This window comes from Ferrovibrio sp. GW821-FHT12E11 (assembly GCF_058806975.1).
The window spans coordinates 332,352-390,022 of record NZ_JBXAQG010000002.1 but is presented as its reverse complement, the minus strand read 5'-3'; the positions used below and the strand labels follow the sequence as shown (position 1 = coordinate 390,022).

The window sequence follows — 57,671 nt, the reverse complement described above, 5'->3', positions numbered from 1 at the left end:
GGTGCTGTCGGAGGCGACGCTCAGCTTCCTTGGGGTCGGCGTGCCACCCACGCAGCCATCGCTCGGCACACTCATCCGCGTCGGGCAGAGCTATCTGTTCAGCGGCGAATGGTGGATCACCTTCTTCCCGGCGCTCACCCTGGTGCTGCTGGTGCTGGCGGTGAACGTGCTGGGCGACTGGCTGCGCGACGCCCTGAATCCCAAGCTGCGCTGAACGCTCTGGCTAGTTCGCGTTGCGGCGAGCCTTGGCGTCCCAGTATTTCCGCTTGGCCGGATCGGGCGGGATGCCGGGACGGCCGTCGGCATAAAGCCGGGCCAGAGTCTGCATGGCGCTGACATGGCCGCCCTTGGCGGCGCGTTCCAGCCACAGCAGTTCGGCGGCGTAATCCAGCGGCAGGCCTTCGCCGCTGCCATAGTGCATGGCGAGCACATAGGATTCTGCCGGATCACCCAGCTCTGCGGCGCGATGGCTGGCCTGCAGGGCCAGCTGGGTGTTTTTCATATAGCGATAGCAGTCGGCCAGCAGCACCCACAGACGCACGTCGCCGGGCGTGCTGGCCGTCGCCAGGTCCAGTTCTTTTACCGCCATCGGATATTCGTTGACCAGCGCCGCATAGCCGGCAAAGCGATAGCGATAGGCCGGATCGCCATTGGAGACGCGGATGGCCTGTTTCAGGGCCTGCAGGCCTTCGGGATAAAAGCCGCTGGCGAAATAGGCCTGGCCGAGCAGGGCATGCAGCTCGGCATCTTTCGGACTGGCGGCGATGGCGCGTTCGCAGGCTGCGGTCTGGCCACGCTCGGCTTCGCTGCGGCACTGCGCGGCCGCGTCCTCCGCCTGCGCCGGCAGGGCAGAGACCAGCAGCGCGAATGCACTGAGCCAGCGGATCACTGGTGGATACTCACAGATACATACTCACAGGCGGGCCTTGATATCCGCCGCTAGCCGGGCGATGGCCTCCTGGTCGCCGGGTGCCAGGCTCCAGTTCAGCTTGGCATTGTCGCCCAGCCGCCGGGGCAGGACATGCACATGATAATGCTGCACCGACTGCGCGGCGCCCTTGCCATTCGCCTGCACGATGTTGAAGCCGTCATTGGGCACCGCATCCGTGACGGCCGCCGCGATCTTCTTCGCGGTGCGCGCGACCGCGGCGATGCTTTCGTCGCTGGCGTCCAGCAGGTTGGCGTAATGGCCCTTGCTCAGCACCAGGGCATGGCCGTGGTTGAAAGGGTTGATGTCCATGATAGCGTAGGTGAGGTCGTCCTCATGGAGCTTGTAGCTTGGAGCCTCGCCCCGGACGATCTTGCAGAAAATGCAGCCCCCATCCTTTGGCAGTCCAGCGTCCTGCGGCAGTCCGGCCATGACAGTTCTCCCCAGCGTTTTGCCGGGAGTCTAGCCTGCGGCGGGGGCGGACGCTATTCGCTTTCCTCGCCCTGCACCTGACGAAACGGTGAATGCTCGTCCAGGGCGGCGATCAGCCCGGCCATATGGGCGCGTTCTTCCTTCAGATAGCGGTCGACCGCGTCCTGGAAACCGGGATCGGCCATCGCATGCACCGAATGGATCGGCACCGGCAGGTAGCCGCGGGCCAGCTTGTGCTCGCCCTGGGCGCCGGCCTCCACGCGGGCCAGACCATGGCGGATGGCATAGTCGATGGCCTGGTAATAGCAGCATTCGAAATGCAGGCCCGGATGGTATTCGATGCAGCCCCAGTTGCGGCCGTAAAGCGTGTCGCTGCCCAGCATGTTCCAGGCGCCGGCGATCCAGCGGCCGTCACGGCGCGCCATCACCAGCACGATCTGTTCCGGCATGGTGGTCTGCAGGCGGTGGAAGAAGTCGCGGTTCAGATAGGGCCGACCCCATTTGCGGCTGCCGGTATCCATATAGAATTCGAAGAAGGCATCCCAATGGGCCTCGGTCAGAGCCGCGCCCTGCAGGACTTCGATCTCGATCCCGGCGGCAACAGCCTCGCGGCGTTCCTTGCGGATCGCCTTGCGCTTGCGCGAGGCCAGCTGGGTCAGGAAGGCCTCAAAATCCGCATAGCCATTGTTCTGCCAGTGGAACTGCTCGCCCAGCCGCAGCAGCATCCCGCCCTCGCGGGACGCCCAGCCGGCCTCGGCTTCGGTGAGGAAATTCACATGCAGCGAAGACAGGCGATAGCGTCGCATCACTTCGCGGGCGCCCTGCAGCAGCGCATCGGCAACCGTGCTGAAATCCTGTCCCGGCGCGATCAGGAAGCGCGGACCGGTGACGGGCGAGAAGGGCACGGCCGACAGCAGCTTGGGATAATACTGGCCGCCGGCGCGGGCATAGGCCTCGGCCCAGCCATGGTCGAAGATATATTCACCCTGGCTGTGGCCCTTGATGTAGAGCGGCAGTGCGCCGATCACGGTGCCGTCGGCTGTCTCGGCCACCAGATGGGTGGGCTGCCAGCCGCTGCGCGGCGTCACGCAGCCCGATTGTTCCAGGGCGTCGAGGAAGGCATGGATGACAAAGGGATTGCCGCTGCCCGCGCAGGCATCCCAGGCGGTTGCCGGAATCTCGGCGATCCGCGCCAGTGCCCGGATGGTAACAGGGCTTTCTGCTCCGTCCGCGCCAGCCTTCATGCCAGGATGCTCATGCTTGGGTCGACAGATCCTCGAAGATCACATTGTCGGCATGGGCCGCGGCGCGGGCGCGCTCGGCCGGTGTGCGCACGGTCCAGCTCAGCAGCGGCAGGCCGCGCCGCCGCGCCGCCGCCGTGATCTCGGACGGCAGGTCGCGCACGTCATAGGCCAGGAAGTCGGGGTTGCCGTAACCGGTCATCAGGGCGCGCTTCAATTGCATCCGGGTGAACCAGTTAAGGCCCTTGGTCATATTGGCAAGGTCTGTCGAAATCTGGCCGCGGATAATCTGCGGCGCGTTCTTCTGGAACCACTTCACGGTGCGCGGATTGAACGACTGCACCACGAAGGGGCCGGGATAATGCTGCAGCATGCGGGCGACGCTGGTCTCCAGCGGACCGACCGGCTCGCCCTTGTCCTTCTTGATCTCGACCACCAGCGGCACGGCGCCCTGCACCTGGTCCAGCAGGTCGCGGAAGCTCGGTACGGTTTCTTCGGTGCCCAGCAGCTTGAGCGGCTTCAGATCGGCCAGTGCCATCTGGCAGACGACACCCTCCTGGCCGCACAGCCGCTTCAGATCGGGATCGTGGAACACCACCACCTGACGGTCGCCGGTGATGCGCACATCGGTTTCGATGGCAAAGCCGCCATCGATGGCCTTCTGGAAGGCGAGCCGCGAATTTTCCGGCACGCCCTTGGCCATGTCATGCAGGCCGCGATGGGCGACGGGAGTCTTGGTCAGCCATTTGGGAAGATCATCGGGACGCGCCATGGTGGATTCTCAACGTAAGAGGAAAACGGCATCGGCCTCGAAGGCGATGTCCATCGGCAGGGACGGCGCCGCCGTGGTGGTCCGCGCCGGCCGATTATCGACGCCAAACAGATCGGTCAGCAGATCGGTGGCGCCATTGGCAACCTTCTGCGCGTCGATGAAATCCGGCACCGTGTTCACCAGGCAGAGCAGTTTGACGCAGCGGTCGATACGGTCAAGATCGCCGCCGCAGGCGACCTGCATATGCGCCAGCAGGTTCAGCGCGGTCAGACCGGCAGCGGCATAGCCGTCCTCAAAACTCAGATCGCGGCCGACTTTGCCGCGATAGCGGATCTCCGGTCCCCAGGTCGGGCCAACGCCTGCGACATGCACCAGCTTGCCCACCGTGACGAAGCCGACATAGGTGGCCACCGGCTGCGGGGCCGGCGGCAGCGTCAAACCCTTGGCCTGCAGGCGGGCCGCGACCTGGCCTGTCATGCGATCAGGCGATCTCGAAGATGGCGTCGACTTCGACGGCCACGCCACGCGGCAGCGACACGGCGCCAACGGCGAAACGGGCATGTTTGCCGGCATCGCCGAACACCTCGACCATCAGGTCGGAAGCGCCGTTGACCACCGTCGGATGATCGATGAAGTCGGGCGTGCAGTTGACGAAGCCACCGACCTTGGCGCAGCGCACGATGCGATCCAGGCTGCCGCCCAGCGCGGCGCGCGCCTGCGCGATGATGTTGAGGCCGCAGAGCCGGGCCGCCTGCTTGCCGGTTTCGATATCGATGCCGGCGCCCAGCTTGCCGAGATAGCGCACTTCGCCATTGAAGATGGTGATCTGGCCGGCGACGAACAGCAGGTTGCCGGCGATCACGAACGGCACGTAATTGGCAGCCGGTGTGGCCGGGGCGGGCAGTTCGATCTTGAGGGCGGCGAGGCGGGCGTCGTGGCTCATGGCGATATCCTGGGGGTTGGACAGTACAGAATACTGTCTAGCCCGGATGCCGCGCGGCTGGCAACGCGCCAGCGATTTCAGTCCGGTGTCGTCACGAGGGCCGGCGGCCGGCGGCGGGCCTGCTTGCGGGCATACATCGCCCGGTCGCAATCGCGCAGCAGGGTTTTCAGGTCCATCTGGCCATCATAGGGCGACAGGCCGTAACTGATGCCGGTGGGGATCAGGCTGTCGCCATGGCGCAGCGGCTGTTTCTCGATCCGCGTCACCAGTTCCCCCAGCCGGGTTTCGGCCTGGTCCGGGCTGGCGCCCGGCATCGCCAATACGAATTCATCGCCATGCAGGCGGGCGAGGCAGTCGGTGCTGCGGGCGGCAGGCTGCAGGCGCAGGGCCATCTGGCGCAGCACGGCGTCGCCGGCCGCATGGCCGTGGCGGTCGTTGATCGCCTTGAAATGGTCGAGGTCGAAATAAGCCAGCGTGCCCTGGCGGTTCTCGCGCCGGGCGCGGGCCAACTCGGCCTGCATGAAATTCTCGAAGGCGCGGCGGTTGGGCAGGCCGGTCAGTTCGTCGGTGGTGGACAGCGCCTGCAGTTCCGCGATGCGCTGGGCCTGATCGGCCAGCTGCTGCTCGCTTTCGGCTGCGGCGGTTAGAATCTGCTCGACCAGATCATGCTTGCGCGGATCGGGGTCGCGGCGCAGGGCCAGCCGCAGGCGCAGGACCAGGCTGGCAAAGCCCGGCAGGCTGCCGTCGGCGGCTGTCTGGCCGGCCATGGTGAAAACGTCGCTGTCATTTGCAGGCTTCATCACACATCTCACTTTGCCCCATTAGCAAAGCAAGCCATGTGCCAAGCGGAAAACATTGAAAAACAGTCATTTTCTCCAAGCACCCGAGGCAGATTTTGCCGATAGCCGCCTGTCGCCGGTTTTTCCGAATCGGAACAGCCGGCAGAGCGTGCCTTCGGGAGGCCTTCCGGACCAAGACAGGGCCTGCGCCCGCGGTGCGGGTGCTGCCGTCGACCCATTGGCCGTACTTTGTGTGCAGAGCGGCATGTTTCTTTCCATGTCAGCTAAGGCTATTCTAGGTCAGGATTTTTTGGATTTACCCCCAGCCCTGACCTTGGCTTTGATCATGCGCCGCGCGTTGTTTTCGCTGTTTTTGCTGCTGGGGCTGATGGGCCTGCCGGCCGGACCCGCTCCGGCCGTCGATACGACCGAACTGCAGGCCATTGCCAAAGGCCTGGTCAGCCACCGGGCGCTCTACACCCTGTCCGTTGCCCGGCCTGACGTTCGCAATTACCGGAATGGCGTGGCCGGGGGCCTGAGCCTGGAATTCGTCCATGCCTGCGACGGCTATGTGCTGAACCAGAGGTTTGTCATCGAGACCAGCACCGAAGATGGCAGTGTGCTCACCAACATGGTGCTGAACTCGTGGGAGTCGCTGGATGGCCAGCGGTTCCGCTTCAAGATGAAGGACGAGGTGAATGGCGACGTCGAGCAGGAACTGAACGGCGAGGCCAAGCTGAACAGCCGTACGGGCGGTCAGGTTCGCTTCACGCTGCCCGAGGATACCGACCTCGCATTGCCGGTCGGCACAATGTTTCCCACCGACCATACCGTGCGGCTGCTGGCGCTGGCGCGCAACGGCGGCAATTGGTTGCAGACATCGGTGTATGACGGAGCCTCGGCGGAGTCCTACAGCGAGGTCGGCGGCTTCGTCGGTGCCGAGATGCCGGTGGAAACCGGCGACATGAAGATCCTGTCGCCGCTGAAGGGCCAGCGCTCATGGCGCATTCGTCTGGCCTATTTCACGTCCGACAAGCAGTCGGACACGCCGGAATACGAGATCGCCTATCGCCTGTACGAGAATGGCGTGGCCGATGACATCGTTTTCGATTATGGCGACTGGGCGATCCGCGCCAGCCTGAAGCTGCTGGAACTCAAGCCGCGCGACGCCTGCTGAGTATCTAGAGCGTTGCGTCTGCCGGCCACAGCCAGGCCGCGCCGCGCACGCCGGAACTGTCGCCATGACGGTTCTTCACCAGTGGCGTGGTGACCACATCGGAAAAGACGAAGGCACCCCACAGGCGCGGCACGTTGCGATACAGCCGTTCGAGATTCGACAGGCCGCCGCCGAGCACGATGATATCGGGGTCCAGCAGGTTGATGATCGTCGCCAGACCGCGCGCCAGACGATTCTCATAGCGCTGCAGGGCCTGCTCGGCCTGCGCATCGCCACCTTCCGCTGCGGCGACGATATCGGCGCCTTTCAGGTCGCGGCCAGTCGCGGCGCGGAAATCAAGCTCCAGCCCGGTGCCGGACAGGAAGGTTTCTTGGCAGCCCCATTTGCCGCAGTAGCAGCGCGGACCGGGTAGTTCGTCCGGCTGTGGCCAGGGCAGGGGATTGTGGCCCCATTCGCCGGCAATGGCGTTCGGGCCGGTGAGGGCGCGGCCATCGACGACAATGCCGGAGCCGCAGCCGGTGCCGAGGATGGCGCCGAACACCACGCCATGCCCGGCGCCGGCGCCATCGCTGGCTTCCGACAGGGCAAAGCAGTTGGCGTCGTTGGCCAGCCGCACCGGCCGGCCGGTTGCCGCCGCAAGGTCCCGGTCGAGCGGATGGCCGATCAGCCAGACCGAGTTGGCATTCTTGATCAGGCCGGTGGCCGGCGAGATGGTGCCGGGAATGCCGACGCCGATCGGGCCGTTGGCGCCGGCTTCCGTGGCGACGGCAGCCGCCAGATCGCGTAGCGCCATGACCGTCGCGTCATAGTTGCCGCGTGGCGCCGGCACGCGCCGTCGTGCGCGGATGCTGCCATCATTCGCCAGTGCGACGGCTTCGATTTTTGTTCCGCCCAGATCGATACCGATACGCATGGCTGCTGCGTTCACGGGATCACGTTTGCGTCAGCAGCGCGGCGACATGGGCCTGTATCATCGGCCAGTCGTCCATGCGGTGATGACAATCCGGCGCCGGTCCCAGCAGGGCGGCAAGCCGGGGATCGGCAATGTAGTGCAACCGATGTGCCGCCGGTGCGATCTGCGCAACCGAGGTATGGTTGTGCGGAATGTCGTCGATGAACACGGTGGCGGCTCCGGCCTGGCGCAGCAGGACGGCGACGGCCGGACCTTTCGGTCCGCTGTTGGCGATCAGGGGAAAATCCATGCCATGCCGGGCAAGCGCGCGGCTGCGTGCGGCACGGGCGGCCATGGGCACATTGCTCAGAATGACGATCTGGGCGGTTTTGTTCAGTTCCGCCAGGGCCGCCGCGGCCCCGTCCACCGGGTCCATCATTTCGGTGGCCTCGGCGAAAAACCGCTGCAGCAGGGGATGCAGGGTTTCCGCATCCACCGGACTGTCGTCGACGCGGCGGCGGATATTGCCGTGCAGGGCGTAGGAGGCCCAGTCGAAATAAAGCTCGCGGCCGGCCAGGAAGCCTTCCAGGCCGCGCATGAAGTAGAACAGGACCTCGTCGGCATCGACGATCAGCAGCGGCTGGCCGGCCCTGAGCGACAGGGTGGCCAGCTGTTCGGCGACCGGGGCGGGAAGCTGTGGCGGGGTATCGGATTTCAGGCTCATCTGAGGTCGTAATGTCATCGCAAACGGCTTGGCCCGGCCGGTCCGGAATGCTACAAAATACTGGATACACTGGAAAAACGCGGCGAGCGTAGCAGTACACACTATCCGGGGATGGGGGCTGATGAGCAAGACCGTATTGATCGTCGAGGACAACGAACTCAACATGAAGTTGTTCCACGACCTGCTGGATGCCCATGGCTACCAGACCCTGCAGACCAAGGATGGCATGGAAGCCCTGGCCATGGTGCGCAAGCACCGCCCCGACCTGATCCTAATGGACATCCAGCTGCCAGAAGTCTCCGGCCTGGAAGTCATCAAGTGGATCAAGGAAGACGACAACCTGCGCACCATCCCCGTGGTGGCCGTCACCGCCTTCGCCATGAAGGGCGACGAGGAAAAGATGCGGGAAGGTGGCTGCGACGCCTATATCGCCAAGCCGATCTCGGTTGGAAAATTCATCGAGACGGTGAAGCAGTTTCTCGAACCCAAAGCCTGATCTCCGGCAGATAGCAGACCGATGACCGCGCGCATTCTGGTCGTCGACGACATCCGCACCAATATCAAGGTGCTGGAAGCGAAGCTGACCAGCGAATATTACGAAGTGATCACCGCCGGCAGTGGTGTCGAGGCGCTGGAGGCTGCCGTCGTGCAGAAACCGGACCTCATCCTGCTCGACGTGATGATGCCGGGCATGGACGGATTCGAAGTCTGCCGTCGCCTGAAGGCCAACCCGGATACCGCCCATGTGCCGGTGATCATGGTGACCGCGCTGGGCGATCCGGAAGATCGCGTGCAGGGCCTCAGCGCCGGCGCCGACGATTTCCTGACCAAGCCGGTCGATGACATTGCCATGTTCGCGCGCGTGCGCTCGCTGCTGCGCGTCAAGCTGATGCTGGACGAGCTGCGCATGCGCGAACGCACGTCGGCCTCGCTGGGCGTGATCTCGCCGCCGGTGCCGAGCCTTGATGAGGATTATGCCTCGTCGCAGATTCTGCTGGTGGAAGACAATCCGCGCGACCAGGTGCGGCTGCAGCGCATGATCGAAGGCCAGTTCCGCACGGAGATGATCGCCGACGGCATGGAGGCGCTGCATCGGGCGCGCCAGGTGGAATACGATTCCATTGTCATCAGCCTCGGTCTGCAGAATCCCGATGGTTTGCGCCTGTGTTCGCAGTTCCGCACTACCGAGGAAACCCGCAATGTGCCGATCCTGCTGCTGGTCGGACCCGATGACCAGAAGCAGCTGGTGAAAGGCCTGGAGATCGGCGTCACCGACTATGTCGTGCGCCCGATCGACCGCAACGAATTCATCGCCCGCCTGCGCGCCCAGGTGCGCCGCAAGCGCTACCAGGATCGCCTGCGCCTGCATTACCAGCAGAGCATGGAGATGGCGGTCACCGATCCGCTGACCGGTCTCTACAATCGCCGCTACATGGCCTCGCATCTGTCCACGCTGCTGAGCCAGAGCGCCAGCCAGCATGGCACGGCTGTTGCCATCATCGATCTGGATTACTTCAAGGCCGTCAACGACACCCACGGTCACCCGGTTGGCGACGAGGTGCTGCGCGAGGTGGGCAACCGCATCGTGCGCAATATCCGCGGCATCGACATGGCCTGCCGGTTCGGCGGCGAGGAATTCGTCGTGCTGATGCCCGATACCGACCTCGAATCCTCCGAGGTGGTGGCCAACCGCCTGCTGCAGGCCATTGGCGGCAAGGTCATCGCCACCCGTGGGGCCGGCGAGATGACCGTCACCTGTTCGATCGGCTGCACCTCGTCCAGCGCGGCCGATACGGCCGACACCCTGCTCAAGCGGGCCGACGAGGCGCTGTACGAGGCGAAGAACGGCGGCCGTAACCGGATCGTCTACCGGCAGGCCTGAGCAGTTCTCCGGACAAACGAAAAGCCCCGCTGATCCAGCGGGGCTTTTTTCATTTCAGGCCGGCGCGCCATCCTCGCGAGGCGAGGGCGCCAGGCAGGAAACCTTACTTGATCTTGGTTTCCTTGAATTCGACATGCTTGCGCGCCACCGGGTCGTACTTCTTGAACGACAGCTTTTCGGTCTTGGTACGCGGGTTCTTCTTGGTCACATAGAAGAAGCCGGTATCGGCGGTGCTGAGCAGCTTGATCTTCAGGGTAGTCGGCTTGGCCATGACTCGGATTCCACAAATAGCGGTGCGGCTGGGATTGGCGGCGCAGCATAGGGATTCGCACCCCGATGTCAACGCCTAAGGATTATCCCAGCGGATCATCGGTTTACCCCGGCGGTAGCGCCAGAAAGCGGTGCGTTGCGGCTGCAGGTCCGGTCCCAGCGTCGCCACCTGGCCCAGCACGAATTCGGTGATGTCGGCCAGCGGCAGCCGCAGCGACGCCTGGACGGGCCGGAAGGCTAGGTCCAGCAGCTCGCCGGAGCCACCCAGGGTCACCGGCAGGCCGGTGACATCCTGCAGGAAAAACCGGGCATGGAAGCGGATCGGGCTCTCGGCCGGGGTGATCGCCCGGCAGAGGTAGCGCAGGCCCGAAAGATCCGGCCGCAGACGGCCGTTTTCCAGCGCGCCGAGGAGAATCCCGGTTTCTTCCCAGGTTTCTCGGATGGCCGCTATGGCCAGCGCCTGTATTGTGAAATCATTGTTTTCTAATAATGGTTTAATTGGATTTTCTGATCTGTCGGATGAGTCGAGGCGGCCGCCCGGAAAGGCGTAGACATCGGGCAGGAAGCGGTGCCGGCCAGCGCGACGGCCCATCAGCACCTCGGGCCCGCCATGGCTCTGGCGCACCAGCACCAGGCTGGCCGCCGGCTGCGGCGAAACCGGCCGGCTCATTCCCAGTCCAGCTGGCGCTGGCCCCGGCGCATATGGTGGAAGGGCACTTGCGCCGCCGGGTCGGCGGCGGCCGGGTGGTCCAGCCAGGCCTCCAGATGGGCGATCACATACTGGGTGATGCCGGGCAGCGGCAGGCCCTCGGTATCGGCCCGGGTGACCCAGCTCAGCTTGTCCAGTTCGGCTGAAGGGCGCAGCACGCCGTCGGCCGATTCGGCGGGTGCGGCGAAGAAGCGGGCATCGAAGCGGCGCGGCCGGCCCGGCGGGGTGATGGCGCGGCAGATATACAGCAGCGGCGCCGGATCGGGCGCCAGGCCGCCGGTGCAGAACTCCGCCCAGCTGGGCGGCAGGGCCGGCAACCGGCGGCTCGACGGCCCGGCAATGCGCAGGCCGGATTCCTCATAGGTCTCGCGGATCGCCGCCAGGGCCAGGGCCAGACCCTTGCGCGGGCCGGTGCCTTTGGTGCGCGCCAGCCGCGCGGCGCTCACCGGGTTGAGGGCGGCGGCCGGGCGGATGCGGTAGTCGGCCATGTCGAGGCGACCACCGGGAAAGACATAGCGGTTGGGCATGAAGGCGCTGGCGCCGTGACGCTCGCCCATCAGCACTTCCAGGCGGCCATTGCGGCGGCGATACAGCACCAGCGTGGCAGCGTCGCGGATCCGCTGCGGTTTCGGCTGCGCCCCTGAGTCGGCAGTTCCCATCGCTGGAGTATAAGTCAGTGCGGCTCGCTGCCGAAGCCGTGCATGCGCCGGGCCCATTGCAGGCCGATCAGCGCGCCCTTGATCTGCGGCAGCAGCCACAGGCAGAGCAGCACGGTCAGCGGCAGCCACAGCACCATATGCAGCCATTCCGGCGGCTGCATCTTCTGCTCCAGCAGCAGCATCAGCGGCACGATGATATGGGCGACAATCAGGATGGTGAAATAGGGCGGCGCGTCGTCGGCGCGATGGCCGGCGAGCCCGAGGCCGCAGGAGGCGCAGGTCTCGTTGACCTTCAGGTAGCGGCCATATAGCCGGCCGGTGCCGCATTGCGGACAGCGCCCGCGCCAGCCGCGCAGCATGGCCTGTCCGGTCGGGCGCTCGACCAGATCGTCGAGCGACAGTGGCATCACAGCCAGCCTTTGCGCTTGAACCACCAGTAGGGCAGCACCGCCGAAGCGACCATCAGCAGGATGGCCATCGGATAGCCGACCTGCCAGCTCAGCTCAGGCATATGCTCGAAATTCATGCCGTAGATGCTGGCGATCAGGGTCGGCGGCAGGAACACGGTAGCGGCGACCGAGAAGATCTTGATGATCTTGGTCTGCTGGATGTTGATCAGGCCCAGCGTCGCATCGAGCAGGAAGTTGCCCTTGTGCGCGAGGAAGGCCGCCTGTTCGTTCAGCGACTGCACGTCGCGCGCCAGGGTTTTCAGCCAGGTGCGGCTTTCCTTGGTGCCGCGCTGCTCGGCCATGGTCAGCGTCAGGAAGGCGATCAGGCGGGTGAGCGAGACCAGACTGTCGCGGATGCGCGAATTCAGGTCCTCGACATGGCCGAGCTTGCGCACGGCTTCTTCCAGGTCGGTCTCGTCGGCGGATTCATGCTGCTGGCCGCCATAGCCGAAGATGTTGCGCGACACGCCATCCAGATCCTTGCCGGCGATTTCCAGCACGTCAGCGGCACGGTCGATCACGGAATCGAGAATGCCGCAGAGCGCCGCATCGGGCGAGGCGAGCAGATTGGGCTGGCGCTGGGCACGGGCGACGAACTGGCGGAAGGCCAGCGGATCGGCATAGCGCAGCGTGACGGTGGCGCGCGGCGTGCGCATGAAGGTGACGGCGGTGGTCTGCGGCTGCGGCGTCTCGGCCTGGTACAGCACGTTCGCAGTCATGAAGCTGGAATCGCCTTCGCGATACAGCCGGCTGGAAATCTCGATCTCCTGCATCTCTTCGCGCGTCGGCATTTCGATGCCGAGCAGGCGTTCGACGATCTTCTCCTCGGCCTGGCTGGGTTCGAGCAGGTCGATCCACACGGCGCCGTCGGGCAGGGCCGCGTCAGGGGTCAGATCGATGCGTTGCAGTTGGCCGCCAAGCGGCAGGTAGGCAGTAATCATGCTGGCCGTCCCTGGTTCCGGCGCCGCCCCGGCGGTGCAGCGCGGCGCCCTTGTAGCCCCGGATTCCGGACCTGGGAAGCCCTGAAAATCACCTGCGGCGATTTTGCCGCAGGATCATCCTGCCTGAGCTCTGCGGCGGTTTTATGGCGTGACGGGTTTATGGAAAAACCGGCGTGGGCGCGGGCAGGGCCAGGCCACGGGCCTGCATGACGCTGCGCAGGCGGTCGGGATAGTCCGAGATCAGGCCATCGACCTTCAGGCCGATCAGGCGGTCCATCTCGGCCGGCTCGTTGACGGTCCAGGGGATCACCTGCAGGTCCAGCCGGTGCGCCTCGGCCACCAACTCGGCCGTGACATTGCGCCAGAAGGGCGACCAGACCTGGCCGCCTGCCGCTTTCACGAGTGCCGGCGTGGAGGAGAAGTCATCGGCATCGAGGCCGCCGAGCCAGGGGCTGGCGCCGGGCTGGCCGCGCTGCACGTTGTCGGAATTGCCGCCTTCGATGGTGAGATGGACGCGCGGGATTTCAGGGGCGAGGCGGCCGGCCACCTTCAGCGTGCGCCAGTCGAAGGACTGGATGCTGGCGCGTTGGCTCAGGTCGGCACTGCGGATGGCGAGCACCAGCGCGGTGGCAAACCGTTCGGGCGGCGCGCTCTCGTCAGGTTTCAGCGGGCTCAGCTTGGTCTCGATGTTGAAACGCACGCTGGTATTGCCGCTTTTGGCGACCAGTGCGAAGACATCGCCCAGCAGCGGCATGCGGGTGCCGTCCACCGGCTTCTGCTCCGGATAGGTCTGGCCATAGCGGCTGGCGGGATCGAGGCGGCCGACATCGTAGCGCTGCAGATCGGCCAGCGGCGTCTGCCAGATCGCCGGGCCGGGCGTGGCGATCCACTTGCCATCCAGCCGCACAAGATGTGGCAGCAACACCGGGTCATGGCCGACCAGCAGATGGCCGTCCTGCGTCAGGTTGACGTCGAATTCCAGTGTGGTGACACCCAAAGCCAGCGCGGCGGCAAAGGCGGGCAGGGTGTTTTCCGGCGCCAGGCCACGGGTGCCGCGATGGCCCTGCAGGTCGAATGAGAAGGCCGGCGCGGCAACCGTCGCCAGCAGGAGGGTGGTGGCGAAGGCTGAGCGGATCATTTTCGTTTCTTGCTCCGGTGTTTCGACCAGGGGGCGCGGTTGGTGGCCTTTTTCACCACCGGCCGTGCCGTGCCGCCACGGGTATCGCGCGGTTTGCCGCCGCCCATGCCGACGATCTCGAAGCGCAGGCCGCCGGTCACCGGCGTGGCTTCCGCCAGCAGCACGGTGAGCGCATCACCCAGCCGGAAGCGTTTGCGCGTGCGTTTGCCGACCAGGGCGCGATGGGCCTCGTCATGTTCGTAATAGTCGTCGCCCAGCGTGGCGATCGGCACGAAGCCGTCGGCGCCGGTCTCGTCCAGTCCGACGAACAGGCCGAAGCGGGTGACCCCGGTGATACGGCCCTCGAATTCGGCGCCGACATGATCGGCCATGAAGGCGGTGATGAAGCGGTTCAGCGCATCGCGCTCGGCCTGCATCGAGCGGCGCTCGGTCAGCGAGATATGCTCGGCGATGCTTTCGAAATTCTCGTCGTCCGCCGGCGGCAGACCGTCATCGCCCAGGCCCAGGCCGCGGATCAGCGCGCGATGCACCAGCACGTCGGCATAGCGGCGGATCGGCGAGGTGAAATGGGCATATTTGCTCAGGTTGAGGCCGAAATGGCCGCGGTTCTCGGGTGAGTAGGTCGCCTGCATCTGGCTGCGCAGCACCACCTCGTTGATCAGCCGCTCATGCTCGCTGTCTTTGGCGGCTTCGAGGATGGCATTGAAATGCATCGGCCGCAGGCCCTGGCCCTTGGCCAGCTTGTAATCCAGCGTGGCGAGGAATTTGCGCAGGCTGTCGATCTTCTCGTCCGACGGCTGCTCGTGCACGCGATACATGCAGGGCTGCTTGCGCTTTTCCAGTTCTTCCGCTGCCGCCACATTGGCCGCGATCATGAAATCCTCGATCACCTGATGGCTCAGCATATGCTCGCGCGGTTTGATGGCAGCGATATGACCGTCCTTGCCGATCAGCACCCGGCGCTCGGGCGCATTGATGGCTAGCGGCTGACGCGCCTCGCGGGCCTTGTTGACCGCCGCATGGCAGGCATAGAGGGGCTTGAGCACTGGTTCGAGGAAGGGCTGTGCTGCCTCATCCGGCTCGCCGTCGATGGCGCGCTGCACCTGGCCATAATTCAGCCCGGCGGCGCAGCGCATCAGGCCGCGCACGAATTTGTGCCGCAGTTTATTGCCGCTGGCGTCGAACCACAGATGCACGGCCATGCAGGCGCGGTCCTTGCCTTCGACCAGCGAGCAGAGATCGGCCGACAGCGCCTCGGGCAGCATCGGCACCACGCGGTCGGGGAAATAGGTGGAGTTGCCGCGCTGGCGGGCGTCATGGTCCAGCGCCTCGCCCGGCCGCACGTAATGCGCCACATCGGCGATGGCGACGATGGCATGCCAGCCGCCGGGATTCTTCGGATCCTCGTCGGGTTCGGCGAACACCGCGTCGTCATGGTCGCGGGCATCTTCCGGATCGATGGTGATCAGCGGGATGGCGCGCAGGTCGTCACGCTTGCCCAGCGTCACCGGCTTGGCCTTCTTGGCGGCCTGCAGGGCTTCTTCGCTGAACTTGGTTGGGATGCCCAGCGTGTGGATGGCAATCAGGCTGAGTGCCCTGGGATCGGTGCTGCTGCCGATCACCTCGATCACCTTGGCGGTCTTCAGGCCGAAGCGGCGGCCCTGCATCGGCTGCGCCACCACGATCTCGCCGGGCTTGGCATGACCGTAATGCTCGGGCGCGATCACGAATTCATGGCGGATCTTGCGGTCGGTCGGCTGCAGGCGGCCTTCGCTGTTTTCGGTGAGGGCGAAGACGCCCAGCACCGGCTGCTCGTCCCGTTCCAGCCGCTTGACCACGCGGCCGGTGTAGCGGTTCTTGCCAGCGCGTTCGAGCCGGGCCAGCACGCGGTCGCCGACGCCCACATCGGCCAGCTCGCGACGGCGCTGCTTGCCGCTGACCTCAAAGATGATGCGCGGGGATTCGCCGTCGCCGGTCCATTCCACCGGGCGGCCCAGCAGGTCGCCGTCGCGGTCGAGCTTCACGATATCGACCAGCGTCACTTCCGGCAGGGCATCTTTCGGTGCCATGCGCTTGCCATGGCCCTGGTTGATATCGCCCTCGGCCTTCAGTTCCCGCAGCAGGCCCTTGAGCTGCACGCGCAGCTCCGGCCCCACGCCAAAGGCCTTGGCGATTTCGCGCTTGCCCACTTTGCCGGGATTCTCGGCAATGAACTTGAGGATGTCCTGCTTGGACGGAAGGCCCGGATGGACGTTCTTCTTGGCCACGCGCGTCAGGCCGCTGCGGCTTTCTTGGCCGCAGCTTTCTTCTTCGGGGCGGCCTTCTTGGCCTTGGCAGCTTTCGGCTTTGCGGCTTTGGGCTTGGCGTCAGCCGTCTCGGCCTTTGCCGCCTTCGGCGCAGCAGCCTTCTTGGCCCCGGAACTCTTCTTGGGTGCGGCCTTCTTCTTCCTGCCCTTGCCCTGGCCGGCGCGCGCGGCGATGGCTTCCACGGCCTGTTCGATCGTCACGGCCTCCAGCTCGATGCCACGCGGCATCGGGGCATTGGTCGAACCATGCTTGATGTAGGGACCATAGCGGCCGTCGATCACATTGATGATCTCGCCGTCTTCCGGATGCTTGCCGATCTCGCGCAGCACCTTCAGCTCGGCGCGCTCGCGCGGACCTTTGCGGCGTGCATCGGCATCGGCGATTTTCTGGACGGCATGATTGATACCGATCTCCAGCGCCTCCATGGCGTCCTTCAGCTTGGTATAGGCGCCGTCATGCAGCAGGTAGGGCCCGAAGCGGCCCAGCCCGGCGAGGATCTCCTTGCCGGTATCGGGATGCGGGCCGATCACGCGCGGCAGCGCCAGCAGTTTCAGCGCCATCTCCAGGTTGACGTCCTCGATGACGACGCCCTTGGGCAGTGAGGCGCGCTTGGGCTTGGTCTTTGCCTTGCCTTCGCCTTCGGCCTCGCCCAGCTGCACATAGAGGCCGAACGGGCCCTGGCGCAGCGTGATCATCTGACCGGTGGCCGGATCGGCGCCCAGGTCCTGCGGTCCGGAAATGGCGATCTCGCCATGGCCGTTGCCGCCGGCGCTCAGCGGCCGGGTGTAGCTGCATCCCGGATACTCCGAGCAGCCGATGAAGGCGCCGGTGCGGCCGGCCTTGATGGCGAGCTGGCCCTTGTTGCAGGCCGGGCAGAGGCGGGCGCCCTTGCCGTCTTCGCGCGGCGGGAAGAAATGATGTTCCAGCAGCGCGTTGATGGCGTCCAGCACTTCGCCGCGGCGGCCCATCTTCTCGTCGATGCGGGTCACCGCATCCTTCACCGAGAAGGGGATCGGATTTTCCTTGGCGTCATGCAGGCTGAAGTCCTGCCAGAAATCTTCCAGCACCTTCTTCCACTCGAGCTTGTGCTCGGCGATCTCGTCCAGCTTTTCTTCCAGGCTGGCGGTGAAGCTGTAGGCGAAATACTGCTCGAAGAAGCAGACCAGGAAGGCATAGGCGAGCCAGCCGGCATCTTCCGGCGTGAAGCGCTTGTTCTCCAGCTTCACGTAAGAGCGCGCCTTCAGCACTTCCAGGATGGCGGCATAGGTGGACGGCCGGCCGATGCCCAGCTCTTCCAGCTTGCGCACCAGGCTGGCTTCCGAATAGCGCGGCGGCGGCTCGGTGAAATGCTGTTCCGGCGTGACGCCTTCTTCCTTCATCGCCTCGCCGACACTCATCTTCGGCAGGCGGGCGCCTTCTTCATCGTCGCCGCTCTTGTCGTCGACGCCTTCCTCGTAAAGCTTGAGGAAGCCGGGCGACAGCACGACGGTGCCGGTGACACGGAAGGTGCCGGCCTTGTTGGCAGCCGCGATATCCACGGTGGTCCGTTCCAGCTCGGCGGATTCCATCTGGCTGGCCAGCGCGCGCACCCAGATCAGTTCGTACAGCTTGAGCTGCACCTCATCGAGATAGCGCGAGACGGCTTTCGGCCGGCGGCGGAAGTCGGTCGGTCGGATCGCCTCATGGGCTTCCTGGGCATTCTTCTGCTTCGACTTGTAAACGCGCCAGCTTTCCGGCACGGCGTCGCGGCCGAAATCTTCGGCGATCACATCGCGGGCGGCGCGGATGGCCTCGTCGGCCATGCTGACGCCATCGGTACGCATATAAGAGATGAGACCGACGGTCTCGCCGCCGATATCGAAGCCTTCATACAGCCGCTGCGCCACCTGCATGGTCATCTGCGCCGAGAAGCCCAGTTTGCGCGCAGCTTCCTGCTGCAGCGTCGAAGTGGTGAAGGGCGGTGCCGGATGGCGCTTGGCCGGCTTGATCGAGACATCGCTGACGGCATATGTCTGGCCGGCCAGCTTGGCCACAGCAGCCTTGGCGGCGGCCTCGTTGTTGATGTCGAACTTGTCGAGCTTCTTGCCGGCCAGCTCGACCAGGCGGGCGACGATCTTCTGGTTCGATGGCGTCTGGAAGTCGGCGCCGATGGTCCAGTATTCGCGCGGCTTGAAAGCCTCGATCTCGGTCTCGCGTTCGCAGATCAGGCGCAGGGCCACCGACTGCACGCGGCCGGCCGACTTGGCCGAGGGCAGCTTGCGCCACAGCACCGGTGAGAGGGTGAAACCGACCAGGTAATCCAGCGCGCGGCGCGCCTGCTGGGCATTCACCAGGTCCATGTCGATATCGCGCGGCGCCGCCATGGCGCCCAGCACGGCGGTCTTGGTGATCTCGTTGAACACCACCCGGCGCACGGTCTTGCCCTTGACGACCTTGCGGTTGTTCAGGGCTTCCAGCACATGCCAGGAAATCGCTTCGCCCTCGCGATCAGGATCGGTCGCCAGGATCAGGGTGTCGGCCTCTTTCAGGGCGCCGGCAATGGCACGGATCGATTCCGAGCCGCGGCCCGACATCTCGTAGTGCATCGCGAAGTCCTTGTCGGGCTCAACCGAGCCCTCCTTGGCCGGCAGGTCGCGGACATGGCCGAAGGAGGCCAGGACCTTGTGGCCGGGACCGAGGTACTTTTCGATGGTCTTAGCCTTCGCCGGGCTTTCGACGACTACGACTTTCATAAGGGGCTGTTTTCCAACAAAAATTCAACAAAGCGACGGCGAGACGGCACCCGACGCGGCCCGGGGAACATGGGCGATGCAATCCCCCTTGTCAAATCCAGGGGGGTAAGAGGCCATATAATATGGCTGTTTTCCGAGGAAAATCAGGAGTAGCGGTCTTCCGGGGCCGGTTCGATCGGGAAGGCGGCGACCAGCAGCATCCGGACCTCGTCGCTGCCGGCGGTCAGCGGCAGGGACAGGCGTTCCCAGCTGCGTTCCACCTGCCACTGCGAGCGTTTGTCGCGCGAGGTGTAATCGAAGGTGGCGGTGTAGCGGCGCGACATCGGCATCCGGCTATGCACCACGGCATCGTATTCGGTGCGCAGCAGGTCGGCCTGCTGTTCCGGCAGCTCGTTGACCCGCTTGCCGGTCATGTCGACCTTGAACTGGTTCACGAAGGTCGAGCCGTAGAGACGATATAAGTAGTCGCCGTCATCCTTGCGCTCGACCAGCATCAGATTGCCCAGCCAGGGCTTCATCTCGATGGGATCGATATCGGCGCGGTCAGGCATGGGGCGGCCCGCACGCTTGCCCGCCCAATAGGCGTAAAGCGACTGGAGCGTCTCCAGCGTCAGCTGCGGTGCACCTTCCAGCATCCGGCCCATAAAGCTGTTTTACTACCCCCGGTCGTGCAAAACCGGATGCCGACCCAACATCCAGTATGTTTCGCCATAGGATACCGCAAAAGCATGGGGATGTCAGCCCGTGGCAGCGCGGGAAGGACCGGGAATACACGCCAAACCTATCCCGCAAGGGCGCGACGCTACCCCTTTTGCGTCCGGCGGGTCGCCGGCCGGCCTTGGTATGACTCAAAGCGGTGTGAACCCGACACGCGCTCCGGAGGCCCTGCCATGACACGCTATCTGCCGTTTGCGGCCCTGATCCTGATCCTGGTGGCGCTGGGGGTGCGGGCTGCCGAAGACCCGGCCGAGGTGGAGGCGGTGGTGGCCGCCACCATGGCCGCGCATCCCGATGGCGCCAAGCTGTGCCAGTCCGGGCAGGCCGGCATTCTCAATGCTGTGTCCATGCAGGTGAAAGACCTCGCCATGGCGGGCAAGGTCAGCGGCAACCCGCAGACGCTCGGCACCGAGGCCAGCGCGAAAATCGGCAAGGACTGCTTCGGCGGCTGAGGGCCGGGATTGATTTCTCACCAGACCGTTCCAATATTGTTCTCGTGCCCTGCGTAAGCGAGGCGCAGATGTTGGACAGCGTGAATAAGAATGGCGGCAACCGGCGTGAACCGGTCGGCAACGGGACACAACTGGCATCGAACTGGCCGCAACCGGCTCCAACTGGCCAGGAATTGGTACGCCACTGGCATGCAACTGGCCACGAATGGGCTGCCGCTGGACGCAACGGCCCAGCGTAATCAATGGCTTGGCCGGGAAATGCCGGTCACGCCGGCTTTTCGTGATGCTCGGCCGGCCGCGCGAATTGCGGGAAGTTCGGATGCATCACCAGCGGAATGATATCCGTCTTGGTGAAGCAGGGATAAAGCGGCATGCCGCGCAAGGTGGTCGCCACCGCCTCGCCATCGGGCAGGTTCCACAAGACGTAAGTGCCGAGCGCATTGGCCTTGCGCCAGATGCCGACCAGTTGCCGCTTGGCCAGCATGGCTTCCGAGGCGCGCCATTCGGCCTGCACCAGTTCCTGGAATTTCTCGCCGGCGCGCAGGTATTCGATGCGCACATCCACCAGGAACAGGTTGCTGTCCGGCTTGGGCCTGCTGTCGGGCTTCTCGTGCTCTTTTGCGCCGCGGGCAAATTGCGGGAAGTTCGGATGGCCGATCAGCGGCGTGACCTGCACATCGGTGAAGAAGGGATAGAGCGGCATGGCACGCACCTGGTTGCCGACCGCCTCGTTGGTGGGCATGTCCAGGATGAACATGGTGCCCATGCCGTTGGCCTTGCGCCAGATGCCGACGAACTGGCCTTTCGCCAGCAGCCGCTCTTCCTCATCCCACTCGGCGCGCACCAGCTGCTGCGCCTTGTCGCCAAGAGTTGTGAAGTTGAATTTCACATCGATCAGGAACAGCATCCGTTTTTCCTTTTTTTGTCGTCGTCATTCCGGCCAAGCGAAGCGCGAGCCGGAATCCCATTTGTCTTGCTGTCGTAAATGGGATCCCGAGTCTTCGCTGCGCTACGCCCGGGATGACGGGTTGGGCGTCAGTCCACGATCCGCTTTTTCACGTAGCTGCCCGGCGCGGCCTCGATCACCTTCAGTTTGCCATCGCCCGGCTTGCGCGCCGGCACTTTGGGGCCGGACTTCGCCGAGAGCCATTTGTCCCAGTCATCCCACCACGAGCCGGGATATTCCTTCGCGCCCTTGATCCAGTCTTCCACGTCCAGCGGGTTGGTCTTGGTGTCGTTCAGCCAGTGCTGATACTTCTTCGCCGCCGGATGATTGATGACGCCGGCGATATGGCCCGAGCCCGCCAGCATGAAGCGCACCGGCCCGCCATAGAGCTGCGTCGCCTTGTAGACCGAGCGGTAGGGCGCGATATGGTCGTCGCGGCTGGCCTGCAGGTAGACCGGAATCTTGATCTTACGCAGGTCGAGCCGCTCGCCGGCCAGTTCCAGCCGGCCCGGCTGCGACAGCAGATTCTGCTGGTACATGTTGCGCAGATAGAAGCCGTGCATCTTGGCCGGCATGCGCGTGCAGTCGGAATTCCAGTAGAGCAGGTCGAAGGGGAAGGGCTCTTTCCCCAGCAGATAGTTGTTCACCACAAACGACCAGATCAGGTCGTTGGCGCGCAGCATGTTGAAGGTGGTCGCCATCTCGCCGCCATCGAGATAGCCCTTGTCCGACATCAGGCTTTCCAGATAGCTGAGCGTGTCCTCGTCAGTGAAGACGCTGAGTTCGCCGGCTTCCGAGAAATCCACCTGGGCGGCAAAGAAGGTGACAGCCTTGATGCGCTCGTCGCCCTTCGCCGCCATCCAGGCCAGCGTCGAGGCCATCAGCGTGCCGCCGATGCAATAGCCGATCGCGGTGACCTCGTCCTCGCCGGTGGCCTTCTTCACGGCGTCGAGGCCGTCGAGAATGCCTTCGCGCATGTAGCTTTCGAAGGTCTTGTCGATCATGGTTTCGTCGGGCTGGTTCCATGACACGACGAAGACGGTATAGCCCTTTTCCGTCATCCATTTGATGAAGGAATTCTGCGGCTTCAGGTCGAGGATGTAATATTTGTTGATCCAGGGCGGCACGATGTAGAGCGGCCGCTGGTAGACCTCTTTGGTGGTCGGCTCGAACTGCAGCAGCTGCATCAGGTCGTTCTGGTAGACCACCTTGCCGGGCGTCACCGCGATGGTCTCGCCGACGGTGAAGGCTTTGGCATCCACCATCTTCACGTTCAGTTTGCCGTGGCCGCGCTCCAGGTCCTCCAGCAGGTTTTCCATGCCCTTGACCAGGTTCTCGCCCTTGGAGTCGAGCGTGGCGCGGACCACCTCCGGGTTGGTCAGGGCGAAGTTCGACGGCGACATCGCGTCGACGAACTGCTTGGTATAGAACTCCACCTTGCGGGCGACCCTGGGGTCAACGCCCTCCACGCCGGTCACCGTCTGCTGCACCCAGCGCGAGGTCAGCAGATAGGCCTGCTTGAAATAGTCGAAGACGGCGCTGTCCTGCCAGGCCGGATCCTTGAACCGCTTGTCGCCCTTGTCGGGCTGGATCAGCGGGGCGGTCTCCTTGCCCATGAAGCGGTCGGTGGTGTTGGCCACCAGCTTGGCGTAGTCCTGCCAGAACTTGATCTGGGATTCGGCGAGCTTGGCCGGGTCGGCCATCAGCTTCTGGGCGATTTCCAGATAGGCGCCGCCGAGATTCAGGGGATCGGGATTGACCGGGGCGGGGGGCTTGCCGGAGGGGGCGGCCTCGGCCTCGGCCTGCTGACGGGCGGCATAATCGGCCATCAGCTTCTGGCCATGCTCGGCCATCTTGGCCCAGGTCTTGGCCCATGCCGCCGGGTCCGGCAGCGGAATATCACTGTCTGGCTTATTGTTGCCGTCCGGTTTGCCACTGTCCGGTTGCTTCGCCATCCGACAGTCCTTATTCTCGGGGCCCGTTTCCTCGCCTGTACGATTCCGGGTTTGCCCGGATTTTCTCGGCACGGATTGAGGTTAAGGGATAGGGAATCGCCCCGCAAGGCCGCTGCGCCGGTCGGGACGACGAATGCGTTTTTTAGGGCTTCAGGGGGTATGGATATGGCTTGGATCGGCACGGCTTCCGCCGGTAAGACGACGCGGAGCGCCCACGATCCGCGCAAGCTGGGCCTGCGCGGCACAGCTGCGCTTGCACTGCTGACCGCCATGCTCGGCCTGTCGGCCTGCGGCACCTGGGCCGATCCGACTCAGCTGTTCGGCAGCGACGAGGATGCACCGCCGAGTGCGGCCACGGCGACCGGCTCGCCCACGGCGGCCAACAGCGACCGTTTCCCCAATCTGGCCCGGGTTCCAGCCAAGCCCGTCGAGGTCAGTTCGACCGGCGAGCGCCGGCAGGCCGTCGATAACCTGGCGGCCGACCGCAACAATGCCCGCTATACCGATGAAGAGCTGAGGGCCCGTCCGGCGGACGGCGCCACGCCGCCGCCGACCCCGCGAGCTCCGGTGACGCAGTTACCGACCGGCACCTCGACCCAGGCGCGCGGTGCGGTGGCGCCGACGGTCCCCGGCCCGCAGGGCGGCGTCAGCCCGTCGCAGGCCATGCCGGCACAGCAGGCGCCGGCGCGTGCCGCCAGTGTGACCGACAGCTTCTCGCAGAGCCTGGCCCAGTCCGGTTCCAATACGCTGCCGGCCGGCCTGGCCCAGCCCCAGGGCAACAGCGCCTCCTATGCGGCGGCCCCGCTGCCCGGTTCGACCCAGTTGCTGGCCGTTGTGCGCTTCAACGCCAACGAGACGGCGCTGGGGAACGATGACAAGGCCCTGGTCAACAAAGTGGCCGAGTATTTCAAGGGTGTCGGCGGCAAGGGTTCGCTGCGGGTGGTCGGTTACGCGCCGGCCCCGGCGCAGTCGGGTCTGTCGCAGCGCCGCGCCGAACTGGTGGCGGCCGAACTGCGCCGGCGCGGGATTTCGCCGGCCCAGATCAGGCTCGACAGCCAGGTGGGTTCGACAGCACCGGCCTATTACGAAACCGCGGCGCGAGCTAGCGACCAGAACCGCCGGGTTGAAATCTACGTCGTAAACTAAACAGATTTCAGCTAAGGATCGGCGGGGCGCGGGGCGAATAGCTGCCGCGCCTTCGTGTAACTGAAGCCCTGTTTTCATAACCAGTTTTCCATCAGTGGACCTGAAGACCATGGATACCGAGTTCTACCGCATCAAGCGCCTGCCGCCTTACGTGTTCGAGGAAGTGAACCGTATGAAGGCTGCGGCGCGAGCTCGCGGCGAGGACATCATCGACTTCGGCATGGGCAATCCCGATAACGCCACGCCCCCGCATATCGTGGCCAAGCTGGTGGAGGCCGCGCAGAATCCGCGCGCCCATCGTTATTCCTCCAGCCGCGGCGTGCCGGGTCTGCGCAAGGCGCTGTCGAATTATTATGGCCGCCGTTTCGGGGTGGAGCTTGATCCCGAGAAGGAAGCCATCGTCACGCTGGGTTCCAAGGAAGGCCTCGCCAATCTCGCCATGGCGATTTCGGCGCCGGGCGACACCGTGCTGGTGCCGAACCCAAGCTATCCGATGCATGCCTTCGGCTTCGTCATTGCCGGTGCCAATGTGCGCTCGGTCGCCATCGGCCCGGGTATCGATTTCATCGCCGGTCTTGATCGCGCCTATCAGCACAGCGTGCCCAAGCCGATCGCGCTGATCGTCAGCTTCCCAGCCAATCCTACCGCGATGACCGTCGATCTCAGCTTCTATGAGGAGATCGTCGACTTCGCCAAGAAGCGCAACATGTGGGTGATTTCCGATCTGGCCTATTCGGAAATCTACTTCGACGGCAATCCGCCGCCTTCGATCCTGCAGGTGAAGGGCGCGCGCGATGTCGCCATCGAATTCACCTCATTGTCAAAGACCTACAACATGCCAGGCTGGCGTATCGGTTTCGGCGCCGGCAATGCCACGCTGGTCGGTGCCCTGGCGCGGGTGAAGTCCTACCTCGATTACGGCGCCTTCACGCCGATCCAGGTGGCGGCCAGTGCGGCGCTGAACGGCCCGCAGGACTGCGTGGAGGAAATCCGTCAGACCTACAAGTCACGCCGCGATGTGCTGGTGAAGGGCCTGAATGCTGCCGGCTGGAATATCCCGCTGCCGAATGCGTCGATGTTCTGCTGGGCACCGATCCCGGAGCGCTATTCGCATCTGGGCTCAGTCGAGTTCTCCAAGCTGCTGCTGCGCGAGGCCGAAGTGGCGGTGGCGCCCGGCATCGGCTTTGGCGAGCATGGCGATAATTTCGTGCGTCTGGCCTTTGTCGAGAACGAGCATCGCACCCGCCAGGCGGTGAAGAACATCAAGCGGCTGCTCGGTTCGCCGTCCAATCTTGCGGATGAGAAGGCGGCGGCGAATGGCTAAAGTATACAAGACAGCGCCGGCGCCGCTGAAAGTCGGCATCGCCGGTCTGGGTGTGGTGGGGGCCGGCGTGCTGCGCCTGCTGCATCAGCATGGCGATGCGCTGGCAGCCCGCACCGGCCGCAAGATCAAGGTGGTGGCGGTTTCGGCGCGCGACAAGCGCAAGAAGCGCGACATTCCGAAAGGCGACTGGCGCTGGTATGCCAAGGCAATTGACCTGGCCGGCGATCCCGATGTCGATGTCGTGGTCGAACTGATCGGCGGCGCTGACGGTGTCGCCCGCACCCTGGTCGAGGCTGCGTTGAAGGCCGGCAAGGGCGTGGTCACCGCCAACAAGGCGATGCTGGCCATGTATGGCGACAGGATCGCGGCGCTGGCCGAGACCAAAGCCGCGCCACTGGGTTTCGAAGCCGCCGTCGCCGGCGGCATCCCGATCCTGAAAGCGCTGCGCGAAGGCCTGATCGGCAACCGCGTGCAGGGCATCACGGGCATCCTGAATGGCACCTGCAATTACATCCTGACCGAGATGCGCGAAACCGGGCGCGATTTCCGCGACGTGCTGAAGGAAGCCCAGCAGATGGGCTATGCCGAGGCCGATCCGAGTTTCGATGTCGATGGCGTCGATGCCGCGCACAAGCTGGCGGTGCTGACCTCGCTGGCCTTCAATACCAAGGTCGATTTCAAGGCCGTGCATGTGGAAGGCATCCGCAATGTCTCGGCTGTCGATATCGCCTTTGCCAAGGAATTCGGCTACCGCATCAAGCTGCTGGCGATTGCCCGTCGCACGACCAAGGGCGTGGAGCAGCGCGTGCATCCCTGCATGGTGCCGGCCAATACGCCGATTGCCCATGTGGATGGCGTGTTCAACGCCGTGGCTGCCGAGGGCGACTATGTCGGCCGTGTGATGTTCGAGGGTCGTGGCGCCGGCAGCAACCCGACCGCATCGGCCGTCGTGGCCGATCTGGCCGATATTGCCGCGGGCCGTTCGGCGCCGGCTTTTGGCGTGCCGGCAGCCAAGCTGCAGAGTCTGAAACCTGCCGCCATGGCCGATCATGTCGGTCGTTATTACATTCGCCTGATCGTGCGCGACCAGCCGGGTGTGCTGGCCGATGTGTCGGCTGTATTGCGGGATGAAAAGATCTCCATCGAGAGCCTGGTGCAGCGTGGCCGCTCGGAGGCCGAAAACCAGCCTGTCGCCGTGATGCTGATCAGCCACGAAGCGCGTGAGGCCGACATGACCCGCGCGATGAAGAAAATCGGCAAACTGCGGTCGGTGCTGCAGCCGCCGGCGCTGATCCGTATCGAACCGCTCTGACGCATCGGGATTTGCCATGGCCGCGACCAAAACGGGCAGCGTGAAAAGCAAGGCCAAAACGGACAAGGCGACCGCAAGTGCCGCCAGCCTTTCGGTTGAACGCAATCTCACGCTTGAAGTGGTGCGGGTGACCGAAGCTGCCGCTATTGCTGCCGCCCGGCTGACCGGTCTGGGCGATGAGATGGCGGCCGACCAGGCGGCTGTCGATGCCATGCGCACGGCGCTGAACGATCTGGATATCGACGGCACCATTGTGATCGGCGAGGGTGAGCGCGACGAAGCGCCGATGCTGTATATCGGCGAGAAGGTCGGTACCGGGAAGGGGGCGCGGATCGATATCGCGCTCGATCCGCTTGAAGGCACGTCGATCACCGCCAAGGGCGGCAGCAATGCGCTCTGTGTGATTGCCTTTGCCAATGCCGGCTGTTTCCTCAATGCGCCCGATGTCTACATGGACAAGATTGCGGTTGGCGGCGGGCTCACCGACGGTGTGGTCGATCTCGATTACACGCCGGCTGAAAATCTGAAACGCCTGGCCGATGCCAAGGGTATCGCGGTTTCCGAACTGACCGTCTGCATCCTCGACCGACCGCGTCATATGGACCTGATCCAGCAGGTGCGGGCTACCGGCGCCCGCGTCTCGCTGATTTCTGATGGCGACGTGGCCGGCATCATCGCCACCACCGACCCGGCCACGGGGATTGATATCTACATGGGCTCGGGTGGCGCGCCGGAGGGCGTGCTGGCGGCGGCGGCGCTGCGTTGCATTGGTGGTCAGATGCAGGCCCGTCTGACCTTCCGCAACGAAGACGAACGCAATCGCGCCCGGCGTCTGGGGATTGAGAAGCTGGATCGCAAATATAGCCTCACCGACCTGGCATCCGGCGATGTGATTTTTTCTGCGACCGGCGTCACCGATGGCTCGATGCTGCATGGCGTGAAACGTGTCCCGGGCGGCTTCAAGGTCAACTCCATCGTCATGCGTTCGCAGACCGGCACCATTCGTCGCATCGAAGCCGTCATTCGTCCGCTCACACCGGCCTGAGCTATGCTGGCTGACAGCGGGCCGGCTTTTCTGGGCGTCGCACGGTCTGTGCAGGGCCGCCGCTGGCGCCTGCGCAACAGTGACGAGCGGCTGGCGCTGGCACTGGCGCAGCAGGCCGGCCTGCCGGAAATCCTCGGGCGCGTGCTGGCCGGGCGCGGCATCGCGCTGGAGGAGCTGGAAGATCATCTCAATCCGTCGCTCCGTCGCCTGCTGCCCGATCCCTCCCGCTTCCATGACATGGATGTCGCGGCCGAACGGCTGGCGGATGCGATCATCAAGGGCGAGAAGGTGGCGGTGTTCGGCGATTACGATGTCGATGGCGCGACATCGACGGCCTTGCTGAACCGCTTTTTCCGCGCCATCGGCCGCGACCTGCAGGTCTATATCCCGGATCGCCTGAAAGAGGGCTATGGCCCCAATGCCCCCGCCCTGCGCAAGCTGCGGCAGGAGGGCGTCGCCGTGGTCATCACGGTGGATTGCGGCACACTGGCTTTCGCGCCGCTGGAAGACGCGGCCTCGGTCGGCCTTGACGTGATTGTGGTCGACCACCACCTGGCCGAACCGGAGCTGCCAAAAGCCGTTGCGGTCATCAACCCCAACAGGCTGGACGAGGCGCCGGGCTTCGGCCAGCTCGCGGCCGTCGGCGTCGCCTTCCTGTTCATGGTGGCGATCAACCGCCGCCTGCGCGCGCGCGGCTACTACAACACCGACCGTCCCGAACCGAATCTGCTCGGCTGGCTCGATCTGGTGGCGCTGGGCACGGTCTGCGATGTCGTGCCGCTCACTGGTTTGAACCGTGCCCTGGTCGGGCAGGGACTGAAGATTCTGCGTGGCCGCAGCAATGCCGGCCTGGCGGCGCTTGCCGATGTCGCCGGCGTCAACGAGCCGCCGGGCGCTTATCATCTCGGCTTTCTGCTGGGGCCGCGGGTCAATGCGGGCGGCCGCGTCGGTCAGGCCGATCTGGGCACCCGGCTGCTCTCCACCGACGATGTGCGGCTCGCTACGCAGATGGCGGCCGAACTCGACCGCTACAACCGCGAGCGCCAGGAAATCGAGGCCGGTGTCCTCACGGAGGCCATGGACGAACTCGACCATGTGCCCGAGACGGCGGCGCTGGCATTGGTGGCGCGGCAGGGCTGGCATCCGGGCGTGATCGGCATTGTCGCCGCCCGTGTGCGCGAAGCCTCGGGTCGTCCGAGCTTTGTCATCGCACTGGACGAGAATGGTATCGGCAAGGGCTCGGGCCGTTCGATACCGGGCGTCGATCTCGGCGCTGCCGTGGTGGCGGCCGGACAGGCCGGGTTACTGCTCAACGGTGGTGGCCATGCCATGGCCGCGGGCCTGACGGTGGAAACGGCGAAGCTGAACGAGCTGAAGGCCTTCCTGAACGAACGGCTGGCGGCGGCGGTGGAGAAGGCCGGCGCCTCGGCGTCGATGGGCTTCGATGGGGCTCTGGGCGTCGGCGGCGCCAATGCCGAGCTCTACGACAAGCTGGAACAGCTCGGCCCCTATGGCTCGGGCAATCCGGAACCGCGCTTTGCCCTGGCCGGTGCGCGCGTCATCACCGCCGATGTGGTGGGCGAGAAGCATGTGCGCTGCCTGCTGGCTTCGGGCGATGGCAGCGGACCGCGCCTGCGTGCCATAGCCTTCCGCAGCGTCGAGGGCGAGCTGGGTCCGGCTTTGCTGCAGGCGCGCCAGACCGGCTCGGCCCTGCATGTGGGCGGCCATCTGCGCGCCGATCATTGGCGTGGCGAACGCCGGGTGCAGTTCGTGCTGGAGGATGCGGCGCAGCCTGGCTGAAACGTCAGGGATTCGGCTCGACCGGCGGCGGAACAATTCCGCGCAGCCGTTCGCGATGCAGCACATACAAGCCGCTGGCCACGATCAGCAGGATGCCGCCAGCGGCCAGTTCGTTGGGCACATCGCCCCAGACCAGATAACCGATCAGCAGGGCCCAAAGCAGGCCGGTATAGCGTAGCGGCACGATCACCGGAACTTCGGCGTGACGGAAGGCGTCGACCGCGAGCTGATAGCCGGCCGCGATAAAGACTGCGGCGATGCTGAGCAACAGGGTTTCGTACCAGCCCATCGCCACCCAGCCTTCGACTAGCGCCAGCAGGGATGCCACGACAGCCATCATGCTGACATTGGCCAGGGTGATGATCACGTTCGGAATGGCGGCATCGATGCGGCGGGTCACCAGGTCGCGGACCACAATGCAGCAGACGGCGGCGATCGCCAGAATGGAATAGCCATTGAAGCTGCCGGCGCTGGGCTGCACGACCAGCAGAACGCCGATGAAGCCGACAATGACCGCGCACCAGCGTCGCCAGCCCACGGATTCATGCAGCATCAACGCCACGACGGCGGTCATCATCAGGGGCGAAGCCATGTTGATCGCCATCATGTTGCCGATAGGCATATGGAACAGGGCAAACATGTAGAGGTAACTGCCGACCAGATCGGTGCTGCTGCGGATCAACACCCGGCGGTCGAGTAGTCTGCCCATCTGGCGTGTGGCGCCGACAGCATGGGCGATCCCCAGAATCAGGACCATGGCGACAAGGCCGCGCACGGCCATGATCTGGCTGGCCGGCACGGTGGCATAGACCAGCTTGCACAATGCTTCGTTGATGACAAACAGAACGATCGCTAGCGAAAACGATAGGATGCCCCGGCGATTGCCGGAGCCGAATACCCGATTGTACAACATGATATCCGTACGGGAGGGCTAGCGCTTCTGGTCCGGATGAGCATGGATCGGGTCGACCCAGAAGACGTTTTCCGGCTTTTCCACCGGCTCGATATCCAGGTTGACCACCACCGGGTCCTGGCCCGAACGCACCAGCACGCATTCCAGAGTCTCGTCGGTGCTGGCATTGATTTCCTGGTGCGGCACATAGGGCGGGATGAAAATGAAATCACCCGGTCCGGCTTCGGCCGTGAATTCCAGATGCTCGCCCCAGCGCATGCGCGCCTTGCCCTTCACCACGTAGATCACGCTTTCCAGATCGCCATGGTGATGCGCGCCGGTCTTGGCATCGGCATGGATATGCACGGTACCGGCCCAGATCTTCTGGGCGCCGGCGCGGGCGAAGTTGATCGCGGTGGCGCGGTTCATGCCCGGCGTCTGCGCCGTGTTGGGATCGAGCTGGCTGCTCGGGATCACCTTCACGCCGTCATGTTTCCAGTCGGTGTGGTGGGGGTGATCGTGGCCCATGGCGTCCTCCTGCTGATGGCGAATGGTAGGAGGCTGGCGGACGCCGGGCAAGAGGCGGGCTGTTTATTCTCTGTGACGCGGATCCAGCGCGTCGCGCAGGCCGTCGCCCAGCAGGTTGAACGACAGCACGACGACGAAGATCGAGATGCCGGGATAGATTGCCATCCACGGCGCCTGGGTGAGGAAATCCTTGGCCGAGTTCAGCATGCTGCCCCAGCTTGGCGCCGGAGGCTGCTGGCCCAGGCCAAGGAAAGACAGGCTGGCTTCGGCGATGATGGCAGAGGCGATGGTAAGGGTCGCCTGTACCATCAAGGCCGGCCAGATGTTGGGCAGGATATGCCGGAAGGCAATACGCAGCGGCGAATTGCCCACGGCGCGCGCCGCCTCGATGTAATCCTCCACGCGCACCGCCTGCACCTGCGCACGGGTCAGGCGCACGAAGATCGGTGTCGCCGAAATGCCGATAGCGATCATGGCGTTGGTCAGGCTGGGGCCGAGGAAGGCCGCCAGCGCGATGGCCAGGATCAGGAAGGGCACAGCCAGCATGGCATCGGTGATGCGCATCAGCACGCCATCCACGAGACCGCCGGCATACCCTGACAGCAGCCCGACCGGAATGCCGATGGCCAGTGCGATGGCGACCGAGAGTACGCCGGCCAGCAGCGAGGCCCGGGCGCCGAAGATCACCCGCGACAGCACGTCGCGGCCGAGTTCGTCGCCGCCGAACCAGTTCTCCAGCGTCGGTGCGCCGCGTACAGCCCCCCAGTTGGCCTCGATGGGATCGTAAGGCGCGATCAGCGGCGCGAAGACAGCGCCAGCAACGAACAGCAGGACGACAACAAGGCCGACTACGGCGCCCCTGCGTCGCAACAGGCGACGGAAGGCGCGCTGTGCCGGGCTTTGTTCGACGGCCGGCTTGGCGGCGGGAGAGGCGAGGGCCATATCGGTCATGCGCGCAGCCTCGGATTCACGAGGAAATAGGCCACATCGGCCAACAGGTTCAGCACGATATAGGCGGTGGCGGTGCAGAGCACGACGCCCTGGACCACGGCATAGTCGCGATTGAACACCGCATCGACGATCAGTTTGCCGAAGCCGGGAATGGAGAAAATCTGCTCGGTCAGTACCGCCCCCGAAAGCAGCTGGCCGAATTCCAGCGCGCCGAGCGTGATCACCGGCACCGCGGCATTACGGAAGGCATGCTTGCCGATCACCACGCGCTCGAACAGGCCCTTGGCGCGGGCGGTGCGGATATAGTCGCTGGCCAGCACCTGCAGCATGGCGCTGCGGGTATGGCGCATGAAGACGGCGGCGATGCCGGTGCCGAGCACGAAGGCCGGCATGATCATTGCGACCAGATTGGCGCCAAGATCTTCACCGGGACTGACATAGCCCGAGGCCGGCAGCCAGCCGAGTTCGACCGAGAAAAACAAGATCATCATGATGCCGAGCCAGAAATTCGGCGTCGACAGACCCCAGAGGCCGACGATATTGGCGACATAGTCGGGCCAGCGGCCATTGTGGAGCGCGGAAATGACACCGGCGGGCAAGCCGATGGCCAGCGCCACCAGCATGGCGAGGATGGCAAGCTCCACGGTCACCGGCAGTTTTTCCACCAGCAGCTGGCTCACCGGCATCTGGATGCGGATGGATTCGCCAAAATCGCCCTGCAGCACGCCGCTAATCCACAGCCAGTATTGCACCGGCAATGGCTTGTCGAGATTGTACTTGGCCCGCACTTCGGCAATCGCCTGCGGATCGCGTTCCTCGCCGGCCATGGCAATGGCCGGATCGCCGGGCAGCAACTGCTGCAGCCCGAAAATGATGATCGACACGAACAGCAGTGTCGGCAGCAGGATGGCGATACGCCGGAACAGGAAGCGGGTCATGGGGCCTTGCTGGGAAGAAGGGACCGCACCCGGGTGGGCGCGGCCCCGTTACGATCAACCGTTCTTCATGCCGGTGAAGCGGATCAGGCCGTCCGGATATTCCTTGAATCCGGTCAGCTTGGGCGCGTAGGCCCAGAGCCACTTGCGATGCAGCAGATAGATGATCGGCCGCTCGGCATTGACGATCTTCACGGCTTTCTCCCAGGCCGTGCGGCGCTGGGCAATATCGGTGGTCAGACGTGAATCGTTGAGGATTTCGTCCAGCGCCGGATTGCACAGGCCGGAATAGTTGAGCGGCTGGTTGCAGGCATGGAAGCTGTACAGGTTGCCGTCCGGATCGGGACGACCGCTCCAGGCCAGGATATAAGCCTCGAAGTCGCCCTTATCGGCCATGTTCAGCGAGGTGGCGAATTCAGTCGCCTGAATGCGCACATCGAAGCCGGCCTCCTTCGCCATCGCCTGCACCACCTGGGCGATGTTGCGGGCGTCCGTCGTGGTGGGCGTCACCAGATTGACCACGGGGTTCGGATTGCCGGCTTCCTTCAGCAGCTGCTTTGCCTTGGCCACATCGCGCTTGGGCACCGGCACCGACTTGGTGTAGTTGGCGTTGGTCGGTGCAACCCACTGGTTGCCCGGCGTGGAAAGGCCGTCGAACACCACCTGGTTGATGCCGTTGCGGTCGATGGAAAGCTCCAGCGCCTCGCGGATTTTCTGGCTCGAACCGATCGGCGACTTCGCCTTGTCGCTTTTGCCGATATTGATGGTGATGCCGTAGTAGCCGATTTCGGTGATCTGGCCCGACTTCAGCTTCTTGTCCTTTTGCACATCCTTGAAGTCGGTGCCGGCGAGGCGCTCGATCAGGTCGAGCTGGCCCGACCGCAGGTTGGCCAGGCGCACGGTGGCGTCGATGAAGGGGCGGAACTCGATGCGCGACAGATGCACATTAGCCTTGTTCCAGTAGCCGTCATATTTCTCGACCACGATGCGGTCCTGGGCAACGCGCTCGACGAACTTGAACGGGCCGGCGCAGACCGGCGCGGTGGCGAACTTGTCACCCAGTGCCTTGCCGGCCTTCGGCGAGATCATCATGCCGGCGCGGTCGGTCAGCGTGGCCAGCAGCGGTGCAAACGGCGCCTGGGTATTGATCTTCACGGTCAGCGGATCGACCACGTCGACAGTGGTGACGGCCGACAGTTCGCCACGGCGCTGCGAACCCTGCAGGGTCTTGTGGCGCTCGATGTTGTACTTCACCGCTTCGGCATCGAACTTCTCGCCGTCATGGAAGGTCACGCCGGGACGCAGCTTCATGGTCAGCGCCTTGTTATCGGCCGACCAGCTCCATTCGGTGGCGAGCTGCGGTACGACTTTCAGATCTGGGTCGATATCCACCAGCTTGTCGCACAGCGCCGAGAAGACGATGCGGCTGACGAAGGTGCGGGCCAGCGTTGGATCGAGAGCGTCGGGGTCTTCGGCGAGGCCGAATTTCAGGGTCTGGGCGGCAGCGGGCATGGCAACCGCGACAAGTGCGGCGGCCAGCATGGCGAAGGTGGTCTGTCTTAACATGGTCGGCATCTCCCCTGTGTGAATGACTTAGATTGCAGATGAGGTCACGAAACGGGCCTGCAGGCGCGCCAGTCGCTCGGCGCCGGCGCTGCCACCTTCCACGGGCAACGGGGCGGCAACCGGCAGTTCGCGCCAGCGGTGACAGGCCACCGTATGGCCATCGATATTTTCCATCGAAGGAATGCTGCTGCGGCACAGATCGACGGCAAAGGGACAGCGCGTATGGAAACGGCAGCCGGCCGGAGGGTCGATCGGGCTGGGCACGTCGCCGGTCAGGATCACGCGCTGACGCACGGCATTGGGCTGCGGCACCGGAATAGCGGAGAGCAATGCGCGGGTATAGGGATGTCGCGGATTGGTGAAGAGTTCTGTGGTCGTCGCCACCTCGACAATCCGGCCGAGATACATCACGGCAATGCGCTGGGCGATATGCCGGACCACCGCCAGGTCATGGGCGATAAAGATCATGGCAATGCCCAGCCGCGCTTGCAGATCCTTCATCAGGTTCAGCACCTGGGCCTGCACAGAGACATCCAGCGCCGAGACGGCTTCGTCGGCGACAATCAGATTCGGCTCGACAGCCAATGCGCGGGCGATGCCGACGCGCTGGCGCTGGCCGCCGGAAAATTCATGCGGATAGCGCCGGGCATGGGCCGGGCGCAGACCGACCAGCTCCAGCAGCTCTTCCACCCGGGCTTTGCGCTTTGCCGGCGGCAGCAGGCCGTGCAGCATCAGCGGCTCGGCGAGAATGTCGCCCACGGTCATGCGCGGATTGAGAGAGGCGTAGGGGTCCTGGAAAACCAGCTGCATTTCGCGGCGCAGATCCCGGAGCGCTGTTCCCTGCAGTCTGGTGATGTCGCGGCCGTCGAACATGATCTGCCCGGCGGTCGGATCGATCAGGCGCAGCACCAGGCGGCCGGTGGTGGATTTGCCGCAGCCGCTTTCGCCCACCAGGCTCAGCGTCTCGCCCGGCTTCAATGTGAAATCGACATCGTCGACGGCACTGACATAGCTGGTCGGCCGACCGAACCAGTTGGTTCGTGCGGTGAAATGCTTGGTCAGGCCGCGGACCTCGAGGAGATTGCTCATAGCAGCGGCGCCTTCCAGCAGGCCACGGCATGACCGGCCACGATATTGCGAAGCTCCGGCGCTTCAGCGCGGCATTGCGCTTCGACAAAGGGGCAGCGCGGGCTGAAACGGCAGCCTGCTGGCGGGTTGAGCGGGTCTGGCACACTGCCTTCGATGGCGGCCAGCCGCTCTTTGGTGTGATCGAGGCGCGGGATCGAGCCGAGCAGGCCGATGGTGTAGGGGTGCTGCGGTGTATCGAACAGCTGCTCCACCGGCGCCTGTTCGACGATGCGGCCGGCATACATCACCGCCACATGATCGGCCATTTCGGCAATCACGCCCATGTCGTGGCTGATCAGCATGATTGCCGTGCCCAGATCGCGCTGCAGTTCGCGCAGCAGATCGAGAATCTGTGCCTGCACCGTCACATCCAGCGCTGTGGTCGGCTCGTCGGCAATCAGCAGCTCGGGCCCGCAGGCCAGCGCCATGGCGATCATGGCGCGCTGGCGCATACCGCCCGACAGCTGATGCGGATAATCATCCACGCGCTTTTCCGGCGCCGGGATGTTCACCTTGCGCAGCATGGCGATGGTCGCCTCACGCGCGTCTGTCTGGTTCAGGCCCTTATGCCGGATCAGGCCTTCCATGATCTGGTCGCCAATGGTAAAGGCCGGGTTGAGCGAGGTCATCGGCTCCTGGAAGATCATGGCCAGGCGATTGCCGCGCAGATCGCGCATGGCATCCTTGTCGATCTCGCGCAGGTCCATGCCACCGAAGCGGATGCTGCCGCTGGCAATACGGGCGCCACGATTGGGCAGCAGGCCCATGACGGTCAAGGAGGTGACCGACTTGCCGCAGCCCGACTCACCCACAATGCCCAGCGTCTTGCCGCTGTCGACGCTGAAGGAGACGCCATCGACGGCGCGAAACTCGCCGCCATCGGAGGAGAAAAAGGTTCGCAGGTCGTCGACTTCGAGCAGAGCCATCAGGGCTGCCCCGTCTGCTGGCGTTCCAGGCGCTGGACCTCGGCCTCGATCACGCTGCGGTCCCAGATGCCGCTCGGGTTGTCGCGGGTGGCGAAGAATTTCAGAAAGGCAGCATAGCGGCCCTGGGACACGCCATAGAGCCGGCGCAGCTCGGCCAGCGGCTCGTCGTGATCGTCGACCCGCAGACTCAGTGCCGGATAGTCTTCAGCGGTGTGGATCAGCAACGCGGCGGACTGCTTGCCGCGCTTGTCGCCGCCTTCCGCCTGGCCCGCATCCAGTGCGTCGAGCAGGCGTTCGGCAAAGGGTTTCGCGCTGGCCGCAAAACTGGCGAAGGTCGCCTCGACGACGGCCGCACCGGCCAGCATGTTGCCGGCCACCGAGAAATCCTCGCCGGTCTTGTGGCCGCACCAGCCAATGCAATCGGCGCCGGTATGGGCTGCGGTGCGGCCCGCCCGATCCACCACATGCAGCTGCCGTGCAGACTGGCCGCCATCGGATGACGTCAGCCAACGGACCACGTCTGCGGCCGGCATGTCGTCATCCAGCATGCGCAGGCCGCGCGGCCCGTATGTGGGATTGATCAGGGCCTGGGTGGCGAGAGCGCCGGTGCCGCTTTTCGCATGGGGGCACAGCGCCCCGACGGCGAAGAACTTGGTCGTGACCGCAACGCCGAAGGCGCCAGTGGCTGGATCGCGGGCGACAATCGACCAGGTCATGGTTCAGCGACCCACCGCATAACCTTGCATACCGCGCGGATTGGCGCCGGCGCGCAGCAGAGTGCCTTCCGGTGTTTCATCGGTGGCAGCGGCACAGAGCCGCCCTTCGGACCAGTCGCCGCCGACTTCAACCTTGTGGCCGCGTGCCTTCAACGCCTCAATGGTTTCTTTCGCAAAACGGCCTTCTAGGCCGAGATGGCCGGGCTTGGCGGCACGCGGATAGAAGGAAGAGGGGAAGTGCTCGCTATGCCAGGCTGGACTGTCGATGGCTTCCTGCAGATTCATGCCGTGATGCGCGATCTTGAGGAACATCTGCGGCGACCACTGGTCCTGCTGGTCGCCACCCGGCGTGCCAAAGGCCAGTGCCGGCTTGCCGTCACGCAACGCCATTGACGGCGACAGCGTGGTGCGCGGCCGTTTGCCGGGCTTGAGCGAATTGGGCAGGCCTTCTTCGAGCCAGAACATCTGCGCGCGCGTGCCGAGGGCGAAGCCGAGTTCGGGGATCACCGGCGAACTCTGCAGCCAGCCGCCCGAGGGTGTGGCCGATACCATGTTGCCCCAGCGGTCGATTACGTCGATGTGGCAGGTGTCGCCGCTGGCCGCACCGCGGCGATTCACGGCGCCATCGCTGCCGGCCAGGCGGCCAACCGTGGGCTCGCCGACACCGACGCCGCCCGCTTCGCCGGCCTTGATGCTGGTCAGCTTCGCGCCCTGGCCTACGGGATCGCCCGGGCGCAACTCCAGCGATGCCATATCGCCAATCAGTTTGCGGCGTTGCGCATTATAGGTGTCTGAGAGAAGCGCAGCCATCGGCACATCGACATGATCGGGATCGCCGTACCAGGCTTCACGATCGGCGAAGGCCAGCTTCGAGGCTTCGACGAGCGTATGAATGAAGTCGGGACCGGCAGGGTCCATCTTGGCGAGATCGAAGCCCTTCAGCAGCGCGAGCTGCTGCAGGAAGGCCGGACCCTGACTCCAGGCGCCGCATTTCGCCACGGTCCAGCCGTGATAATCGTAGGTCAGCGGCTTTTCGACATAGGCCTGCCACTTCGCCATGTCGTTGCCGCTCAGCACGCCACGATGGCGGCGGCCTGAGGCATCCATGGCTTCGGTGCCGGTGCTGAAAGCATCGATGGCTTCGGCGATAAAACCTTCGCGCCAGGCGCTGCGCACGGCATCGATGCGCTGCTCGCGACTGCCGCTGCGCTCGCTACCGATCCTGGCCAGCTTGCGATAGGTTTCGGCCAGAGCTTCCTGGCGGAACAGGGTGTAAGGTTTCGGCAGATCGCCGCCTTTGGTGAGCCAGACAGCCGCTGAACTTTTCCATTCATTGCGGAAGAGATCCTGCACGGTGGCAATGGTGTCGATCACGCGCGGCACCAGCGGGCAGCCCTGGCTGGCGTAATGAATGGCCGGCGCCAGTGCATCGGCAATATCGATGGTGCCGTAGTCGCGCAGCATCAGCAGCCAGCCATCGACGGCGCCGGGCACACAGGGCGCAAGGAGGCCGGAGCCGGGGATGAGATCGAGGCCGAGCGATTTGAAATGCGAGATCGTGGCCTTCTCCGGCGCGGGACCCTGGCCGCAGAGCACGTCGATGCGTTTGGTTTTCGCATTCCACATCAGCGCCGGCAGGTCGCCGCCGGCGCCGTTCAGATGCGGTTCGCACAGATGCAGCGTGAAACCTGCAGTGACTGCGGCGTCGAAGGCATTGCCACCGCGCTCGAGCACGCCCATCGCAACCGAAGAGGCGATCCAGTGTGTGGTGGCGACGACGCCGAAATTGCCCTTGATCTCCGGACGCGTGGTAAAGGCGAAAGGAATCTTTGTCATGGTGCTTTTAAATCCGGAATGCTGAGGCTGCCTGGCTGGCCGAGTGGCGATACGGTCATGCCCTGGTCGTTGTTCATCGCTTTCAGCAGGGCTTCCTGATGCGATGCGATATGCTGCCGCATGACCGACGCGGCGCGCGTGGAATCGCGGGCTGCGATGGCTTCGGCGATCTCGAGATGCTGCTGCGCCGAGCGCATCTTGCCATCGGGCGTGCGTGCGCGGGCACGTGTGCTCTGCCACGAGGCGTCGTAGCGGATCTTGTCGATCACTTCGAACAGGTCGAGAAACAGACGGTTGCCGGCCGCTTCGGCCAGCGCGCGATGGAACGCGCTGTCCCAGCGTTCCAGCGTTGCCGGTTCGGTATCGATGCTGGCGGTGGCGACGCGTTCGGCCAGCTTGCGGATCATGGCGATCTGCTCGGCGCTGGCGCGATGGGCCGCAAGCTGCGCGATGCTGGGCTCGATATGCAGGCGCACTTCCATGATCTCGTAGAAATTCGTGCGGCTGGCGAGACGGCTGAGCGTCGGGGCAGAAGAGGAGGGGGCAGGACCAATAAAGGTGCCTTTGCCCTGGCGGCGCCAGATTTTGCCCTCGGCTTCCAGTTCGGACAGCGCCTGACGCACCACGCGGCGGCTGACGCCCAGGCGCGCGGCCAGACTGCGCTCGGTTGGCAGCGGGCTTTCCGGTGCATTGGCCTGCTCCAGCAACAAACGGCGCAGCAGTCCCACCGTGTCGGCGGCGGCATTGCGACGTTGCGGTTGTTTGAGAAGCATGTCGTTCATGCTCTCGAACCTAAAACAAAATGGTTCGGAGCAACAACCATAAATCTTTGTTCTGAATGCCAATTTTCGAGGCGATTTGCTGCCTTTCCCGGCAATTCCGGTCTGAAAATTCGAACCAATATTAAAATTGGTACAAAGCCTAGCTCGGGCGGCGGATGCCAGAATCCGGCATCCAGAAGGGCTGGAACGTCTGCGGAATCTGGCGGGGCAGCGGCTATTGATTTGTGCAGCCGGAGCGGTTACACACCGCGTCGCGCCGGGCAGCCGGTGCAACAGGCCGACCCCATCGTCTAGAGGCCTAGGACGTCACCCTTTCACGGTGAAGACACGGGTTCGACTCCCGTTGGGGTCGCCAGCTTCTCAGCCAGCGACAATCTGCACTTCCATCCCGGCTCATGCGCGTGCGGCGCCATGGCCGCGCCGGTCATTCCGGCGCTGTGGTCTTTGCACAGGGCATCCGTTGATGTCTGCCCCGACATGCATGGCGCTTGTGCGCCGATAGGTGGCTCGCTACGGTTGTTGCAAGACTGGGGATTCGCCGGAGGGGACGAGCATGATGGAGTCGGGACGCGTACTTATCACCGGCGGTGCTGGTTTCCTTGGCTCGCATCTGTGCGAGCGTCTGGTGAAGGACGGCAACGATGTGCTGTGCGTCGATAATTACTTCACCGGTCGTCGCACCAATGTCGAAAGCCTGCTGAAGAATCCGCGCTTTGAAATTATGCGCCACGACGTGACGTTCCCGCTCTACGTCGAGGTCGACAAAATATACAATCTCGCCTGTCCGGCGTCACCGGTCCATTATCAGCACGATCCGGTGCAGACCACGAAAACCAGCGTGCATGGCGCGATTAACATGCTTGGTCTGGCCAAGCGCGTGCGTGCGAAAATCTTCCAGGCATCGACATCCGAAGTCTACGGCGATCCGCAGATTCACCCGCAGACTGAAGAATACTGGGGCCATGTGAATCCGATCGGTCTGCGCTCGTGCTACGACGAAGGCAAGCGTTGCGCCGAGACTCTGTTCTTCGACTACCATCGCCAGCATGGCCTGAAGATCAAGGTGGGGCGTATCTTCAACACCTATGGGCCGCGCATGCATCCCAACGATGGGCGTGTCGTGTCGAACTTCATCGTGCAGGCGCTGAAGGGCAACGACATCACCATCTATGGGGAAGGCAAGCAGACCCGCTCCTTCTGCTATGTCGACGATCTGATCGAAGCCTTCGTGCGTCTGATGGCAACAGGCGACGATGTCACCGGTCCGATCAATCTCGGCAATCCGAAAGAATTCACGATGATCGAGCTGGCCGAGGCCGTCGTGCGCCTCACCGGTTCATCCTCCAAACTGGTCTTCCGTCCGCTTCCCTCGGATGATCCGAAGCAGCGTCAGCCCGATATCAGCAAAGCCAGGCAGCATCTGGGCTGGGAGCCGCGAGTCGCACTTGAAGACGGCCTCAAGGAAACGATCGCGTATTTCCGAAGCATTTTGTGATCTGCAGGCCCATTAGGGATATTTTCCTTTATTTTTACGCCGCTTTACATCCCAAAAGCACTCGATACGCCCGGTTGTGATGTCGGAAGAGCGGGCGGGCTTGGTTGCAAATGCTGCAGCGCAGCATTTCGCGTCACGGTTGGGTGGCGGCCCTCGTCTGGGCTGAACGGCAGCCCTCAGTAACAACTTGGAATAATAAGGTTAATTTGTCTCTGTGACGAGACGATTACGGCCGAAAAGCGCCGCAAATCACCCTGTGGATAACTGCAGTTATCCACAGGGCTTAGGCGAGGGCGATGTACAAAAAATATAGCCCAGCCACCCTGATAAACTCCCGCGTGCATGATTTCGCTTGCGTTGACGCAACAAACTCACTAATCCTATTCGCGCGTACAGAATGTTATTGCGAACCGCTACAGAAAGTGAGCGACGCCATGAGATACCACGCGAAGCAGCATCATGCTGCGCATTCGCTCTATGACGGCAAATCCGGTCGAATCCGCCTGCCTTTCAGCAGAAGTCGCGATCAGTACCGTTTTTCTTCAGCTTCTTCATTCCCGGACCTGAGCCGCGTCTGCCATCTGGCATCCGACGCGCCGGTCCGTTCGTCCATCACGCAAATTTCAATTCAGCGCTAAGCGCTATCTGGGGGACTTAAATCATGTCTGGCATTGCTCTGCTCTCTGTCACCGCGCTGTCCAACTTCAACACCACGGACATCCAGGGATTTAACACCACAGAAATTCAGGCGCTGAAGAGCACGCAGGTTGCGGCCCTCAGTTCGACGGCCATCAAAGAACTGGTCACGACACAGCTCGATGCGCTGCTCACCACGCAGGTGAAGGCGCTCACCACCACCCAGGTCGGCTACTTCACCTCCGACCAGATCGTGTTCGACGCCGCGCAGATCGCGGTCTTCAGCTCGGCCCAATTGCAGGCGCTGAACACCACGAACATCTCGAAGCTCGACACCACGCAAATCCAGGCACTGGGTTCGAACCAGATCAAGGCGCTCACCACCACGCAGATCGGCGCGCTCGAAACTAGCGACATCACCGAATTCACTTCGACCCAGCTGGGCCAGCTCACCACCACGCAGTTCCGCGCGCTGACCACCGACCAGCTCGAACAGCTCAACACCACGCAGGTCGCCGGTCTGCAGTCGACGCACCTCCAGGCGGCGACCACCACCCAGTTGCAGAACCTGAGCACCACTGTCTTCAGCGCGCTGAATGCCGCGCAGGTGAAGGGCTTCAGCACCACGCAGGTAGGCCTGCTTGACACCGATCAGGTGCAGGCGCTCAGCACCAGCGCGATCAAGGGCCTGTACACCACCCAGTTCCGCCAGCTCACCAGCACCAACCTCGCCGCCCTCGACACCACGCAGACTCAGGCGATCACCACGCTGCAGATCCAGTCGCTGACCACCACCCAGATTTCGGGTCTCGACACCACTGACGTGGCCGACTTCAGCACCACCCAGGTGAAGGCGCTGCTGTCCACGCAGCTGCGCGCGCTGACCGCGGCCCAGCTGTCGGCCTTCGATACCACGCAGACCCAGGCCCTGGCCGGCACCCAGCTGGCCCTGCTGACCACGACGCAGATCGGCAACCTCGAGACCACCGACATCGAGGAATTCTCCTCGACGCAGCTCGGCGGCCTGACCGCCACGCAGATCGGCTCGTTCAGCACCACCAACTTGAACCAGCTGAGCAGCACCCAGTTCGCCGGCCTGTCGACCACGCAGATCAAGGGCCTGGCCACCACGCAACTGGCGGCGCTCGACACCACCGAGATCGGCGATTTCACGTCCACGCAGATCAACGCGCTGACGGTTGGCCAGATCAAGCAGCTCAGCACCACGGCGCTGGGTGAACTGACCACCACTCAGTCCGCTCGCCTGACCTCCACCCAGCTCGGCGCGCTGACCTCCACGCAGTTCGGCGCCCTCAGCACCACCACGATCGGCAATCTGACCACGACTCAGGTCAAGGGCCTGGTTTCGACGCAGCTCGGCCAGCTCTCCACCGAGCAGGCCGCGGAGCTGACCACCACGGCGCTCGGCGCCCTGTCCGCCGCACAGCTCAAGGGGCTGAGCACCACGGCTCTGAACCAGCTGAACAGCACCCAGGTCCAGACCCTCAACACCACGCAGCTGCAGGGTCTGACGACCACGCAGATCGCGGGTCTCGACACCACCGATATCGACGACTTCACCTCGACGCAGTTCAGCCTGTTCACCTCGACGCAGATCGGCGCGCTGAACAGCACGAATCTGTCGCAGATGAGCACGACGCAGTTCCAGGCTTTGACTGCGACGCAGCTCAAGGGCCTGAGCACGACGCAGCTCGGTGCGCTGGAAACTGCCGAGATCAATGATTTCAGCAGCACGCAGCTGGGCCAGCTGACCACCACGCAGGTCAAGGCGCTGTCGACCACGGCGCTGGCGGAACTGACGTCCACGCAGCTGGGCGGCCTGACCAGCACGTCGCTCGGCTCGCTGAGCACCACGCAGATCGGCGCCCTGACTTCCACGGCGCTTGCCGGCCTCACTTCGACCGGCATCAAGGGCCTGACCACCGCGCAGGTCGCCAAGCTGAGCTCCGACCAGGTGGCCACGCTGACCACCACCGCACTTGACGGTCTGGTCGCCACGCAGGTTGCCAGCCTGACCACGACGGCGCTGAATGCGCTCGATACCACGCAGGCGCAGTCGCTGGACGCCACGCAGATCAAGGCACTCACGACCACGCAGATCGCGGGTCTTGAGACCACCGATGTGGCCGATCTGACCACCACGCAGCTCGATGCGGTGACCAGCACGCAGCTGAAGGCTCTGAACACCACCAACCTGAACCAGCTGACCTCGACGCAGTTCCAGTCGCTCGACACCACGCAGGTGCAGGGGCTGACCACCACGCAGATCGCGGGTCTGGATACCACCGATATCGACGACTTCTCGTCGACCCAGGTGTCGCAGCTGACCGGCACGCAGATCGGCGCGCTGAACAGCACCAATCTGAGCCAGCTGAGCACCACGCAGTTCCAGGCGCTGACCTCGACGCAGGTCAAGGGCCTGAGCACGACGCAGCTCGGCGCGCTGGAGACCGCTGAAATCGGTGATTTCAGCTCGACCCAGCTCGGTTACCTGACCACGACGCAGCTCGCTTCGCTGAGCACCACGGCAGTGTCGGAACTGTCCTCCACGCAGGTGGGCGGCCTGAGCAGCGCGCAGCTTGGTGGTCTGACCACCACGGCGGTGGGCGCTCTGTCGACCACGGCGATCACCGGTATCGGTTCGACGGCCATCAAGGGCCTGAGCACCACACAGATCGGCCAGCTGACCTCCGACCAGACCGCCGCTCTGACCTCGACGGCGATCTCCGGCCTTACCAGCACCCAGATCAAGGGTCTGACCACGACGGCGCTGAACGCCTTCGACACCACGCAGGCGCAGGGTCTGACCACCACGCAGATCGCGGGTCTGTCGACCACGCAGATTGCGGGTCTCGAGACCACTGATGTGGCCGATCTGACCACCACGCAGCTCGGTGCGCTGACCACCACACAGCTGAAGTCGCTGAGCACCACCAACCTGAACCAGTTGACCAGCACGCAGTTCCAGGCGCTTAACAGCACGCAGATGCAGGGCCTGACGACCACGCAGATCGCAGGTCTGGACACCACCGACATCGACGACTTCACGTCGACCCAGGTAAGCCAGCTGAGCACGGCACAGGTCGGCGCGCTGAACAGCACCAACCTGAGCCAGTTGAGCACGACGCAGTTCCAGGCGCTGACCTCGACGCAGGTCAAGAGCCTGACCACGACGCAGCTTGGTGCTCTGGAAACCGCTGAGGTCAACGACTTTAGCAGTACCCAGCTCGGCCAGTTGTCCACGACGCAGCTGAATGCTCTGTCGACCACGGCGGTGGCTGAACTGTCGTCCACGCAGGTGGGCGGCCTGAGCAGCGCGCAGATGGGCGGCCTGACCACGACCGCAATCGGCACCATCACCAGCACGGCGATTGCCGGCATCGGCTCGACGGCCATCAAGGGCCTGAGCACCACGCAGATCGGCCAGCTGACCTCCGACCAGTCGGCGGCGCTGACCTCGACGGCAATCTCCGGCCTGACCGCCACGCAGCTTGCCGGCCTGACCACGACGGCGCTGAATGCCTTCGACACCACGCAGGCGCAGGGTCTGACCACCACGCAGATCAAGGGCCTGAGCACGACTCAGATCGCGGGCCTCGAGACCACTGATGTGGCCGACCTGACCACCACGCAGCTCGGTGCGCTGACCACCACGCAGCTGAAGGCTCTGAACACCACGAACCTGAACCAGCTGACCTCGACGCAGTTCCAGTCGCTCAACACCACGCAGGTGCAGAGCCTGACCACGACGCAGATCGCGGGTCTGGATACCACCGACATCGATGATTTCTCGTCGACCCAGGTGAGCCAGCTGTCTGCCACGCAGATCGGCGCGCTGAACAGCACCAACCTGAGCCAGCTGAGCACGACGCAGTTCCAGGCGCTGACCTCGACGCAGGTCAAGGGCCTGAGCACGACGCAGCTCGGCGCGCTGGAGACCGCTGAGATCGGTGATTTCAGCTCGACCCAGATCGGTTACCTGACCACGACGCAGCTGGGCTCGCTGAGCACCACGGCGGTGTCGGAACTGTCGTCCACGCAGGTGGGCGGCCTGAGCAGCACGCAGCTTGGTGGTCTGACCACCACGGCGGTGGGTGCTCTGTCGACCACGGCGATTGCCGGCATCAACTCGACGCAGATCAAGGGCCTGTCGGCCACACAGATCGGTCAGTTGACCTCCGACCAGGCAGCCGCGCTGACCACCACGGCGATCACGGGCCTGACAGGGACGCAGATCGCGGGTCTGACGACCAGCAGCATCAATGCTCTCGACACCACGCAGTCGCAGGCGCTGACCACCACGCAGATCAAGGCACTCACGACCACGCAGATCGCTGGCCTTGAGACCACTGACGTGGCTGATCTGACCACCACGCAGTTGGGCGCGCTGACCACCACGCAGCTCCGCTCGCTGAACAGCACCAACCTGAGCCAGTTGACCTCCACCCAGGCACAGGCGCTGAGTGCCGCACAGCTGCAGGGTCTGACGACCACGCAGATCGTGAACCTGGATACGACTGACATCGACGACTTCTCGTCGACCCAGATCAGCCAGTTGACCACCACGCAGATCGGCGCTCTGGAGAGCACCGACCTGGCCCAGCTGAGCACCACGCAGTTCCAGGCGCTGAGCACGACGCAGGTCAAGGGCCTCACCACCACCCAGCTGGGTGCGCTGGAGACGGCCGAGATCGCCGACTTCACCAGCACCCAGCTGGGCGCCCTGACCACCGCCCAGACGGCAGGCCTGAGCACCACGGCGCTGTCTGAACTGAGCTCGACGCAGGCCAGCGGCCTGGCCTCGACGCAGCTGGGCGCTCTGACCACCACGCTGATCGGCGCTCTGTCGACCACGGCGGTGAGCGGCATCGGCTCGACGGCGATCAAGGGCCTGAACACTACCCAGGTGGGCCAGCTCAGCACCGATCAGGCTGCGGCCCTGACCACGACCGCCATCGGCGGCCTGGTTGCCACGCAGATCGCGGCGCTGACCACCTCGGCGCTGAACGCTCTCGACACCACGCAGTCGCAGGGTCTGACCACCACCCAGGTTAAGGCACTCACGACCACGCAGCTTGCGGGTCTGGAGACCACCGACGTGGCCGACCTGACCACCACGCAACTGCAGGCGCTGAGCACCACACAGCTTAAGGCACTGACCACCACGAACCTGAACCAGCTGACCAGCACCCAGGTCAACTCGCTGTCCAGCCTGCAGCTGCAGGGTCTGAGCACCACGCAGATCGCCGGTCTGGACACCACCGACATCGACGACTTCACGTCGACCCAGGTGGGCCAGCTGACGGCCACGCAGATCGGCGCGCTGAACAGCACCAATCTGTCGCAGCTCAGCACCACGCAGTTCCAGGCGCTGACCTCGACGCAGGTCAAGGGCCTGAGCACGACACAGCTCGGTGCGCTGGAGACTGCTGAGATCGGTGATTTCAGCTCGACCCAGATCGGTTACCTGACCACGACGCAGCTGGGCTCGTTGAGCACCACGGCGGTGTCGGAACTGTCGTCCACGCAGGTGGGCGGCCTGAGCAGCACGCAGCTTGGTGGTCTGACCACCACGGCGGTGGGTGCTCTGTCGACCACGGCGATTGCCGGCATCAACTCGACGCAGATCAAGGGCCTGTCGGCCACACAGATCGGTCAGTTGACCTCCGACCAGGCCGCTGCGCTGACCACCACGGCGATCACGGGCCTGACAGGGACGCAGATCGCGGGTCTGTCGACCAGCAGCATCAACGTCCTCGACACCACGCAGTCGCAGGCGCTGACCACCACGCAGATCAAGGCACTCACGACCACGCAGATCGCTGGCCTTGAGACCACCGACGTGGCTGATCTGACGACCACGCAGTTGGGTGCGCTGAGCACCACGCAGCTGAAGGCTCTGACCACCACCAACCTGAACCAGCTGAGCAGCACCCAGGTCCAGTCGCTGAGCAGCCTGCAGGTGCAGGGTCTGAGCACCACGCAGATTTCGGGTCTGGATACGACTGACGTCGAGGATTTCTCGTCGACCCAGATCGGTCAGTTGACCACCACGCAGATCGGCGCGCTGGAAAGCACCACGGACTTGAGCCAGCTGAGCACCACGCAGTTCCAGCAGTTCTCTACGACGCAGGTGAAGGGGCTCACCACCACCCAGCTCGGTTCTCTGGAGACGGCGGAAATCGCCGACTTCACCAGCACCCAGCTGGGCGCCCTGACCACCACCCAGGCGGCTGGTCTGAGCACCACGGCTCTGTCTGAACTGACCTCAACCCAGGCCAGCGGCCTGACCGCGGCTCAGCTGGGCGCTCTGACCACGACGCTGATCGGCGCCCTGAGCACGACCGCAGTCAGCGGTATCAGCTCGACGGCGATCAAGGGGCTGAACTCCACCCAGGTGGGCCAGATCAGCACCGATCAGGCTGCGGCTCTGACCACGACCGCCATCGGCGGCCTGGCCAGCACGCAGGTCGCGGCGCTGACCACCTCGGCGCTGAACGCTCTCGACACCACGCAGGCGCAGGGTCTGACGACCACGCAGGTGAAGGGTCTGACGACCACGCAGATTGCGGGTCTGGAGACCACCGACCTGGCCGACCTGACCACCACGCAGCTACAGGCGCTGAGCACCACACAGCTTAAGGCACTGACCACCACCAACCTGAACCAGCTGACCAGCACGCAGGTCAACTCGCTGTCCAGCCTGCAGCTGCAGGGTCTGACGACCACGCAGATCGCCGGTCTGGACACCACCGATGTCGATGACTTCACATCGACCCAGGTGAGCCAGCTGACGGCCACGCAGATCGGCGCGCTGAACAGCACCAATCTGTCGCAGCTCAGCACCACGCAGTTCCAGGCGCTGACGACGGCGCAGGTCAAGGGCCTCACCACCACCCAGCTGGGTGCTCTGGAAACGGCCGAGATCGGTGACTTCAGCAGCACGCAGGTGGGCGCTCTGACGAGCACCCAGCTGAATGCCCTGAGCACCACGGCGGTGGCTGAACTGTCCTCCACGCAGGTGGGCGGCCTGAGCAGCACGCAGCTGGGTCAGTTGACCACGACGCTGATCGGTGCCCTGAGCACCACGGCGATCAGCGGCATCAACTCGACGCAGGTGAAGGGCCTGACGGCCACGCAGATCGGCCAGTTCAGCTCTGACCAGACTGCTGCGTTGACCACGACGGCCATCACCGGCCTGACCACGGCGCAGATCCAGTCGCTGTCGACCAGCAGCATCAACGCCCTCGACACCACGCAGTCGCAGGCGCTGACCACCACGCAGATCAAGGCTCTGACGACCACGCAGATCGCCGACCTTGAGACCACCGACGTGGCTGATCTGACTACTACCCAGATCGGCGCCCTGACGACCACGCAGGTGAAGTCACTGACCAGTACCAACCTGAGCGAGTTGACCTCGACCCAGGCACGGGCGCTGACCAATCTGCAGCTGCAGGCCCTGACGACCACGCAGATCGTCAACCTGGAGACCACCGACATCGACGACTTCACGTCGACGCAGGTGAGCCAGTTCACCAGCACGCAGATCGGCGCCCTGGAAAGCACCGACCTGGCTCAGCTCGACACCACGCAGTTCCAGGCGCTGACGGGAACGCAGATCAAGGGTCTGACCACCACCCAGTTGGGTGCGCTGACCACGGCCGAGATCGGCGACTTCACCAGCACGCAGCTGGGTCAGTTGACCACCACCCAGGCGGCGGGTCTGAGCACCACGGCGCTGTCTGAACTGACCTCGACCCAGGCCAGTGGCCTGACCGCGGCTCAGTTGGGTCAGTTGAGCACCACGCTGATCAGCGCCCTGAGCACGACCGCCATCAGCGGCATCGGCTCGACGGCGATCAAGGGTCTGACCACCGCCTCGGTGGCCCAGCTCAGCACCGATCAGGCTGCGGCCCTGACCACGACCGCCATCGGCGGCCTGGTTGCGACGCAGGTTGCAGCTCTGACCACTTCGGCGGTCAAGGCGCTCGACACCACGCAGTCGCAGGCTCTGACCACAACGCAGATCAAGGCTCTGACCACCACGCAGGTCGCAGCCCTTGAGACGACGGATGTGGCCGACCTGACCACGACCCAGATCGGCGCGCTGGCAACCACCCAGCTCCAGGCCCTGACGGATGACAATCTGGCTCAGTTCGACACGACGCAGTTCCAGGCCCTGGCCAACACCCAGATCCAGGCACTGACCACGACCCAGATTGCCAACCTCGACACCACGGACGTCGGTGATTTCTCCTCGACCCAGGTGAGCCAGCTGTCGGCTCTGCAGGTCAAGGCGCTGACGACCACGAACCTGGATCAGCTCAACACCACCCAGGTGGCTGCCCTGAGTGTTCTGCAGATCAAGGCGCTGTCGACGACGCAGGTTGCGAGCGCCGGCACCACCTTCATCGCGGAACTGTCCTCGACCCAGGTCAGCCAGTTGACCACCTCGCAGGTGGCGGCCCTGAGCACGACCAACTTCAACCAGTTGAGCACGACCCAGCTCACCGGCCTGGCCAGCACGCAGATCGCGGCGTTGACCAGCACTCAGATCGGCGGCCTCGACACCGCTGATATGAGCGAGTTTGCCTCGACCCAGATCGCGGCGATCTCGACTACGGCGATCCAGTCCCTGACGACGACCAACATCACCGAGTTGAGCTCGACCCAGGCCAATGCCTTCACCGGGGCCCAGGTCAACGTCCTGAGTTCGGACCAGATCTCGGCTTGGCTCGAAGCCCTCGACTAAGAAGCGCGCTCAGGGAGGCAGGATATCAGCAATGATGGTCTTGCCTCCCTGAACAGCTTCACGTAGTGATGCTGCAGGGGGCACACCCCACCATCGGCCCGGAGTCGCCCTCTGGAAGGCCGGCGGAAGAGGGACGGGGTTGAAATGAGCGAATCTTTCGAGAGTCTGATCGCCCGACTGGCGAATCAGCCGTTTACTATTACCGAAGCCGTCGGTGCGGCCGGTGCGTTACAGGCCGCTGGCGAAATCGACCGTGCCGCCACCCTGTACAAGCTATGGCTGCGCTGCAATCCGACCGACCCGCTGCGCTATGTGGTGCAGTTCAATCTCGGCACCATCCTGAGTAATCATAACGATCTGCCAGGGGCCCTGACGGCTTTCGAAGACGCGATCGCCGCCAATCAGGATTTCTATCCGGCCTATATCAATATCGGCAACGTGCTGGAGCGGCTCGGCCGTGTCGGCGATGCCATCGGCCGCTGGAACACCATCACCCAGCGCCTGGCGACCATCACGGCTCCCAGCATCGAGCACAAGGCGACCGCCTACAAGCAGATCGGACGCGTGCTCGAATCGAACCTGCAGCACGCTGCCGCCGAGGATGTGCTGAAGCAGGGCCTGAGCCTCAATCCGTCGCAGGTGGATGTGGCGCAGCATTATATGTCGCTGCGCATGATCCAGTGCAAATGGCCGATCGTCGAACCGTGGGAAGGGGTCACCCGCAAGGATCTGCTCAAAGGCTTCAGCCCGTTGTCGCTCGGCGCCTATTCCGACGATCCGATCTTCCAGCTTTCGGCAGCACAGAATTACAACCGCACCATCGCCGATCCGCCGGCGGGCAGCGCCTATCTGTGGCAGAGCACGCCGCGTCAGCCGTCCAAGCGTCTGCGCATCGGGTATCTCTCGTCTGATCTGCGTGAGCATGCCATCGGCTTCCTGATGTCGGAGCTGTTCGAGCTGCACAACCGCGAGGATGTCGAAGTCTTTGCATATTACTGCGGTATCCCGGGCGAAGATCCCACCAAGATCCGCATCAAGGCCGCCGTCGAACACTGGGTCGACATCACCGGGATGGATGACCTCGGCGCAGCAAAGCGCATCGCCGCCGACAATATCGATGTCCTGGTTGACGTGAATGGTTATACGCGCGACGCCCGCACCAAGGTGCTGACGCACCGGCCGGCACCGGTGATCGTGAATTGGCTCGGCTTCCCCGGCACCATGGGCAGCCCGTACCACCAGTATGTGATCGCCGACGAGTGGATCATCCCGAAGGACTACGAAATCTATTACACGGAAAAGGTCCTGCGCCTGCCGTGCTATCAGCCGACCGACCGTAAGCGCGTCATTGCGCCGGAAAAGCCGAGCCGCGCGGAATTCGGCCTGCCAGACGATGCCGTGGTCTTCTGTTGCTTCAATGGCAGCCACAAGTTCTCGCGCTTCACCTTCGACCGCTGGCTGCGCATCCTGCATGGCGTGCCGGGCAGTGTACTGTGGCTGCTGGGGTCGTCCGACCTTGTGCACGATCGTCTCAAGGCCTATGCGACCGAAAAAGGCATCGCACCGGAGCGCATCATCTTCGCCGGCAAGATGCCGAACCCGAAGCATCTGGCGCGTTACCCGTTGGCCGATCTGTTCCTCGATACCTTCCCCTATGGCGCCCATACGACGGCGTCGGATGCGCTGTGGATGGGCGTGCCGGTGCTCACCTTCTCGGGCCGCGGCTTCGCGTCGCGTGTCTGCGGCAGCCTCGTGCGCGCTGCCAACCTGCCGGAGCTGGTGGTCGAGACGCCGGAAGCCTTCGTGCAGAAGGCGATCGAACTTGGCAATGACCGCGAGGCCATGCAGGCCTATCGCGAGAAACTGGCGGCAACACGCGATTCCTCGGTGCTGTTCGACATGAACGGCCTGGTGAAGAATCTGGAAGGCCTGTATCGCCAGATGATGAAGGATTTCGAGGACGGCAATATGCCGAAGCCGGATCTGGCCAATATGGATGTCTACCGCGACCTGGCGGTCGAGGAAGACCATGAAGCCCGCGAAATGCTGGCCATTGAGGACTTCAACGGCTTTTACCAGGAGAAGCTGGCGGCACGGCACAAGTTCCGGCCGGTGCCCGAAGACCGCCGCCTGTGGACGGCGAAGGCCATCAAGGCCGCGGAAAAGAAATACGCGCGCTGAGGCGCTGGACTGCCCGGGCCGGCAACGGCCGAACCGGGCAGGGAGGAAGGGTGATGAACGACGTCGAGGGCCGTAGTGGTCTGGATCCTGAGAAAACGGCCAGCCAGCTGTTCAACTTCCATGGTCAGCGCGCGCTGCGGATTGCCGCCAATCGGGCCACCAAGCTAGCCGAGGATGGCGACAGGGGCGGGGCCATAGAGTGGCTGCGCATCTCCGAAGCCGTCAAGAAAATCATCCAGCCTGGTAACTGATCCTTCAGACAGATCGCTTAACCAGATTTGGCGCGCCGTCCGGCCAGACCAGAAGGATTCTCCATGAACCAGACCGATTCCTTCCGAGCCCTTACCGGGGCCAACGTGCGTGTCAAAATCGTTGATATCGGCGCCAACCCGATCGACGGCGATCCGCCCTACGCCAAACTGCTCAATAGCGGCATCGCCGATATTGTCGGTTTCGAGCCCAATCCTGAGGCTCTGGCCAAGCTGAACGAACAAAAGGGCCCGACCGAGACCTATCTGCCCCATGCGGTGGGCGACGGCCGCCGGCATACCCTGCATATCTGCCAGGCGCCGGGCATGACCTCGCTGCTGACCCCCAATCCCACCGTGCTGAATATGTTCCACGGCTTCCCCGACTGGGGGAAGGTGATGTCGACCCTCGAGATCGACACCCTGCGGCTGGACGACATTGCCGAAACCGTGGGCATCGATCTGGTTAAGATCGATGTGCAGGGTGCCGAGCTGATGGTGTTCAAGAACGCGACCCACCGCCTGTCGAATGCACTGGTGATCCAGACCGAGGTCGAATTCCTGCCGCTCTATATCGATCAGCCGCTGTTCGGCGATGTCGATGTCTTCCTGCGCAGCCAGGGCTATGTCTTCCACCGGTTCTTCCCCACCGTCAGCCGTGTGCTGGCGCCGATGATGGTCGATAACAGCATTTATGCCGGCATGAGCCAGACCGTATGGGCCGATGCCATCTTCGTGCGCGATTACACCAAGCTGGAACGCCTCAGCGACCGCCAGCTGCTGGCCATGTCGGCCATCCTGCACGATTGCTACCAGTCCTATGACCTGGTGCTGAAACTGCTGCTGGAGCATGACCGCCGCACCGGCGGCAAGCTCGGCTCGTCCTATCTGGGCCTGTTGCAGCAGCCCTGATCCGGCCACACCCGGCTGCGGCCGGGATTGGCGCATCGCTGCGATGCTTCTAGACTGCAAGCGGCCGGATGGATTCCGGCCGGTGCAGTGTGAAGGAGATCGCCATGGCCCGCGCCCAAGCCACCATCGGTGCCACCCGTTATGCCGTCAGCATCAAGGCCGGCCATCATGCCGTGGTTGCTGACGAAGGGCCAAAACTCGGCGGGATGGATGTCGGCCCGGCACCCTACGAGCTGCTGCTGGCGGCTCTCGGCGCCTGCACGGCCATCACCCTGAAAATGTATGCCGAGCGTAAGGAATGGGACCTGCAGGCGGCCCATGTGGCGCTGCTCTATACCCGCGAGAACGATCAGGCCCGCATTGAGCGCACACTCACCTTCGAAGGCGGCCTGGACGATGCACAGAAGGCACGGCTGGCCGATATTGCCGAACGCACGCCGGTGACGCTGACGCTGAAATCCGGCATCGCCATTCACACCAGGCTGGGCTGAACCATGCAGAGCCGCGCTTTCGATTTCACCGGCGCCCAGGGGCAGAAACTGTCCGGCCGCCTGGAACTTCCCGACGGGCCGGTCAAGACCTATGCGCTGTTTGCGCACTGCTTCACCTGTACGAAGAAATCCATTGCCGCCGTGCGCATCACGCGGGCACTGGCGGCGCGCGGGATCGGTGTACTGCGCTACGACTTCACCGGACTGGGTGAAAGCGGCGGCGACTTTGCCGACAGCACCTTCAGTGCCGATGTGCAGGATATCGTGGCTGCGGGGCGGATCATGGCCGAAGCCGGATTCCCGCCACAGCTGCTGATCGGTCACAGCCTGGGTGGTGCAGCAGTGCTGGCGGCCGCGCAGGATATGCCCGGTATTGTCGCCGTGGCCACGCTCGCCGCACCGTTCGATGTGGAACATGCCACCGGCCAGTTCGGTGCTTCGCTGCAGGAAATCATCGAGAAGGGCGAGGCCAGGGTCGATCTCGGCGGCCGCCCTTTCACGGTGCGCAAGTCGATGATCGATGACCTGCATAACCATGACCAGGCCGCACGCATCGGAAAATTGCACAAGGCGCTGCTGGTGTTGCACGCGCCGCAGGATCTGGTGGTCGGCATCAACAACGCCACCTCGATCTTCACGGCAGCCAGGCATCCGAAAAGCTTCGTGTCGCTGGACAGCGCCGATCATCTGCTGACCCGGCCCGCCGATGCGGATTACGCGGCCGAAGTGATCACGGCCTGGGCCTCGCGCTATGTCACCGGCCAGGCCGTGGCAGCTGACGCGCCACCGGCGGACACAGGCGAAGGCGTGGTGGTGGAGGAAACCCGCGCCGGTAAATACCAGGTTGCCGTGCGTGCACCCGGCAGCACCTTCTTTGCCGACGAGCCGGTGGCCGCCGGCGGCATGGGCACCGGCCCGTCACCCTACGATCTGGTCGCGGCCGGCCTGGGGGCCTGCACGGCGATGACGCTGCGCATGTATGCCGATCTGAAGGGCCTGCCGCTCGGGCGCGTGCGTGTGGCGGTTGCCCATGCCAAGGACAAAGATCGCAAGCCTGCCGATGTGTTTTCGCGCCGCATCAGCTTTGAAGGAATACTGAGTGCCGAGCAGAAGGCAAAACTGATGGAAATCGCCGATCGCTGCCCGGTACATCGCACGCTGGAGGCGGGGGCCTCCGTGCAGACCGAGGCGGGCGAACCGCCGGCGCCGGCCGGCCCGGTGGCCGAGCATGTACAGGACATGAAAGAGACCTGCGAGAACTGCTGAACTTTCCGCGGCTTTTCTCCCGTATAGGACTGCAGGAATTCCAAATGCTAAAATCTGTGGCTGCGTAAAAACGGTTGCGCTATCCTTTTTGCCTCGACGGGTGAGGGGGAATCGATGCGTTACGTCCGGGGTGTTGTGATGGCAATGCTGGCGCTTGTTGTCAGTGCTTGCCGGTTTCAGGCCGATGTGAACCGCTTTCCATCCACGACTCTGCCGCAGGATCTGGGCGGTAAGACCTTTGCCTTCATGCCGCTGGACAGCCAACGCGGCAGTGTCGAATACGAAAACCATGCCGCCCTGATCGCCGGTTACCTGGAGAAACAGGGCTGGCGACGTATCACCGACATCCGGGCCGCCGATTACATGGTCGCCTTCTCCTACGGCCAGTCCGATGGCCGCCAGGTGAATACAGAAATCCCGGTTTGGGGCCAGACCGGCGGCGGCACCAGCACCACCTACGGCACCGCGAACGCCTATAACCCCAGCACCCTCAATTCCGCTTACGGCAACTATTCCAGCACCACCTATACCACGCCGACCTATGGCGTCGTTGGCAGCCACACGATCAGCAAGACCCACTATACCCGTTACCTGGACACCCAGATTTACGACTGGAAGCGTTCGATCGTTGAGAACAAGCTGGTCGGTGTCTGGGAGGCCAAGGCGACCAGCGTGGGCGAGAGCAGCAGCTTTGCTGTTGTCTCGAAATGCATGGTGCGGGCGGTGTTTGCCGATTTCCGGAAAAGTGGATCCGAACGGGTTGTGCTGCAACAGGCTGAGTGTCAGTAAAAAGATTTATATAAATCAATATATTATGTTAACTACATGATCTTTCACGCTATCTTTGCGCAAGTATAATAAACACTAAATATATGTTTATTATAATATTTCACGATAGACATTCATAAAATAAATCTGATTATATCGTATCAATGTGAAATTAGAGTCGGAGTGCGCCATGCTGCGCCAAGTCCTCCCTGTGAATGGCAAGAGCCGTCCGCCTGCTGCCGCCATCCTGTCGCCACGGCAGGCCAAGAAGCGTCTGCCGCCGCTGATGTCGCTGCGTACCTTCGAGGTGGTGGCGCGGCATCTCAGCCTGATCAAGGCAGCCGACGAGCTCTGCGTCACGCCGGCGGCGGTCAGCCACCAGATCCGCACGCTGGAAGCTCATCTCGGCCTGTCGCTGTTCCGCCGCAACGGCCGCAGCATCATCCTCACCGATGCCGGGCAGGCCTGCCTGCCGGGTATCCGCGACGGCTTCGAACGCCTGAGCGATGCGATCAGCCAGTTGGAGACCCTGGGCGAGGGCGGGGTGATCACCGTCAGCGTCGCGCCATCCTTTGCAGTGAAATGGCTGGTGCCACGGCTGGATCGTTTCCAGGAGAAATTCCCCACCGTTGACGTGCGGGTCGCCGCCTCGAACCAGCTGGCCAATTTCGCCAATGACAATGTCGATGTCGCGATCCGTTACGGTTCGGGCCGTTATCCCGATCTGGAGGTCGAGCGCCTGCTGCCGGAAGCGATCTTCCCGGTCGCCAGCCCCGAGCTGGCAGCACGGCTGAAGTCACCGGCCGACCTGCAGCAGGTGACCCTGGTGCATGACGACAGTCCTGATGACGATCAGTCCTGCCCGAGCTGGCAGATGTGGCTGCGCGCGGCCGGTTTCAGCGATGTCGACTGGAATCGCGGCCCGCGCTTCACGCAATCCAGCCTCGTGCTGGAGGCGGCGTTACAT

49 protein-coding genes and 1 tRNA gene (2 of these 50 cut by a window edge) are annotated in these 57,671 nt (G+C 64.0%); 20 read left to right on the top strand and 30 right to left on the bottom strand.

Annotated elements, in window-relative coordinates; translation table 11 throughout:
* Positions 1–214: the final stretch of an ABC transporter permease gene (locus AC1ROT_RS22035; RefSeq protein ID WP_493001676.1), read on the top strand. It extends 725 nt beyond the left edge of the window; 214 of the gene's 939 nt are visible here — the last part of the coding sequence; its start codon lies off the left edge, out of view; the stop codon is at positions 212–214.
* A gap of 9 nt (positions 215–223) precedes the next feature.
* Here AC1ROT_RS22035 and AC1ROT_RS22030 read toward each other — a convergent pair whose 3' ends face one another.
* The 7 genes from AC1ROT_RS22030 to AC1ROT_RS22000 form a co-directional block, all read right to left on the bottom strand.
* Positions 224–889, bottom strand: coding sequence for a tetratricopeptide repeat protein (locus AC1ROT_RS22030; RefSeq protein ID WP_493001674.1), 666 nt, complete (start codon positions 887–889; stop codon positions 224–226).
* A 24-nt stretch (positions 890–913) separates the two neighbouring features.
* The gene (locus AC1ROT_RS22025) at positions 914–1,360 is read right to left on the bottom strand and encodes an HIT family protein (RefSeq protein ID WP_493001672.1); all 447 of its coding nucleotides are present in this window, start codon (positions 1,358–1,360) and stop codon (positions 914–916) included.
* Positions 1,361–1,413: 53 nt separating this feature from the next.
* Positions 1,414–2,604 carry a GNAT family N-acetyltransferase gene (locus AC1ROT_RS22020; RefSeq protein ID WP_493001670.1) on the bottom strand — a complete coding sequence of 397 codons (1,191 nt, stop codon included), beginning with the start codon at positions 2,602–2,604 and terminating at the stop codon, positions 1,414–1,416.
* A 10-nt stretch (positions 2,605–2,614) separates the two neighbouring features.
* Positions 2,615–3,373 carry a glycerophosphodiester phosphodiesterase family protein gene (locus AC1ROT_RS22015; protein WP_492973241.1) on the bottom strand — a complete coding sequence of 253 codons (759 nt, stop codon included), beginning with the start codon at positions 3,371–3,373 and terminating at the stop codon, positions 2,615–2,617.
* Positions 3,374–3,382: 9 nt separating this feature from the next.
* Positions 3,383–3,850 (bottom strand): RidA family protein, encoded by a 468-nt coding sequence (locus AC1ROT_RS22010; RefSeq protein ID WP_493001668.1) that lies wholly within the window; start codon positions 3,848–3,850, stop codon positions 3,383–3,385.
* Between the two features lie 4 nt (positions 3,851–3,854).
* Complete coding sequence (locus AC1ROT_RS22005) at positions 3,855–4,316, bottom strand: RidA family protein (protein ID WP_492973239.1); 462 nt, start codon at positions 4,314–4,316, stop codon at positions 3,855–3,857.
* 77 nt (positions 4,317–4,393) lie between these two features.
* Positions 4,394–5,116 (bottom strand): GGDEF domain-containing protein, encoded by a 723-nt coding sequence (locus tag AC1ROT_RS22000; RefSeq protein WP_493001666.1) that lies wholly within the window; start codon positions 5,114–5,116, stop codon positions 4,394–4,396.
* 325 nt (positions 5,117–5,441) lie between these two features.
* On the opposite strand from AC1ROT_RS22000, the gene AC1ROT_RS21995 reads away from it, so the two are divergent.
* Positions 5,442–6,272 (top strand): EipB family protein, encoded by an 831-nt coding sequence (locus AC1ROT_RS21995; protein WP_493001664.1) that lies wholly within the window; start codon positions 5,442–5,444, stop codon positions 6,270–6,272.
* 4 nt (positions 6,273–6,276) lie between these two features.
* Here AC1ROT_RS21995 and AC1ROT_RS21990 read toward each other — a convergent pair whose 3' ends face one another.
* Together AC1ROT_RS21990 and AC1ROT_RS21985 are read right to left on the bottom strand one after the other, a co-directional pair.
* Positions 6,277–7,185 (bottom strand): ROK family protein, encoded by a 909-nt coding sequence (locus AC1ROT_RS21990; protein WP_493001662.1) that lies wholly within the window; start codon positions 7,183–7,185, stop codon positions 6,277–6,279.
* Between the two features lie 19 nt (positions 7,186–7,204).
* A complete protein-coding gene (locus tag AC1ROT_RS21985; RefSeq protein WP_492973236.1) occupies positions 7,205–7,906 on the bottom strand; it encodes a hypothetical protein in 702 nt (233 codons plus the stop codon).
* 103 nt (positions 7,907–8,009) lie between these two features.
* Here AC1ROT_RS21985 and AC1ROT_RS21980 point away from each other — a divergent pair, with 103 nt between their 5' ends.
* Together AC1ROT_RS21980 and AC1ROT_RS21975 are read left to right on the top strand one after the other, a co-directional pair.
* Entirely contained in the window at positions 8,010–8,384 is a 375-nt protein-coding gene (locus tag AC1ROT_RS21980) for a response regulator (protein WP_492973235.1), read from the top strand.
* A gap of 21 nt (positions 8,385–8,405) precedes the next feature.
* Positions 8,406–9,770 (top strand): PleD family two-component system response regulator, encoded by a 1,365-nt coding sequence (locus tag AC1ROT_RS21975; protein ID WP_492973234.1) that lies wholly within the window; start codon positions 8,406–8,408, stop codon positions 9,768–9,770.
* A 103-nt stretch (positions 9,771–9,873) separates the two neighbouring features.
* Here AC1ROT_RS21975 and rpmG read toward each other — a convergent pair whose 3' ends face one another.
* From rpmG to AC1ROT_RS21930, 9 genes are all read right to left on the bottom strand, one after another.
* Positions 9,874–10,041, bottom strand: coding sequence for a 50S ribosomal protein L33 (rpmG, locus tag AC1ROT_RS21970; protein ID WP_297684618.1), 168 nt, complete (start codon positions 10,039–10,041; stop codon positions 9,874–9,876).
* Positions 10,042–10,116: 75 nt separating this feature from the next.
* Positions 10,117–10,710: an NUDIX hydrolase gene (locus AC1ROT_RS21965; RefSeq protein ID WP_493001660.1), complete on the bottom strand. Its 594-nt coding sequence runs from the start codon at positions 10,708–10,710 to the stop codon at positions 10,117–10,119.
* Positions 10,707–11,408, bottom strand: coding sequence for an NUDIX hydrolase (locus AC1ROT_RS21960; protein WP_493001658.1), 702 nt, complete (start codon positions 11,406–11,408; stop codon positions 10,707–10,709). The genes AC1ROT_RS21965 and AC1ROT_RS21960 overlap by 4 nt, the downstream gene beginning before the upstream one ends.
* A gap of 14 nt (positions 11,409–11,422) precedes the next feature.
* Positions 11,423–11,815 carry a DUF983 domain-containing protein gene (locus tag AC1ROT_RS21955; protein WP_493001657.1) on the bottom strand — a complete coding sequence of 131 codons (393 nt, stop codon included), beginning with the start codon at positions 11,813–11,815 and terminating at the stop codon, positions 11,423–11,425.
* On the bottom strand, positions 11,815–12,798 hold the full coding sequence (locus AC1ROT_RS21950; protein ID WP_493001655.1) for a magnesium transporter CorA family protein: 984 nt from the start codon (positions 12,796–12,798) through the stop codon (positions 11,815–11,817). Before AC1ROT_RS21950 ends, AC1ROT_RS21955 begins: the two co-directional genes overlap by 1 nt.
* 157 nt (positions 12,799–12,955) lie before the next feature.
* Complete coding sequence (locus AC1ROT_RS21945; protein ID WP_493001653.1) at positions 12,956–13,936, bottom strand: glycerophosphodiester phosphodiesterase; 981 nt, start codon at positions 13,934–13,936, stop codon at positions 12,956–12,958.
* On the bottom strand, positions 13,933–16,203 hold the full coding sequence (gene rnr, locus AC1ROT_RS21940; protein WP_493001651.1) for a ribonuclease R: 2,271 nt from the start codon (positions 16,201–16,203) through the stop codon (positions 13,933–13,935). Before rnr ends, AC1ROT_RS21945 begins: the two co-directional genes overlap by 4 nt.
* A 5-nt stretch (positions 16,204–16,208) precedes the next feature.
* On the bottom strand, positions 16,209–18,974 hold the full coding sequence (gene topA / locus AC1ROT_RS21935) for a type I DNA topoisomerase (protein ID WP_493001649.1): 2,766 nt from the start codon (positions 18,972–18,974) through the stop codon (positions 16,209–16,211).
* 143 nt (positions 18,975–19,117) lie between these two features.
* The gene (locus AC1ROT_RS21930; RefSeq protein WP_492973222.1) at positions 19,118–19,618 is read right to left on the bottom strand and encodes a PAS domain-containing protein; all 501 of its coding nucleotides are present in this window, start codon (positions 19,616–19,618) and stop codon (positions 19,118–19,120) included.
* A gap of 246 nt (positions 19,619–19,864) precedes the next feature.
* On the opposite strand from AC1ROT_RS21930, the gene AC1ROT_RS21925 reads away from it, so the two are divergent.
* Entirely contained in the window at positions 19,865–20,143 is a 279-nt protein-coding gene (locus tag AC1ROT_RS21925; protein WP_492973221.1) for a hypothetical protein, read from the top strand.
* A gap of 265 nt (positions 20,144–20,408) precedes the next feature.
* Here the strand turns inward: AC1ROT_RS21925 and AC1ROT_RS21920 are convergent, their stop codons facing one another.
* Positions 20,409–21,050, bottom strand: coding sequence for a muconolactone Delta-isomerase family protein (locus AC1ROT_RS21920; protein ID WP_493001648.1), 642 nt, complete (start codon positions 21,048–21,050; stop codon positions 20,409–20,411).
* 128 nt (positions 21,051–21,178) lie between these two features.
* On the bottom strand, positions 21,179–23,044 hold the full coding sequence (locus AC1ROT_RS21915; protein WP_493001646.1) for a PHA/PHB synthase family protein: 1,866 nt from the start codon (positions 23,042–23,044) through the stop codon (positions 21,179–21,181).
* A gap of 165 nt (positions 23,045–23,209) precedes the next feature.
* Here AC1ROT_RS21915 and AC1ROT_RS21910 point away from each other — a divergent pair, with 165 nt between their 5' ends.
* The 5 genes from AC1ROT_RS21910 (at position 23,210) to recJ (ending at position 29,671) form a co-directional block, all read left to right on the top strand.
* The gene (locus AC1ROT_RS21910) at positions 23,210–24,190 is read left to right on the top strand and encodes an OmpA family protein (protein ID WP_492973218.1); all 981 of its coding nucleotides are present in this window, start codon (positions 23,210–23,212) and stop codon (positions 24,188–24,190) included.
* A gap of 109 nt (positions 24,191–24,299) precedes the next feature.
* On the top strand, positions 24,300–25,514 hold the full coding sequence (locus AC1ROT_RS21905; RefSeq protein WP_492973217.1) for an LL-diaminopimelate aminotransferase: 1,215 nt from the start codon (positions 24,300–24,302) through the stop codon (positions 25,512–25,514).
* Positions 25,507–26,826 carry a homoserine dehydrogenase gene (locus AC1ROT_RS21900; protein ID WP_493001644.1) on the top strand — a complete coding sequence of 440 codons (1,320 nt, stop codon included), beginning with the start codon at positions 25,507–25,509 and terminating at the stop codon, positions 26,824–26,826. Before AC1ROT_RS21905 ends, AC1ROT_RS21900 begins: the two co-directional genes overlap by 8 nt.
* 16 nt (positions 26,827–26,842) lie before the next feature.
* Positions 26,843–27,871, top strand: coding sequence for a class II fructose-bisphosphatase (gene glpX, locus AC1ROT_RS21895; protein ID WP_493001642.1), 1,029 nt, complete (start codon positions 26,843–26,845; stop codon positions 27,869–27,871).
* A gap of 3 nt (positions 27,872–27,874) precedes the next feature.
* Positions 27,875–29,671: a single-stranded-DNA-specific exonuclease RecJ gene (gene recJ / locus AC1ROT_RS21890; RefSeq protein WP_493001640.1), complete on the top strand. Its 1,797-nt coding sequence runs from the start codon at positions 27,875–27,877 to the stop codon at positions 29,669–29,671.
* Positions 29,672–29,675: 4 nt separating this feature from the next.
* On the opposite strand, the gene AC1ROT_RS21885 is transcribed toward recJ, so the two are convergent.
* The 10 genes from AC1ROT_RS21885 to AC1ROT_RS21840 all read right to left on the bottom strand — a co-directional run bounded on the left by AC1ROT_RS21885 (position 29,676) and on the right by AC1ROT_RS21840 (position 39,922).
* Positions 29,676–30,584 (bottom strand): DMT family transporter, encoded by a 909-nt coding sequence (locus tag AC1ROT_RS21885; RefSeq protein WP_493001638.1) that lies wholly within the window; start codon positions 30,582–30,584, stop codon positions 29,676–29,678.
* A gap of 18 nt (positions 30,585–30,602) precedes the next feature.
* A complete protein-coding gene (locus AC1ROT_RS21880; RefSeq protein ID WP_493001637.1) occupies positions 30,603–31,091 on the bottom strand; it encodes a cupin domain-containing protein in 489 nt (162 codons plus the stop codon).
* Positions 31,092–31,154: 63 nt separating this feature from the next.
* Positions 31,155–32,042, bottom strand: a complete 888-nt coding sequence (locus AC1ROT_RS21875) for an ABC transporter permease (protein ID WP_492973211.1) — start codon at positions 32,040–32,042, stop codon at positions 31,155–31,157.
* Complete coding sequence (locus AC1ROT_RS21870) at positions 32,039–32,980, bottom strand: ABC transporter permease (protein WP_492973210.1); 942 nt, start codon at positions 32,978–32,980, stop codon at positions 32,039–32,041. The genes AC1ROT_RS21875 and AC1ROT_RS21870 overlap by 4 nt, the downstream gene beginning before the upstream one ends.
* Positions 32,981–33,034: 54 nt before the next feature.
* Entirely contained in the window at positions 33,035–34,543 is a 1,509-nt protein-coding gene (locus AC1ROT_RS21865) for an ABC transporter substrate-binding protein (RefSeq protein ID WP_493001635.1), read from the bottom strand.
* 27 nt (positions 34,544–34,570) lie between these two features.
* Positions 34,571–35,632, bottom strand: coding sequence for an ABC transporter ATP-binding protein (locus AC1ROT_RS21860; protein WP_492973208.1), 1,062 nt, complete (start codon positions 35,630–35,632; stop codon positions 34,571–34,573).
* On the bottom strand, positions 35,629–36,597 hold the full coding sequence (locus AC1ROT_RS21855; RefSeq protein ID WP_492973207.1) for an ABC transporter ATP-binding protein: 969 nt from the start codon (positions 36,595–36,597) through the stop codon (positions 35,629–35,631). The genes AC1ROT_RS21860 and AC1ROT_RS21855 overlap by 4 nt, the downstream gene beginning before the upstream one ends.
* The gene (locus tag AC1ROT_RS21850) at positions 36,597–37,313 is read right to left on the bottom strand and encodes a DUF1028 domain-containing protein (protein WP_492973206.1); all 717 of its coding nucleotides are present in this window, start codon (positions 37,311–37,313) and stop codon (positions 36,597–36,599) included. Before AC1ROT_RS21850 ends, AC1ROT_RS21855 begins: the two co-directional genes overlap by 1 nt.
* 3 nt (positions 37,314–37,316) lie before the next feature.
* Positions 37,317–39,149, bottom strand: coding sequence for a gamma-glutamyltransferase family protein (locus AC1ROT_RS21845; protein WP_493001634.1), 1,833 nt, complete (start codon positions 39,147–39,149; stop codon positions 37,317–37,319).
* Positions 39,146–39,922 (bottom strand): FadR/GntR family transcriptional regulator, encoded by a 777-nt coding sequence (locus AC1ROT_RS21840; RefSeq protein ID WP_493001633.1) that lies wholly within the window; start codon positions 39,920–39,922, stop codon positions 39,146–39,148. Before AC1ROT_RS21840 ends, AC1ROT_RS21845 begins: the two co-directional genes overlap by 4 nt.
* A 288-nt stretch (positions 39,923–40,210) precedes the next feature.
* Here AC1ROT_RS21840 and AC1ROT_RS21835 point away from each other — a divergent pair.
* From AC1ROT_RS21835 to AC1ROT_RS21790, 10 genes are all read left to right on the top strand, one after another.
* Positions 40,211–40,286 (top strand) — tRNA-Glu (locus AC1ROT_RS21835).
* A gap of 198 nt (positions 40,287–40,484) precedes the next feature.
* A complete protein-coding gene (locus tag AC1ROT_RS21830) occupies positions 40,485–41,426 on the top strand; it encodes a UDP-glucuronic acid decarboxylase family protein (protein ID WP_492973203.1) in 942 nt (313 codons plus the stop codon).
* 661 nt (positions 41,427–42,087) lie between these two features.
* The gene (locus tag AC1ROT_RS21825; protein WP_493001631.1) at positions 42,088–50,838 is read left to right on the top strand and encodes a hypothetical protein; all 8,751 of its coding nucleotides are present in this window, start codon (positions 42,088–42,090) and stop codon (positions 50,836–50,838) included.
* Positions 50,839–50,982: 144 nt separating this feature from the next.
* A complete protein-coding gene (locus AC1ROT_RS21820; RefSeq protein ID WP_493001629.1) occupies positions 50,983–53,019 on the top strand; it encodes an O-linked N-acetylglucosamine transferase, SPINDLY family protein in 2,037 nt (678 codons plus the stop codon).
* Between the two features lie 53 nt (positions 53,020–53,072).
* Positions 53,073–53,270, top strand: a complete 198-nt coding sequence (locus AC1ROT_RS21815) for a hypothetical protein (RefSeq protein ID WP_493001627.1) — start codon at positions 53,073–53,075, stop codon at positions 53,268–53,270.
* Positions 53,271–53,333: 63 nt separating this feature from the next.
* On the top strand, positions 53,334–54,179 hold the full coding sequence (locus AC1ROT_RS21810) for an FkbM family methyltransferase (protein ID WP_493001625.1): 846 nt from the start codon (positions 53,334–53,336) through the stop codon (positions 54,177–54,179).
* 104 nt (positions 54,180–54,283) lie between these two features.
* Positions 54,284–54,670, top strand: coding sequence for an OsmC family protein (locus AC1ROT_RS21805; RefSeq protein ID WP_493001623.1), 387 nt, complete (start codon positions 54,284–54,286; stop codon positions 54,668–54,670).
* A 3-nt stretch (positions 54,671–54,673) separates the two neighbouring features.
* On the top strand, positions 54,674–55,936 hold the full coding sequence (locus AC1ROT_RS21800) for a bifunctional alpha/beta hydrolase/OsmC family protein (protein ID WP_493001621.1): 1,263 nt from the start codon (positions 54,674–54,676) through the stop codon (positions 55,934–55,936).
* 114 nt (positions 55,937–56,050) lie between these two features.
* Positions 56,051–56,725 carry a DUF4136 domain-containing protein gene (locus AC1ROT_RS21795; RefSeq protein WP_493001619.1) on the top strand — a complete coding sequence of 225 codons (675 nt, stop codon included), beginning with the start codon at positions 56,051–56,053 and terminating at the stop codon, positions 56,723–56,725.
* Positions 56,726–56,894: 169 nt separating this feature from the next.
* Positions 56,895–57,671, top strand: partial view of a transcriptional regulator GcvA gene (locus AC1ROT_RS21790; RefSeq protein WP_492973195.1) — the 5' portion only. 195 nt of this gene lie beyond the right edge of the window; the window shows 777 of its 972 coding nt (coding positions 1–777); the start codon lies at positions 56,895–56,897; the stop codon falls past the right edge of the window.

Coding starts and splice junctions, on each gene's coding strand:
- AC1ROT_RS22005 (WP_492973239.1), bottom strand. CDS start 4,316: ATGAGCCACGACGCCCGCCTCGCCGCCCTCAAGATCGAACTGCCCGCC.
- AC1ROT_RS22025 (WP_493001672.1), bottom strand. CDS start 1,360: ATGGCCGGACTGCCGCAGGACGCTGGACTGCCAAAGGATGGGGGCTGC.
- AC1ROT_RS22010 (WP_493001668.1), bottom strand. CDS start 3,850: ATGACAGGCCAGGTCGCGGCCCGCCTGCAGGCCAAGGGTTTGACGCTG.
- AC1ROT_RS21815 (WP_493001627.1), top strand. CDS start 53,073: ATGAACGACGTCGAGGGCCGTAGTGGTCTGGATCCTGAGAAAACGGCC.
- AC1ROT_RS21805 (WP_493001623.1), top strand. CDS start 54,284: ATGGCCCGCGCCCAAGCCACCATCGGTGCCACCCGTTATGCCGTCAGC.
- AC1ROT_RS21910 (WP_492973218.1), top strand. CDS start 23,210: ATGGCTTGGATCGGCACGGCTTCCGCCGGTAAGACGACGCGGAGCGCC.
- recJ (WP_493001640.1), top strand. CDS start 27,875: ATGCTGGCTGACAGCGGGCCGGCTTTTCTGGGCGTCGCACGGTCTGTG.
- AC1ROT_RS22000 (WP_493001666.1), bottom strand. CDS start 5,116: ATGAAGCCTGCAAATGACAGCGACGTTTTCACCATGGCCGGCCAGACA.
- AC1ROT_RS22015 (WP_492973241.1), bottom strand. CDS start 3,373: ATGGCGCGTCCCGATGATCTTCCCAAATGGCTGACCAAGACTCCCGTC.
- AC1ROT_RS21845 (WP_493001634.1), bottom strand. CDS start 39,149: ATGACAAAGATTCCTTTCGCCTTTACCACGCGTCCGGAGATCAAGGGC.
- glpX (WP_493001642.1), top strand. CDS start 26,843: ATGGCCGCGACCAAAACGGGCAGCGTGAAAAGCAAGGCCAAAACGGAC.
- AC1ROT_RS21810 (WP_493001625.1), top strand. CDS start 53,334: ATGAACCAGACCGATTCCTTCCGAGCCCTTACCGGGGCCAACGTGCGT.
- AC1ROT_RS21905 (WP_492973217.1), top strand. CDS start 24,300: ATGGATACCGAGTTCTACCGCATCAAGCGCCTGCCGCCTTACGTGTTC.
- AC1ROT_RS21855 (WP_492973207.1), bottom strand. CDS start 36,597: ATGGCTCTGCTCGAAGTCGACGACCTGCGAACCTTTTTCTCCTCCGAT.
- AC1ROT_RS21915 (WP_493001646.1), bottom strand. CDS start 23,044: ATGGCGAAGCAACCGGACAGTGGCAAACCGGACGGCAACAATAAGCCA.
- AC1ROT_RS21875 (WP_492973211.1), bottom strand. CDS start 32,042: ATGACCGATATGGCCCTCGCCTCTCCCGCCGCCAAGCCGGCCGTCGAA.
- topA (WP_493001649.1), bottom strand. CDS start 18,974: ATGAAAGTCGTAGTCGTCGAAAGCCCGGCGAAGGCTAAGACCATCGAA.
- AC1ROT_RS21795 (WP_493001619.1), top strand. CDS start 56,051: ATGCGTTACGTCCGGGGTGTTGTGATGGCAATGCTGGCGCTTGTTGTC.
- AC1ROT_RS21995 (WP_493001664.1), top strand. CDS start 5,442: ATGCGCCGCGCGTTGTTTTCGCTGTTTTTGCTGCTGGGGCTGATGGGC.
- AC1ROT_RS21885 (WP_493001638.1), bottom strand. CDS start 30,584: ATGTTGTACAATCGGGTATTCGGCTCCGGCAATCGCCGGGGCATCCTA.
- AC1ROT_RS21960 (WP_493001658.1), bottom strand. CDS start 11,408: ATGGGAACTGCCGACTCAGGGGCGCAGCCGAAACCGCAGCGGATCCGC.
- AC1ROT_RS21925 (WP_492973221.1), top strand. CDS start 19,865: ATGACACGCTATCTGCCGTTTGCGGCCCTGATCCTGATCCTGGTGGCG.
- AC1ROT_RS21955 (WP_493001657.1), bottom strand. CDS start 11,815: ATGCCACTGTCGCTCGACGATCTGGTCGAGCGCCCGACCGGACAGGCC.
- AC1ROT_RS21860 (WP_492973208.1), bottom strand. CDS start 35,632: ATGAGCAATCTCCTCGAGGTCCGCGGCCTGACCAAGCATTTCACCGCA.
- AC1ROT_RS21825 (WP_493001631.1), top strand. CDS start 42,088: ATGTCTGGCATTGCTCTGCTCTCTGTCACCGCGCTGTCCAACTTCAAC.
- AC1ROT_RS21840 (WP_493001633.1), bottom strand. CDS start 39,922: ATGCTTCTCAAACAACCGCAACGTCGCAATGCCGCCGCCGACACGGTG.
- AC1ROT_RS21800 (WP_493001621.1), top strand. CDS start 54,674: ATGCAGAGCCGCGCTTTCGATTTCACCGGCGCCCAGGGGCAGAAACTG.
- AC1ROT_RS21965 (WP_493001660.1), bottom strand. CDS start 10,710: ATGAGCCGGCCGGTTTCGCCGCAGCCGGCGGCCAGCCTGGTGCTGGTG.
- rpmG (WP_297684618.1), bottom strand. CDS start 10,041: ATGGCCAAGCCGACTACCCTGAAGATCAAGCTGCTCAGCACCGCCGAT.
- AC1ROT_RS21945 (WP_493001653.1), bottom strand. CDS start 13,936: ATGATCCGCTCAGCCTTCGCCACCACCCTCCTGCTGGCGACGGTTGCC.
- AC1ROT_RS21900 (WP_493001644.1), top strand. CDS start 25,507: ATGGCTAAAGTATACAAGACAGCGCCGGCGCCGCTGAAAGTCGGCATC.
- AC1ROT_RS21975 (WP_492973234.1), top strand. CDS start 8,406: ATGACCGCGCGCATTCTGGTCGTCGACGACATCCGCACCAATATCAAG.
- AC1ROT_RS21920 (WP_493001648.1), bottom strand. CDS start 21,050: ATGCTGTTCCTGATCGATGTGAAATTCAACTTCACAACTCTTGGCGAC.
- AC1ROT_RS21820 (WP_493001629.1), top strand. CDS start 50,983: ATGAGCGAATCTTTCGAGAGTCTGATCGCCCGACTGGCGAATCAGCCG.
- AC1ROT_RS21990 (WP_493001662.1), bottom strand. CDS start 7,185: ATGCGTATCGGTATCGATCTGGGCGGAACAAAAATCGAAGCCGTCGCA.
- AC1ROT_RS21930 (WP_492973222.1), bottom strand. CDS start 19,618: ATGGGCCGGATGCTGGAAGGTGCACCGCAGCTGACGCTGGAGACGCTC.
- AC1ROT_RS21950 (WP_493001655.1), bottom strand. CDS start 12,798: ATGATTACTGCCTACCTGCCGCTTGGCGGCCAACTGCAACGCATCGAT.
- AC1ROT_RS21850 (WP_492973206.1), bottom strand. CDS start 37,313: ATGACCTGGTCGATTGTCGCCCGCGATCCAGCCACTGGCGCCTTCGGC.
- AC1ROT_RS21880 (WP_493001637.1), bottom strand. CDS start 31,091: ATGGGCCACGATCACCCCCACCACACCGACTGGAAACATGACGGCGTG.
- AC1ROT_RS22020 (WP_493001670.1), bottom strand. CDS start 2,604: ATGAAGGCTGGCGCGGACGGAGCAGAAAGCCCTGTTACCATCCGGGCA.
- AC1ROT_RS21980 (WP_492973235.1), top strand. CDS start 8,010: ATGAGCAAGACCGTATTGATCGTCGAGGACAACGAACTCAACATGAAG.
- AC1ROT_RS21985 (WP_492973236.1), bottom strand. CDS start 7,906: ATGACATTACGACCTCAGATGAGCCTGAAATCCGATACCCCGCCACAG.
- AC1ROT_RS21865 (WP_493001635.1), bottom strand. CDS start 34,543: ATGTTAAGACAGACCACCTTCGCCATGCTGGCCGCCGCACTTGTCGCG.
- AC1ROT_RS21830 (WP_492973203.1), top strand. CDS start 40,485: ATGATGGAGTCGGGACGCGTACTTATCACCGGCGGTGCTGGTTTCCTT.
- AC1ROT_RS21870 (WP_492973210.1), bottom strand. CDS start 32,980: ATGACCCGCTTCCTGTTCCGGCGTATCGCCATCCTGCTGCCGACACTG.